The 55,682-nt window shown below is 68.8% G+C and carries 58 protein-coding genes (2 of these 58 cut by a window edge); 32 read left to right on the top strand and 26 right to left on the bottom strand.

Annotated elements, in window-relative coordinates; translation table 11 throughout:
* From ACV7NN_RS10560 to ACV7NN_RS10540, 5 genes are all read right to left on the bottom strand, one after another.
* A protein-coding gene (locus tag ACV7NN_RS10560; RefSeq protein ID WP_463349533.1) for a phosphotransferase enzyme family protein crosses the window boundary here: on the bottom strand, positions 1-781 show its 5' portion. 212 nt of this gene lie to the left of the window's left edge; 781 of the gene's 993 nt are visible here — the first part of the coding sequence; its start codon is at positions 779-781; the stop codon falls past the left edge of the window.
* A 457-nt stretch (positions 782-1,238) separates the two neighbouring features.
* Entirely contained in the window at positions 1,239-1,916 is a 678-nt protein-coding gene (locus ACV7NN_RS10555) for an HAD family hydrolase (RefSeq protein ID WP_463349532.1), read from the bottom strand.
* Between the two features lie 37 nt (positions 1,917-1,953).
* Positions 1,954-2,373, bottom strand: a complete 420-nt coding sequence (locus ACV7NN_RS10550) for an SseB family protein (RefSeq protein WP_463349531.1) — start codon at positions 2,371-2,373, stop codon at positions 1,954-1,956.
* Entirely contained in the window at positions 2,373-3,068 is a 696-nt protein-coding gene (nucS, locus tag ACV7NN_RS10545) for an endonuclease NucS (RefSeq protein ID WP_463349530.1), read from the bottom strand. Before nucS ends, ACV7NN_RS10550 begins: the two co-directional genes overlap by 1 nt.
* A 173-nt stretch (positions 3,069-3,241) precedes the next feature.
* Positions 3,242-4,498, bottom strand: a complete 1,257-nt coding sequence (locus ACV7NN_RS10540) for an MFS transporter (RefSeq protein WP_463349529.1) — start codon at positions 4,496-4,498, stop codon at positions 3,242-3,244.
* Positions 4,499-4,636: 138 nt separating this feature from the next.
* Here ACV7NN_RS10540 and ACV7NN_RS10535 point away from each other — a divergent pair, with 138 nt between their 5' ends.
* Complete coding sequence (locus ACV7NN_RS10535) at positions 4,637-5,704, top strand: LacI family DNA-binding transcriptional regulator (RefSeq protein ID WP_463349528.1); 1,068 nt, start codon at positions 4,637-4,639, stop codon at positions 5,702-5,704.
* 44 nt (positions 5,705-5,748) lie between these two features.
* Positions 5,749-6,960 (top strand): amidohydrolase, encoded by a 1,212-nt coding sequence (locus ACV7NN_RS10530; protein WP_463349527.1) that lies wholly within the window; start codon positions 5,749-5,751, stop codon positions 6,958-6,960.
* 106 nt (positions 6,961-7,066) lie between these two features.
* On the opposite strand, the gene ACV7NN_RS10525 is transcribed toward ACV7NN_RS10530, so the two are convergent.
* Entirely contained in the window at positions 7,067-7,993 is a 927-nt protein-coding gene (locus tag ACV7NN_RS10525) for a Ppx/GppA phosphatase family protein (RefSeq protein WP_463349526.1), read from the bottom strand.
* Between the two features lie 163 nt (positions 7,994-8,156).
* On the opposite strand from ACV7NN_RS10525, the gene ACV7NN_RS10520 reads away from it, so the two are divergent.
* The 4 genes from ACV7NN_RS10520 (at position 8,157) to ACV7NN_RS10505 (ending at position 12,288) form a co-directional block, all read left to right on the top strand.
* Entirely contained in the window at positions 8,157-8,756 is a 600-nt protein-coding gene (locus ACV7NN_RS10520; protein WP_463349525.1) for a hypothetical protein, read from the top strand.
* Between the two features lie 329 nt (positions 8,757-9,085).
* The gene (locus ACV7NN_RS10515) at positions 9,086-10,123 is read left to right on the top strand and encodes an ABC transporter ATP-binding protein (protein ID WP_463349524.1); all 1,038 of its coding nucleotides are present in this window, start codon (positions 9,086-9,088) and stop codon (positions 10,121-10,123) included.
* Positions 10,120-11,751 (top strand): ABC transporter permease, encoded by a 1,632-nt coding sequence (locus ACV7NN_RS10510; RefSeq protein ID WP_463349523.1) that lies wholly within the window; start codon positions 10,120-10,122, stop codon positions 11,749-11,751. Before ACV7NN_RS10515 ends, ACV7NN_RS10510 begins: the two co-directional genes overlap by 4 nt.
* A gap of 42 nt (positions 11,752-11,793) precedes the next feature.
* Positions 11,794-12,288 carry a GbsR/MarR family transcriptional regulator gene (locus ACV7NN_RS10505; RefSeq protein ID WP_463349522.1) on the top strand — a complete coding sequence of 165 codons (495 nt, stop codon included), beginning with the start codon at positions 11,794-11,796 and terminating at the stop codon, positions 12,286-12,288.
* A gap of 157 nt (positions 12,289-12,445) precedes the next feature.
* On the opposite strand, the gene ACV7NN_RS10500 is transcribed toward ACV7NN_RS10505, so the two are convergent.
* Positions 12,446-13,072 carry a DUF805 domain-containing protein gene (locus ACV7NN_RS10500; RefSeq protein WP_463349521.1) on the bottom strand — a complete coding sequence of 209 codons (627 nt, stop codon included), beginning with the start codon at positions 13,070-13,072 and terminating at the stop codon, positions 12,446-12,448.
* A gap of 118 nt (positions 13,073-13,190) precedes the next feature.
* Here ACV7NN_RS10500 and ACV7NN_RS10495 point away from each other — a divergent pair, with 118 nt between their 5' ends.
* Together ACV7NN_RS10495 and ACV7NN_RS10490 are read left to right on the top strand one after the other, a co-directional pair.
* The gene (locus ACV7NN_RS10495) at positions 13,191-15,188 is read left to right on the top strand and encodes a M13 family metallopeptidase (RefSeq protein WP_463349520.1); all 1,998 of its coding nucleotides are present in this window, start codon (positions 13,191-13,193) and stop codon (positions 15,186-15,188) included.
* A gap of 66 nt (positions 15,189-15,254) precedes the next feature.
* Positions 15,255-16,163 (top strand): serine hydrolase, encoded by a 909-nt coding sequence (locus ACV7NN_RS10490; RefSeq protein ID WP_463349519.1) that lies wholly within the window; start codon positions 15,255-15,257, stop codon positions 16,161-16,163.
* Between the two features lie 165 nt (positions 16,164-16,328).
* Here ACV7NN_RS10490 and ACV7NN_RS10485 read toward each other — a convergent pair whose 3' ends face one another.
* On the bottom strand, positions 16,329-17,405 hold the full coding sequence (locus ACV7NN_RS10485) for an NAD-dependent epimerase/dehydratase family protein (RefSeq protein WP_463349518.1): 1,077 nt from the start codon (positions 17,403-17,405) through the stop codon (positions 16,329-16,331).
* A gap of 134 nt (positions 17,406-17,539) precedes the next feature.
* On the opposite strand from ACV7NN_RS10485, the gene ACV7NN_RS10480 reads away from it, so the two are divergent.
* Positions 17,540-18,925: a glycine--tRNA ligase gene (locus ACV7NN_RS10480; RefSeq protein WP_463349517.1), complete on the top strand. Its 1,386-nt coding sequence runs from the start codon at positions 17,540-17,542 to the stop codon at positions 18,923-18,925.
* A 270-nt stretch (positions 18,926-19,195) separates the two neighbouring features.
* Here the strand turns inward: ACV7NN_RS10480 and ACV7NN_RS10475 are convergent, their stop codons facing one another.
* Both ACV7NN_RS10475 and ACV7NN_RS10470 read right to left on the bottom strand, forming a co-directional pair.
* Complete coding sequence (locus ACV7NN_RS10475; protein ID WP_463349516.1) at positions 19,196-19,903, bottom strand: GNAT family N-acetyltransferase; 708 nt, start codon at positions 19,901-19,903, stop codon at positions 19,196-19,198.
* 34 nt (positions 19,904-19,937) lie between these two features.
* Positions 19,938-21,257: a glutamyl-tRNA reductase gene (locus ACV7NN_RS10470; RefSeq protein ID WP_463349515.1), complete on the bottom strand. Its 1,320-nt coding sequence runs from the start codon at positions 21,255-21,257 to the stop codon at positions 19,938-19,940.
* Between the two features lie 97 nt (positions 21,258-21,354).
* Here ACV7NN_RS10470 and hemE point away from each other — a divergent pair, with 97 nt between their 5' ends.
* From hemE to hemL, 11 genes are all read left to right on the top strand, one after another.
* Positions 21,355-22,506, top strand: coding sequence for a uroporphyrinogen decarboxylase (gene hemE / locus ACV7NN_RS10465; protein ID WP_463349514.1), 1,152 nt, complete (start codon positions 21,355-21,357; stop codon positions 22,504-22,506).
* A complete protein-coding gene (locus ACV7NN_RS10460; RefSeq protein ID WP_463349513.1) occupies positions 22,496-24,058 on the top strand; it encodes a protoporphyrinogen/coproporphyrinogen oxidase in 1,563 nt (520 codons plus the stop codon). The genes hemE and ACV7NN_RS10460 overlap by 11 nt, the downstream gene beginning before the upstream one ends.
* A gap of 15 nt (positions 24,059-24,073) precedes the next feature.
* Positions 24,074-24,571 carry a YtxH domain-containing protein gene (locus ACV7NN_RS10455; protein WP_463349512.1) on the top strand — a complete coding sequence of 166 codons (498 nt, stop codon included), beginning with the start codon at positions 24,074-24,076 and terminating at the stop codon, positions 24,569-24,571.
* Between the two features lie 30 nt (positions 24,572-24,601).
* A complete protein-coding gene (locus tag ACV7NN_RS10450; protein ID WP_463349511.1) occupies positions 24,602-25,015 on the top strand; it encodes a phage holin family protein in 414 nt (137 codons plus the stop codon).
* Positions 25,005-25,244, top strand: a complete 240-nt coding sequence (locus tag ACV7NN_RS10445; protein WP_463349510.1) for a DUF3618 domain-containing protein — start codon at positions 25,005-25,007, stop codon at positions 25,242-25,244. The genes ACV7NN_RS10450 and ACV7NN_RS10445 overlap by 11 nt, the downstream gene beginning before the upstream one ends.
* 57 nt (positions 25,245-25,301) lie before the next feature.
* Positions 25,302-26,024 (top strand): hydrogen peroxide-dependent heme synthase, encoded by a 723-nt coding sequence (hemQ, locus tag ACV7NN_RS10440; protein ID WP_463349509.1) that lies wholly within the window; start codon positions 25,302-25,304, stop codon positions 26,022-26,024.
* A complete protein-coding gene (locus tag ACV7NN_RS10435; RefSeq protein WP_463349508.1) occupies positions 26,021-27,196 on the top strand; it encodes a ferrochelatase in 1,176 nt (391 codons plus the stop codon). Before hemQ ends, ACV7NN_RS10435 begins: the two co-directional genes overlap by 4 nt.
* Entirely contained in the window at positions 27,193-28,167 is a 975-nt protein-coding gene (hemC, locus tag ACV7NN_RS10430) for a hydroxymethylbilane synthase (protein ID WP_463349507.1), read from the top strand. The genes ACV7NN_RS10435 and hemC overlap by 4 nt, the downstream gene beginning before the upstream one ends.
* Positions 28,164-28,967, top strand: a complete 804-nt coding sequence (locus ACV7NN_RS10425) for a uroporphyrinogen-III synthase (RefSeq protein WP_463349506.1) — start codon at positions 28,164-28,166, stop codon at positions 28,965-28,967. The genes hemC and ACV7NN_RS10425 overlap by 4 nt, the downstream gene beginning before the upstream one ends.
* Before the next feature lie 131 nt (positions 28,968-29,098).
* Positions 29,099-30,025, top strand: a complete 927-nt coding sequence (gene hemB / locus ACV7NN_RS10420) for a porphobilinogen synthase (RefSeq protein WP_463351276.1) — start codon at positions 29,099-29,101, stop codon at positions 30,023-30,025.
* Entirely contained in the window at positions 30,013-31,428 is a 1,416-nt protein-coding gene (hemL, locus tag ACV7NN_RS10415) for a glutamate-1-semialdehyde 2,1-aminomutase (RefSeq protein ID WP_463349505.1), read from the top strand. The genes hemB and hemL overlap by 13 nt, the downstream gene beginning before the upstream one ends.
* A gap of 9 nt (positions 31,429-31,437) precedes the next feature.
* Here hemL and ACV7NN_RS10410 read toward each other — a convergent pair whose 3' ends face one another.
* From ACV7NN_RS10410 to ACV7NN_RS10390, 5 genes are all read right to left on the bottom strand, one after another.
* Positions 31,438-32,109: a hypothetical protein gene (locus tag ACV7NN_RS10410; protein WP_463349504.1), complete on the bottom strand. Its 672-nt coding sequence runs from the start codon at positions 32,107-32,109 to the stop codon at positions 31,438-31,440.
* 50 nt (positions 32,110-32,159) lie between these two features.
* The gene (locus ACV7NN_RS10405; protein WP_463349503.1) at positions 32,160-32,396 is read right to left on the bottom strand and encodes a hypothetical protein; all 237 of its coding nucleotides are present in this window, start codon (positions 32,394-32,396) and stop codon (positions 32,160-32,162) included.
* Between the two features lie 110 nt (positions 32,397-32,506).
* A complete protein-coding gene (locus ACV7NN_RS10400; RefSeq protein WP_463349502.1) occupies positions 32,507-33,787 on the bottom strand; it encodes a sugar ABC transporter permease in 1,281 nt (426 codons plus the stop codon).
* A complete protein-coding gene (locus ACV7NN_RS10395; RefSeq protein ID WP_463349501.1) occupies positions 33,784-34,536 on the bottom strand; it encodes an ATP-binding cassette domain-containing protein in 753 nt (250 codons plus the stop codon). Before ACV7NN_RS10395 ends, ACV7NN_RS10400 begins: the two co-directional genes overlap by 4 nt.
* Positions 34,537-34,701: 165 nt before the next feature.
* Positions 34,702-35,784, bottom strand: a complete 1,083-nt coding sequence (locus tag ACV7NN_RS10390) for a sugar ABC transporter substrate-binding protein (protein WP_463349500.1) — start codon at positions 35,782-35,784, stop codon at positions 34,702-34,704.
* 172 nt (positions 35,785-35,956) lie between these two features.
* Here ACV7NN_RS10390 and ACV7NN_RS10385 point away from each other — a divergent pair, with 172 nt between their 5' ends.
* A complete protein-coding gene (locus tag ACV7NN_RS10385) occupies positions 35,957-36,346 on the top strand; it encodes a hypothetical protein (protein ID WP_463349499.1) in 390 nt (129 codons plus the stop codon).
* Positions 36,347-36,413: 67 nt separating this feature from the next.
* Here ACV7NN_RS10385 and ACV7NN_RS10380 read toward each other — a convergent pair whose 3' ends face one another.
* On the bottom strand, positions 36,414-36,794 hold the full coding sequence (locus ACV7NN_RS10380) for a DUF1304 domain-containing protein (protein ID WP_463349498.1): 381 nt from the start codon (positions 36,792-36,794) through the stop codon (positions 36,414-36,416).
* Between the two features lie 49 nt (positions 36,795-36,843).
* On the opposite strand from ACV7NN_RS10380, the gene ACV7NN_RS10375 reads away from it, so the two are divergent.
* Complete coding sequence (locus tag ACV7NN_RS10375; RefSeq protein ID WP_463349497.1) at positions 36,844-38,064, top strand: FAD-dependent oxidoreductase; 1,221 nt, start codon at positions 36,844-36,846, stop codon at positions 38,062-38,064.
* 146 nt (positions 38,065-38,210) lie between these two features.
* Here ACV7NN_RS10375 and ACV7NN_RS10370 read toward each other — a convergent pair whose 3' ends face one another.
* Genes ACV7NN_RS10370 through ACV7NN_RS10355 form a run of 4 tightly spaced genes read right to left on the bottom strand, consistent with a single transcriptional unit; the run spans position 38,211 to position 41,161 of the window.
* On the bottom strand, positions 38,211-38,591 hold the full coding sequence (locus ACV7NN_RS10370; RefSeq protein ID WP_463349496.1) for a DUF1304 domain-containing protein: 381 nt from the start codon (positions 38,589-38,591) through the stop codon (positions 38,211-38,213).
* Between the two features lie 29 nt (positions 38,592-38,620).
* Positions 38,621-39,460, bottom strand: a complete 840-nt coding sequence (locus ACV7NN_RS10365; RefSeq protein ID WP_463349495.1) for an ABC transporter permease — start codon at positions 39,458-39,460, stop codon at positions 38,621-38,623.
* Positions 39,457-40,356 (bottom strand): ABC transporter ATP-binding protein, encoded by a 900-nt coding sequence (locus ACV7NN_RS10360; RefSeq protein ID WP_463349494.1) that lies wholly within the window; start codon positions 40,354-40,356, stop codon positions 39,457-39,459. The genes ACV7NN_RS10365 and ACV7NN_RS10360 overlap by 4 nt, the downstream gene beginning before the upstream one ends.
* A gap of 31 nt (positions 40,357-40,387) precedes the next feature.
* On the bottom strand, positions 40,388-41,161 hold the full coding sequence (locus ACV7NN_RS10355) for an isocitrate lyase/PEP mutase family protein (protein WP_463349493.1): 774 nt from the start codon (positions 41,159-41,161) through the stop codon (positions 40,388-40,390).
* Between the two features lie 34 nt (positions 41,162-41,195).
* Between ACV7NN_RS10355 and ACV7NN_RS10350 the strand changes: the two genes are divergently transcribed.
* Complete coding sequence (locus ACV7NN_RS10350) at positions 41,196-42,581, top strand: LssY C-terminal domain-containing protein (RefSeq protein WP_463349492.1); 1,386 nt, start codon at positions 41,196-41,198, stop codon at positions 42,579-42,581.
* On the opposite strand, the gene ACV7NN_RS10345 is transcribed toward ACV7NN_RS10350, so the two are convergent.
* Complete coding sequence (locus ACV7NN_RS10345) at positions 42,547-44,127, bottom strand: Na+/H+ antiporter (RefSeq protein WP_463349491.1); 1,581 nt, start codon at positions 44,125-44,127, stop codon at positions 42,547-42,549. The two genes, ACV7NN_RS10350 and ACV7NN_RS10345, sit on opposite strands and share 35 nt — an antisense overlap.
* 112 nt (positions 44,128-44,239) lie before the next feature.
* Entirely contained in the window at positions 44,240-45,124 is an 885-nt protein-coding gene (gene trhO, locus ACV7NN_RS10340; protein WP_463349490.1) for an oxygen-dependent tRNA uridine(34) hydroxylase TrhO, read from the bottom strand.
* Between the two features lie 186 nt (positions 45,125-45,310).
* On the opposite strand from trhO, the gene ACV7NN_RS10335 reads away from it, so the two are divergent.
* A complete protein-coding gene (locus ACV7NN_RS10335) occupies positions 45,311-46,072 on the top strand; it encodes a polyprenol monophosphomannose synthase (RefSeq protein ID WP_463349489.1) in 762 nt (253 codons plus the stop codon).
* Positions 46,073-46,249: 177 nt separating this feature from the next.
* Entirely contained in the window at positions 46,250-46,783 is a 534-nt protein-coding gene (locus ACV7NN_RS10330; protein ID WP_463349488.1) for a YbhB/YbcL family Raf kinase inhibitor-like protein, read from the top strand.
* Positions 46,784-46,880: 97 nt separating this feature from the next.
* Here the strand turns inward: ACV7NN_RS10330 and ACV7NN_RS10325 are convergent, their stop codons facing one another.
* Entirely contained in the window at positions 46,881-47,519 is a 639-nt protein-coding gene (locus ACV7NN_RS10325; protein WP_463349487.1) for a LysE family translocator, read from the bottom strand.
* Positions 47,520-47,566: 47 nt separating this feature from the next.
* Between ACV7NN_RS10325 and ACV7NN_RS10320 the strand changes: the two genes are divergently transcribed.
* From ACV7NN_RS10320 to ACV7NN_RS10310, 3 genes are all read left to right on the top strand, one after another.
* Positions 47,567-48,274 carry a flavodoxin family protein gene (locus tag ACV7NN_RS10320; RefSeq protein WP_463349486.1) on the top strand — a complete coding sequence of 236 codons (708 nt, stop codon included), beginning with the start codon at positions 47,567-47,569 and terminating at the stop codon, positions 48,272-48,274.
* A 1-nt stretch (position 48,275) separates the two neighbouring features.
* A complete protein-coding gene (locus ACV7NN_RS10315) occupies positions 48,276-48,995 on the top strand; it encodes an HpcH/HpaI aldolase family protein (protein WP_463349485.1) in 720 nt (239 codons plus the stop codon).
* 61 nt (positions 48,996-49,056) lie between these two features.
* The gene (locus ACV7NN_RS10310; protein WP_463349484.1) at positions 49,057-50,181 is read left to right on the top strand and encodes a bifunctional 2-methylcitrate synthase/citrate synthase; all 1,125 of its coding nucleotides are present in this window, start codon (positions 49,057-49,059) and stop codon (positions 50,179-50,181) included.
* Positions 50,182-50,305: 124 nt separating this feature from the next.
* Here ACV7NN_RS10310 and ACV7NN_RS10305 read toward each other — a convergent pair whose 3' ends face one another.
* Together ACV7NN_RS10305 and ACV7NN_RS10300 are read right to left on the bottom strand one after the other, a co-directional pair.
* Positions 50,306-51,487 (bottom strand): MalY/PatB family protein, encoded by a 1,182-nt coding sequence (locus ACV7NN_RS10305; RefSeq protein WP_463349483.1) that lies wholly within the window; start codon positions 51,485-51,487, stop codon positions 50,306-50,308.
* The gene (locus ACV7NN_RS10300) at positions 51,484-52,269 is read right to left on the bottom strand and encodes a helix-turn-helix transcriptional regulator (RefSeq protein WP_463349482.1); all 786 of its coding nucleotides are present in this window, start codon (positions 52,267-52,269) and stop codon (positions 51,484-51,486) included. Before ACV7NN_RS10300 ends, ACV7NN_RS10305 begins: the two co-directional genes overlap by 4 nt.
* A 233-nt stretch (positions 52,270-52,502) precedes the next feature.
* Between ACV7NN_RS10300 and ACV7NN_RS10295 the strand changes: the two genes are divergently transcribed.
* The 4 genes from ACV7NN_RS10295 to ACV7NN_RS10280 all read left to right on the top strand — a co-directional run bounded on the left by ACV7NN_RS10295 (position 52,503) and on the right by ACV7NN_RS10280 (position 55,560).
* Positions 52,503-53,984 (top strand): APC family permease, encoded by a 1,482-nt coding sequence (locus tag ACV7NN_RS10295; protein ID WP_463349481.1) that lies wholly within the window; start codon positions 52,503-52,505, stop codon positions 53,982-53,984.
* A gap of 12 nt (positions 53,985-53,996) precedes the next feature.
* Entirely contained in the window at positions 53,997-54,365 is a 369-nt protein-coding gene (locus ACV7NN_RS10290; protein WP_463349480.1) for a carboxymuconolactone decarboxylase family protein, read from the top strand.
* A gap of 78 nt (positions 54,366-54,443) precedes the next feature.
* Positions 54,444-54,863: a RidA family protein gene (locus ACV7NN_RS10285; RefSeq protein ID WP_463349479.1), complete on the top strand. Its 420-nt coding sequence runs from the start codon at positions 54,444-54,446 to the stop codon at positions 54,861-54,863.
* 145 nt (positions 54,864-55,008) lie between these two features.
* Positions 55,009-55,560: an acyl-CoA thioesterase gene (locus tag ACV7NN_RS10280; RefSeq protein ID WP_463349478.1), complete on the top strand. Its 552-nt coding sequence runs from the start codon at positions 55,009-55,011 to the stop codon at positions 55,558-55,560.
* A 13-nt stretch (positions 55,561-55,573) separates the two neighbouring features.
* Here the strand turns inward: ACV7NN_RS10280 and ACV7NN_RS10275 are convergent, their stop codons facing one another.
* Positions 55,574-55,682, bottom strand: partial view of an FAD-binding oxidoreductase gene (locus tag ACV7NN_RS10275; RefSeq protein WP_463349477.1) — the end only. It continues 1,268 nt past the right edge of the window; 109 of the gene's 1,377 nt are visible here — the last part of the coding sequence; the start codon falls outside the window, past its right edge; the stop codon is at positions 55,574-55,576.

Here is a 55,682-nt window from a genome sequence, read left to right as displayed (position 1 = left end):
AGGCGAGAAGGTCGATGCGGCGCAGGTCCTTGCCGCCCTCGACCCACAGGAGGAATGCGAGCGACCAGAGTCGCGGACCGCGACCAGCGCCGGTCCAGTCGACCACCACCATCCTCGGTGCGCCTGTCCCGGACGCGGCTGTCGCGACGACATTGGCGAGAACGAAATCCGGATGCGTGAACGCCTGTGGGAGTCCCTCCCCGTCGTCGGCCCGCTCGAGCTCGTCGAGCAGTACGGTGACGGATGCGCGATCAGCGTGTGATGACGACGCCAGAGCATCGCGGACCCAGTTCCGGGCGGCGTCGAGCTCGGCGGATGGCGCGCCGTCCGCCGCGTGATGCCAGGCTCCGCCGGCCCGGGCGGGCGCATTCGCGTCGAGGGGGAGGGCGTGCAGCGTGCCCAGCATGCTGCCCAGTTCCCGGAGGCCGCCTGCCTCGCGGACGGTCGTTCGGCGCAGTTCGCGGGGGACCGGATGCACGAACTCGGTCACGAGCACGGCCGAGGCGCCGAGCATCGAGACGGGTTGGTCGGCGGCTTCCCGCTCCGCCGGAAAGTCGTGGGTCGCCAGCCAGCCTAGGGTCGCCGCGTCGGCCCGGACCACGTCGGCAGGCCGGTCCGGCGGAAATACTCGGGCGACCCACGCGGGTCCGTCGCCGCGCTCGATGCGCAGCACCCCGGAGTCGAGGTGCTGGATGTCCGCAACGTCGATGCCGTAGTGGGACGAGAGGTGCGCGCCGAGCGGGCCGGTGTCGATGTCAGCCGCGGAGATGGTTCCGAACACGTGCTGAGAGTACCTCAGCGCGCCGGGGATGGTTCGCGGCGGCTGGCGCCCGTGTTGTGTCCCGCCGCACGTGTTGTGTCCCGCCGCACGTGTTGTGTTCCGGCGCACGTGCTGTGTCCCCCGCACATGTTGTGTTCCGGCGCACATGTTGGAACGTGTGCGATCGGACGTAACGTGTGCGGCGAGAACTTCCCCGGGCTCAGCGAGGCGTATGGGCGCTGGCTGATCCGGCAGAGTCGCCGCCGCCGCACGTGTTTGGTCCGAGCGCACTAGTTCTAACAAGTGCGCCGAGACGGAACACGTGCGGCGGGACGGAACGCGTGCGCCGGGACGGAACGTGTGCGGCGGGACGGAACGTGTGCGCCTGGACGGAACGTGTGCGCCGAGACGAAACACGTGCGGCGAGACGAAACTAGTGCGCCGAGACGTAACGAGCGCACCGGCGCAGAACCCGCGATCAGCCGAGCAGCAGCGCGCTCAGCTGGTCCGCCGAGTGCACGACGGCGATCGCGCCGGCGGCCTCGGCGGGCGAGCCGTAACCCCACTCGACGAGGATCGTCGGCAGGCCGTGCTCGCTGGCGCCTTCGACGTCGTGCGAGCGGTCGCCCACCATGACGGTCTGCGAAAGGTCGACGCCCTGCTCGGTGAGGCGGCGGAGCGCCTCGGCCACGACATCCCCCTTCGCGCTGCGCGACTCGTCCTCTGACGCGCCGCAGATCACGTCGAAGAATTCGGCGAGCCCGAAGTGGTCGAGGATGCGGCGGGCCTGCAGCTCAGGCTTGCTGGTGGCGACGGCGAGCGGGATGCCCGCATCCTTCAGGCGCTTCAGCACGCCCCGGACGCCGGGGAAGACGGCCGAGTCGAAGGCGCCGTCGGCGTGGTAGCTGGTGCGGTAGATCGCGAGGGCCTCGCGGGCCTCGGGCTCGGTCATGTGTGCGAAGTCGCGGAACGAGTCGAGCAGCGGAGGGCCGACGTATTCGACGAGTTCGGCGGGAGACGGGATGGGCAGTCCGAGCGCCTCGAGGGTTGCAGCGATCGACTTGGTGATGCCGGGCGCGGAGTCTGTGATGGTGCCGTCGAGGTCGAACAGGACACAGGTCCAGGTTCGCGTGACGGTCAGGGTCGGGTTTGTCATAACCGTCCAATAGTAGGTTCGGATATTCGGGGTTTGCTCAACGTCCGCTGAGAGCGGATTCGATGTGCGAGCGCGCGACCACCATCGTATTCGTGCCCGGATTGAACTGGACAGCAACGAAATCCGCAGTTTCGATGAGCGCGAGCGCCTCCCGCGAAGGGACGATGATCGCCTGCACCTGCGTGCCTTTCTTCGCGGTCGCCCCGACGGCGTCGCGCAGCGCCTTCATCGAGGTGAAGAGGGGAAGCACCGGCTCGCCCGTGGTGGATGCGATGGTGCGGACGTGCGTCCCGGACGCCTCCGTCGACCCGGTGACGTCTACGACCAGCCCGCCCGCGAGTGCAGCCTCGAGCAGCGCGTCCAGCGCTTCGAGGGTCGGCTCCGCGTTGATCGCATCCAGCGCCTTGCGCACCGCGACGTTCTCGTAGCTCTGCGGGAAGCGGCCCCCGGCTTTCATCAGAACAGCCTGCTCTCGCTGTCGTCGAGGCCGCGCATCGCGTCGTAGTCGAGCACCAGGCAGCGGATGCCGCGGTCCTCGGCGAGGGTGCGCGCCTGCGGCTTGATCTCCTGTGCGGCGAACACGCCGGTCACGGGTGCGAGGTGCGGGTCGCGGTTCATCAGTTCGAGGTAGCGCGTGAGCTGTTCGACGCCGTCGATGTCGCCGCGGCGTTTGAGCTCGACGGCGACGGCGGCTCCGTTCGCATCCCTGGCCAGGATGTCGACGGGGCCGATGGCCGTCATGTATTCGCGGCGCACGAGGGTGTGCCCGTCGCCGAGGAGGTCGATCTGCTCGGCGAGAAGTTTCTGCAGGTGGGCTTCGACGCCGTCCTTCTGGAGACCGGGGTCGATCCCGAGCTCATGGGCGGAGTCGTGCAGCACCTCGTGGATCGAGACGACCAGCATGTCGGCCGTCTTCGCCTGGCTGACACGCCACACCTCGGTGACACCCGCTTCGGCCTGGAGGACGTCGGGCTCGATGACGGTGAGCGTGCAGGGCGGGCTCATCCAGTTCAGCGGCTTGTACGATCCTCCGTCGGAGTGCACGAGCAGGCTCCCGTCGGACTTGAGCATGAGGAGCCGGGTCGCGAGCGGAAGGTGCGCGCTCAAGCGCCCGGCGTAGTCGACGGAGCACTGGGCAATGACAAGACGCACCCATAGAGGTTAACGCACGCCGCCGACGCGTGCCCGCCGCTCAGGCCGCCATTCGCCGGGCTCAGCGCCTCGGCGCGTGTGTCCGTGCGCGAGCATTCGCAGGGCAACCGCGACACCGCCGTCGTGCCGCGCCGCCGCAGTCGCCGGCGTGTGCGAGCCCCGCGCGCGCCCGCTTACGCGTCGGCCGGCACCCGAGGAGCGCGCGCCCGCGACGCCTCGCGCACCGCGGGCGCCGCCAGCGCGGATGCGACCATGAGCACGAGCACCACGAACAACGCGTTCAGGATGCCGAACGCCTGGCCCAGGAACCCGATCAGCGGAGGCCCGACGAGGAATGCGCAATACCCGATCATCGCGACGGCGCTCACGCGCGCGGCCGGCTTGTCGGTCCCGTCGGCCGCCGCGGACATCCCGAGCGGGAAGCCGAGGGACACACCGAAGCCCCACAGGACCGTGCCGACCACGACCATCCAGAGCGGGCCGCCGAGGATGAACAGCAGCAGGCCGACCACGCCGAGCCCGGCGGTGATGCGGATGGAGTTGGTACGTCCGACCCGGTCGACGAGCGGGCCGCCGAGGACCCTGCCGATCGTCATGGCTGCGACGAAGACGCCGAAGACGAGTGCGCCGGTCGCGTTGGACTGGTGGTGCCCGTCGACCACCCCGAGGGCCAGCCAGTCGTTGGCGGAGCCTTCCGCGAAGGCCATGCCGAGCATTACCACGCCGATCAGGATGAGGCGCCAGTCGGCCCAGACCGACAGGTTCTCCCGCAGGCGCGCCCCCCACGGCTGCTTCTCGGGCTCGCCTTCCTCGGGGTCGCCGAGTTCGACTTCGCTGGGGATGAACCGCACAGCCAGCACGGCGGTCCCCACGACGAGCACGGCGATCACCATCAGGTGCCACGACACGTCGATGTGCAGGGCGGCGGCAGCGGCGCCGAGACCCGCGCCCACGACCGTGCCGAGGCTGAAGCACGCGTGCATGAGCGGCATGAGCGTCTTGCCGATCTCGCGTTCGACGGCCGCACCTTCGACGTTCATCATCACGTCGACCATCCCGTTGCCGAAGCCCAGCAGGGCGAGGCCGAACCCGACGAGCGGGACGAAGTGGAGGAACGACACCCCGCTGCCGATGAGCACCATGCCCGCCGCCACGATGACCAGGGAGATGACCATGCCCCGGTGAGGGCCGACTTTCGCGAGCAGGGGTGCGGATGCGACGAGTCCGAGGATGGCGCCGATGGACATGCCGAGGATCAGCAGCCCGACCTGGGCCGTGTCCAGCCCGAGCCCGTCGCGGACGCCGGGGATGCGAGCCACCCAGGTCGCAAGGCTGAGCCCGCTCAGGATGAAGATGACGAACACCGCGTTGCGCCATGCCGAGAGTTCGCGTCGGCTGCGCGTTGTGGGGGATGGCGTCGTCTGCGACATGATGTTCCTGATGTTCCTGATGGTTCGAATGCGGTCGGATGTCGCGGTGGTGGCATCCTCGAATCGATTCGATCGAATCGATTCGACTAAGCTATCGGAGAAAGCGTCCGACTTCAACCGGCGTGGAAGGACAGATCTGTGAGCGACGAGCCGAAAACACCCGGCGGCACACGTCCCACCCTGGCCGCAGTGGCGCAGCTCGCCGGTGTCTCCAACTCGACCGCATCCCTTGCGTTCAGCGGAACAGGACCGGTCTCCGACGCGACCCGCGAACGCGTCCTGGCCGCCGCCCGCGAGCTCAGCTACGCCGGTCCGGACCCGCGCGCGCGCTCGCTGCGCCGCGGCCGCTCCGGGATCGTCGGCGTCGTCATCGAAGAGCGCGTCCGCGACGCCTTCCGCGACCCGATCAAGATCGCCCTCCTCGATGGCATCTCGCAGGAGCTCGCTGCGATCGACGCCGGGCTGCTCATCCTGACCGACACGGGGGAGGCCGCCGGGCGCATCCAGGATGCGTCGATGGATGCCGTGGTGCTGATCGGATGCAGCCCCCGCCTCGACGAGTCGGTCGCAGCTCTCCGGCAGCGCGGCATCCCCCTCGTCGCCATCGAGGGCGACCCGTCCGGCGGCGTGCTGACCATCGGTCAGGACAACCGCGAGGCGACCCGTCTCGCCGCCCAGCACCTGTGGGATCTCGGACACCGTGACGTCGCGCTGGTGACGCTCCCGCTGGACCGGGACCGCATCCGCGGAGACTTGACCCCGGACCGCGAGGCCCTCGGCAGCTCGAACACGACCATGGAACGTCTCGCCGGCGCCCGCGACGTCTTTCCCGATGCGCCCGCATTCACTGCCCGCGGCAGCTTCGTCGAAGAGGGGACTCTCGCCGCGCACGCCCTTCTCGCCGACCCGGAGCACCGGCCGACCGCGATCCTCGCGCAGAGCGACCTGCTCGCCGCCGGGGTGATCCGCGCCGCCGAAGAGCTGGGCATCGCTGTGCCCGCCGAGCTCAGCGTCGTCGGATTCGACGGGGTGCGCGTGGACGGACTGTGGCCGTACGACCTGACGACGCTGGTGCAACCCGCCGTCGAGAAGGGGCGTGCAGCAGGGGCCGCCATCGTCGAGATGCTCGACGGCGAGACCCCTGTTCCCGTCAGCTTCACGAGCGAGTTCCACACCGGGAACACGACGGCGGCACCCGCGCGCTGACGGTCGCGGTCCGGCATCCGTCTGCGGTCACATAGTGTGAAACCATGACCGCCCTCGAAGAGCTGTACTACGACCTCCACGCCCACCCCGAGCTCTCGTTCGCGGAGCACCGGACCGCCGGCATCGTCGCCGAGCGACTGACCGCTCTCGGACTCGACGTCACACCAGGTATCGGCGGCACTGGCGTCGTCGGCGTTCTGTCCAACGGCGACGGCCCGACCGTGCTTCTGCGTGCCGACATGGACGGCCTGCCCGTCGCTGAGGAGACCGGCCTTTCGTACGCGAGCACGCAGACCGTGATCGACGAGTACGGCCACGAGGTCGGGCTGATGCACGCGTGCGGTCACGACATCCACATCACCTGCCTGATCGGCGCGGTCGAGCGCCTGCTCGAGACGCGCGCCGAATGGAGCGGCACGGTCGTCGCGCTGTTCCAGCCCGCCGAGGAGCACGGCGGCGGCGCCCAGGTGATGGTCGACGACGGCCTCTACGAGAAGGTCCCGAAGCCGGATGTGGTGCTCGGCCAGCACGTCGCCCCCTACCCGGCCGGCATCGTCGGCGCGCACTCCGGGCCGGCCATGGCGGCCGTCGACGCCCTCGACGTCACCATGTTCGGACGCGGCGGGCACGGCTCCCGCCCGGAGACCACCATCGACCCGGTCCTGATGGCGGCAGCGACCGTCGTGCGATTGCAGGGTGTCGTCGCACGCGAGGTCGCCGCGTTCGACCCGGCCGTCGTCACCGTCGGATTCCTCAACGCGGGCACCAAGAGCAACATCATCCCGTCGGAGGCGGCCATCGGGATCAGCATCCGCAGCTTCGACGAGACCGTGCGTGAGCGCGTCGTCGGCGCGGTCGAGCGGATCGTCCACGCCGAGGCGCAGGCGTCGGGAGCGACGCGCGCGCCCGAGTTCGCCGTGACCGAGCGCTACCCCGTCACGGTCAACGATCCGGATGCGACGGAGCGCACCAACAACGCGTTCCGTGCCGCCTTCGGCGACGACCGCGTATTCGACCCGGGTCTCATCGCGGGCAGCGAAGACGTCGGGAACCTCGCGACGGCCGCCGGTGCGCCGCTCGTCTACTGGTTCCTGGGAGGCGCGGACCCCGAGGTGTATGCGGCGGCGGATGCGGCCGGCACGCTCGACACGGACATCCCGTCGAACCACTCGCCGTTCTTCGCGCCGCTGCCGCAGCCGACGATCGACGCCGGCGTGCAGGCGCTCGTCGTCGCCGCGCGGGAGTGGCTCGGCTGAGCCGCGCCACGCCCGGCTCCGTCCCGGCGCGATTGGTCGCCAAGAAATCGGGCCATCGCACGATTGCTCGCCAAAAGTTTGGCGACGAACTCGACTGAATCGGCTGCTACGCCAGGTGGTCGAGATACCGCAGGATGAGTCCTTCGCGCAGCGCCCACGGCGACACTTCGAGTTCGTCGACGCGAAACGCGCGCATCGCCTCGCGGAGCACGATGGCCCCCGCGACGATCTGGAACGTGCGATCGGCGGTGATACCGGGCAGCGCAGTGCGGGCTTCGGCCGGGATCTGCGCCAGGCGCGGAACCCAGTCGCGCAGCTCACTCCGCTTGAGGAGGCTCCGCTCCGTTCCGCCGGGCCCCGGTGCGACCGTGCCGGCGAGCCGGGCGAGCGAGCGGATGGTCTTGGAGGTGCCGACCACGTGCTCGTCACCCGGGCGCCCCGCGAACGCGCCCACCGCATCCGCCAGCACGGACCGCGCATGCGTGCGGAGCGCCTCGACCTGCGCTTCCAGCGGAGGGTCGTCGTGGAGGAACCCGATCGTGCTGCGGCCCGCCCCGAGCGGCACGGACACCGCCGTGTCCGGGATCTCGTCCACCCCAGACGCGATCTCGAGCGAGCCGCCACCGATGTCGAGCAGGAGGATCCTGCCCGCCGACCAGCCGGACCAGCGCCGGACCGCGAGGAACGTGATCCGCGCCTCGTCCGCGCCCGAGAGCACCTGCAGTTCGACACCGGTGCGGTCGGCGATCAGGGCGAGCACCTCCGGGCCGTTCGTCGCCTCCCGGATGGCCGACGTCGCGAACGGCAGGAGTTCGTCGATCCCTTCCTCGGCGGCCGACGTCACCGCGGCCCCGATCGCGTCGAGGATCGCAGTGACGCCCTCGTCGCTGATCGCGCCGTCCGCCGTGATGTAGCGCATGAGTCGCAGCACGGACTTGTGCGCGGCGGCCGGGATAGGGCGGGCGCCGGGATGGGCATCCACCACCAGGAGATGCACCGTGTTCGAGCCCACGTCCAGCACCCCGAGTCGCATGTCCCGACACTACCGCGCCGCACTCACGCCTGACGGCCGCTGTCAAGGCCTTGTCCGGACTCCCTGTTCGGCGTACGTTTCGCCGCATGACTCACAGTCTGAGAACCCAGATCGAAGTCCTGTCCTGGCGCGAGCCGGCCGTTTCCGAAGCGGGGTGGGCCGCATGAGCGCCGCAGGCTGGACCGCCATCATCATCGCTGTCGTCGCCGTCATCGTGATCGTCCTGATCATCACGATGTCGGGGCGCAGGCGCCGGGAAGCCGACCGCGCCAAGGCGGTCGAGATGCGCCAGAAGGCCGAAGCCGAGGCGCTCGGTGCGCGCGAGCATGAAGCCAAGGCTGCGCGCGCGGCGGCGGATGCGAAACAGGCCGAGGTGGATGCCGAACGGCTGCGTCGCGAGGCTCTCGATCGCCAGAATGAGGCGCAGGAAGCGCAGACACGCGCCGCAGAGCAGGCGCGGCGGGCGGATGAGGTCGATCCCGACGTGAAGACGAAGACGGGTGCGGCCCATGCTGCAGCACCGACCGGTGCCGACCCGAACGCGACCGCTGCGCCGACGACAGCCGCACCGGCTGCGGCACCGACGACGGCCGTCCCGACCACGGCCGCGCCGAACGCCGCTCCGGTGACGGCTGTCCCTCCCGCGGCCCCGGCGGCTGCTCCTCCGGCGACCGCCGCGCCGACCGCCGCACCCGCGGAGCCCGACGCCACACGCGGAGTCGTCGGCCCGGACGGCGTGCGCCGCGAGCCCGGAGTCCGCTAGCCCGACCGTGCGGGGCGGGGGCTGTACCGCCCCGCACGTGCCTGCGCCACATCCCCGCACGTGCCTGCGCCACATCCCCGCACGTGCCTGCGCCACATCCCGTGACGCCCGCTCGCCCAACCACGCCCGCCATCCTCGCTGAGCATGATCGGTCGCCAAAAGTTCGGCGACCAATCGCCGTGGGAGGCTATCTTTTGGCGACCGATCGCGCCGCGCGGGCCGCGCACGTCGCACGCGCGAACGCGGGGCCGACAATGCCCAAAGACATGCCCGTAAAGATCCCGTTAGGAAGATTCACAAATTTGTGAAACCGGCGTACGATCATCTTCATGAACACTGTGATTGAGACCTCGGGTCTCGAGAAGCGCTTCGGTCGCGTTCGTGCCCTCGACGGGCTCGACCTGTCGGTGACAGCGGGCGAAGTGCACGGCTTCCTCGGGCCGAACGGTGCCGGGAAGTCCACCACCATCCGCGTTCTCCTCGGTCTCGCGAAAGCGAACGGCGGTTCCGCGACCGTCTTCGGCCGCGACCCCTGGAAGGATGCGGTCGACCTGCACCGGCAGATCGCCTACGTTCCCGGCGACGTCAGCATCTGGCCGAACCTGACCGGCGGCGAGGCGATCGATCTGCTCGCCCGTCTGCGTGGGGGCACCTCCGACAGGGCGGCCTACGCCCAGCGCAAAGCGCGCCTGATCGACGTCTTCCAACTCGACCCGCGCAAGAAGGGCCGCGCTTATTCGAAAGGCAACCGGCAGAAGGTGGCACTGGTGGCCGCTTTCGCGACACCGGCCGACCTCTACATCCTCGACGAGCCGACGAGCGGGCTCGATCCCCTGATGGAGGCGACATTCAACGCGGAGATCGCGCGCGTCTCCGGCGAGGGCGCGACCGTGCTGCTGTCGAGCCACATCCTGTCCGAGGTCGAGCAGTTGTGCGACCGCGTGAGCATCATCCGCGCCGGCAAGACCGTCGAGTCCGGCACTCTCGCCGAGATGCGGCACCTGACCCGCACCGAGATCTCGTTCGCGGCCGACGGCGTGACGGATGCGGATCTCGCGCGCATCCCCGAAGCCCACGAGGTGGCCACCAACAACGGCCGTGTGCGGTTCACCGCCGACAGCGACAAGCTGCCGGGCGTCCTGAACGCCCTTGCCACCCTCGACGTGAAGAGCCTGACCGTCGCACCCCCCTCGCTCGAAGAACTCTTCCTGCGCCACTACGGCGACCAGATCGCCACCGAAGACGCCATCGGCACGCCGAAGGCCGGACGAGGTGCGGATGCGCCGGCGCCGGCCGGCGACACCACCGGCACCGCAGGCACCCCGGGCACCCCGGGCACCACAGGCACGGAGGCGACGCGACGATGAACACGTTCGGTGCGCTTCTGCGCCAGCGCCTCCGCCGCGATCGCTGGCAACTCATCATCTGGGTCCTCGCGATCGGGGTCCTGGGCGCCTTCTCGGCCCAATCGCTGAGCACGACCTACGGGAGTGCCGCGGGCCGTATCGAGCTGATGCATCTCGCGATCGCCAATCCCGCGATCCTTGTCCTCCGCGGCCTCCCGCAGGGGACCAGCCTCGCCGTGGTCACCTTCTTCGAGATCTACACCTTCCTCGCACTGCTCGCCGGACTGATGAGCACGTTCCTCGCGGTGCGCCACACGCGCGCCGAGGAGGAGTCCGGCCGTGCCGAGCTCGTGGCCGCGACCGAGGCCGCTCGCATCACCCCGACCGTGGCGACCATCGTCCACGGGCTGATCGCGAACATCCTGGTCGCGCTCGCCGTAGCGCTGGGCTTCATCTCGACCGGTCTCCCGGTCGAAGGATCGTTCGTCGCCGGGGCGGCGGTGGGCGGCGCCGGCGTCGCGTTCCTCGCGATCGGGCTGTTCACCTCCCAGCTGATGTCGACCTCCCGCGGTGCGAACGGCGTCGCGGCCGCTGTGGTCGTGCTCGCCTACTTCCTGCGCGGGATCGGCGACTCGATCGGCACGGTCCGGCCTGACGGTGTGCACATGGTCAGCGGATGGCCGACCTGGCTCTCGCCGATCGGCTGGGGCGAGCAGATGGACGCCTGGGGCGGCAATGTCTGGTGGCCCCTCCTGCTCGATCTCGCCTTCGCCGCGGCCGTCATCGCGGTCGTCTTCCTCCTCCAGTCGCAGCGCGACACCGGCGCGAGCCTGGTCGCCGAGCGCTCAGGCCGGGCGGATGCGCGACCCACCCTGAACGGACCGCTCGGCCTCGCCTGGCGCCTGCAGTGGCCGACCATCCTCGGCTGGGCCGCCGGCGGAGCGGCGACCGGAGTGCTCGCCGGCGCCCTCGGAAGCGTGGTCAGCTCGTCGATCTCGAACGACCCGACGCTCTCGTCGATGCGCAAGGCACTGGCTTCCATCGGCTCCGGCGGAGGCGGGTCGCTGACACAGATCGTGATCTCCGCGATCTTCGCGATCGTCGGTGTCCTGGCGGCCGCCTGCGCCACCCAGGTCGTCGTGCGGCTGAGGCAGGAGGAGGCAGCAGGCACGGCCGAAGTGATGCTGGCGACCCCGCTGTCGCGCATCCGCTGGCTTCTCGAGTTCATGCTGGTCGGCGTGATCGCCGTCGTGGTCGTCCTCGTGGCCGCCGGTATCGCATCCGGGCTGAGCGCGGTGGCCACCGGAGAGGACTCCTCGATGGTCAACGCCTCCTTCGCCGCGGCGGCAGCCCAGCTTCCGGTATCGCTGATCTACCTGGGCGTCCTGTCGCTGGTGTTCGTCGTGCTGCCCACCTGGTCGATCGTGATAGCGTGGGCGGCCCTCGGCCTCGGTGCCTTCCTCGGCATCTTCGGCGGGTTCATCGGACTGACGGACTCGCTGCAGAAGCTGTCCCCGTTCGCGCATACCCCCGTCGTGACGGGTCCGTCGCCCGACTGGACCGGCGGGATCTGGATGATCGTGATCGCGATCGCTGCCACGGCCGTCGCCGCGCTGCTGATCAGGAGGCGCGACTTCGCGATCGCCTAGAACGGATGCTGGACCACGATGACCCGGACGGGAGACTGAACCATGGCGAAGGATGAGCGCGCGCTGCATGACGTCGTCGAGCACACGGCCGCCATCCTCACCGCGGCCGGGTTTCCCAAGATGCCCGCGCGGGTGCTCATGGCGCTGACCGTGTCCGAGACCGGTGGGCTCACTGCGCAGGAGCTGTCGGAGCAGCTGGGCGCGAGCGCGGCCGCCATCTCGGGGGCGGTGCGGTACCTGCAGACGCTGGGCATCATCCGGCGCCTCTCCCAGTCCGGCAGCCGCCGGGACCGGTACGAACTGCCGGAGAACGCCTGGTACACGGCGCTCACGACGGAGAGCCCGATCTACGGCGTGCTCGCGGCGCAGGCGGATGCGGGGGTGACGGCCATCGACGATCCGTCGTCGGTCGCCACCGACCGGCTGCAGGAGATGGCGCGGTTCTACCGCTTCCTCGAGGTGCGGATGCCGCAACTGCTCGCTGAGTGGGATGCGCTGCGCCGGTTGCCGGTCGAAGAGCCGCTGACGCAAGCCTGACCGCGCCGCCGGCCTGACCGCGTCCCGGTCGCGACGGCACCCCAGGACGCGACGGCGCCCCGGTCGCGACGGCGGGCGATGGCCTGAACGTGACAGTTCCGGCCGAGAGTGCCTCGCAGAGCGGGCACGCTCGACCGGAACGGTCATTCTCGCGCGGTCAGGCCGCGGGCGGGTACGCCGGCGGTGTGGGCGGGTAACCAGGAGGCGCGGCGGTCGGTCGCGGCCGGTCGAACCGGGCGCCCAGCACATTCGTCGGGAGCAGGAGCAGCACCAGCAGGATGATCGGGCCCACGAACGGGATCAGCGACAGGAAGAAGAACGGGCCGGCCAGGTTCGCGTCGTGCAGTCGTCGCCACGTGATAGCGAGCCACGGCACGACCGTCGCCAGCCACCACAGGCCGCCGAGGGCACCGAAGAACCAGAAGCCGGGGGTCGGATGGAACCCGCCGTTCCGATACATGGCCAAGCCCATCTGGCCGGTCGCGTTCCCGATGATGTTGATCACGGCCTCGATCACCGCCCACGCGAGCACCCACCACCACAGCTCGCTGCGGCTGGCGCGGCCGGTGAAGTCGGCGTACTTGCGCCAGAACCGCTGGAAGGCGACACCGAACGGGGCGCCGTAGTACGGAGCCCAGTCGGGGACGGGTGCACCCGGCTGCTGGTACGGCTGGCCCATCCCGGGCGGTGGCGGCGGAGGAGGCGGCGGAGCCGAGGGAGGACCGGCGGGCGGCTGGGCCGGCGGCTGGTCGGGCGGCTGGTACGGAGGCTGCTGCGAAGACATGCGATGCTCCTTGTGGATCGGTGAACGATCTGTCGAACATAGTCAAGCGCCCGAACGAGCGAAATGCCATCATTTCCGACCCCTCACGAATGTCGTCGCGACACCATAGGCTGGTCGAATGACTGACGCGGCGCCTGCATCCGGTATCAAACTCGACGAACTCGACCCGGCCATCCGCCCGCAGGACGATCTGTTCCGGCATGTCAACGGCAAGTGGCTCGCGAGCACCGAGATCCCGGCCGACAAAGCGCGCTACGGCTCGTTCCTCATCCTCCGCGAGGAGGCCGAGGCGGCCGTGCGTGAGATCATCGACGGGGCGACCGGGGCGCCGGAGGGCACCGAGGAGCGCAAGTTCGGCGACGTGTACGCGAGCTTCATGGATGAGGAGCGTGTCGAGAAACTGGGCGTCACGCCGATCGCATCGCAGCTCGCGCTCGCGAGCGACGTGAGCAGCATCCCCGACCTGCTGTCGACCATCGGCCGCCTCGAGCGCCACGGGCTCAGCGGCTTCTACCAGCTCTTCGTCGACAACGACCCCGGCAACCCGGAGCGCTATCTCGTCTTCGTGGAGCAGTCGGGCATCTCCCTGCCCGACGAGAGCTACTACCGCGAAGAGAAGTTCGCATCCGTGCGCGCGGCGTATCTCTCCCACCTGCAGCGGATGTTCGAACTCGCCGGCCTCGACGGCGCACCCGAGCGGGCCCAGCGCGTCTTCGACCTCGAGACGGCGATCGCCTCGCACCACTGGGACAATGTCGCCTCGCGCGACAGCGAGAAGACATACAACCTGTTCGCCTGGGCGGATGCCGCGGCGCTGTTCGCGGGCGGCGGGGCCGGCGCGGCCACCGCATCCGCGCCCGCCGACCTCGGCGACTGGCTCACCGCACTGGGCGCGCCCGACGACGCCCTCGCCGAGGTCGTCCTGCGCCAGCCGAGCTTCACCGGCGGTCTCGCGAGCCTGCTCACCGCCGACCGCCTCGAGAGCTGGAAGGACTGGCTGGCCTGGCAGGTCATCCACGGCGCAGCCCCGTACCTGAGCGGAGCATTCGTCGAGGAGAACTTCGACTTCTACGGCCGCACCCTCACAGGCACTCCGCAGATGCGCGACCGCTGGAAGCGCGGCGTCTCGCTCGTCGAGGGCGCGATGGGTGAGGCCGTCGGGCGCATCTACGTCGAGAAGCACTTTCCGCCGGCGGCGAAGGAGAGCATGGATGTGCTGGTCGCCAACCTGATCGAGGCGTATCGGCAGAGCATCCGCACTCTCGAGTGGATGGGCGAGGAGACCCGCGACCGCGCCCTCGAGAAGCTCGCGAAGTTCACGCCGAAGATCGGGTTCCCCGTGAAGTGGCGCGACTACTCCAGCCTGGTGATCGACCCGACCGACCTGTACGGCAACGTGCGTGCGACCAGCCTGTTCGAGTTCAACCGCGAACTCGGCAAGATCGGCAGACCCCTCGACCGCGACGAATGGTTCATGACGCCGCAGACGATCAACGCCTACTACAACCCGGGCTTCAACGAGATCGTGTTCCCGGCGGCCATCCTGCAATATCCGTTCTTCGATGCCGCGCGCGACGACGCGGCCAACTACGGTGCGATCGGTGCCGTCATCGGGCACGAGATCGGTCACGGCTTCGACGACCAGGGCTCCAAGTACGACGGCGACGGCCGCCTTACGGACTGGTGGACGAGCGCCGACCGGTCGGCGTTCGAGAAGCGCACCGCGTCGCTGATCGAGCAGTACAACCGGCTTGCCCCGGCCCAGGTCCCCGGCAACTTCGTCAACGGCGCGCTCACGATCGGCGAGAACATCGGCGACCTGGGCGGCCTCGCGATCGCCTGGAAGGCTTACCTGATCTCCCTCGACGGTCAGGAGCCGCCCGTCATCGACGGCCTCACCGGGGCCGAGCGCTTCTTCCTGTCGTGGGCACAGGCCTGGCAGGAGAAGGGCCGCGACGAAGAGGTGATCCGCCTGCTGGCGATCGACCCGCACTCGCCCAACGAGTTCCGGTGCAACCAGATCGTCAGGAACATCGGCGAGTTCTACGACACGTTCTCCGTCGCCGAAGGCGACGCCCTCTGGCTGGACCCGTCCCAGCGCGTCTCCATCTGGTGATCTAATGGAAAACTGGTGGCCCGGGGGGACCATCCAGACAAGGATTGAGAAGGAATGCCCCCCGCCGTGACGATCCCCACCCAGGATTCCGAACGCCGTAGCCGGCACAGCGCGATCAGGCGCGGTCGGCACCGCGGTGCGGAAGCGTCGCAGAGTTTCAGCCGCGGTTTCGCGGCCCTCGGCCAGTTGGCGTTGAACGGCGTGCAGGTGTCCGCGCGCGCGACCGACCTCGCAACGGGGGCGGTGCTGTTCTCCGTCGACGACCATGTCGTCATGCCGACGGCGAGCATCGGCAAAGTGCTGCTGCTCGTCGAGGTCGCGGCGCGCATCCAGAACGGTCAGCTCAGCCCGCTCGCGCTGCTCGACCGTTCCTTCGAGGATGCGGTCGGGGACTCGGGGATCTGGCAGCACCTGCAGGCGCCGTCGCTTCCGGTCGCCGACCTCGCGGCCCTCATCGGTGCGACCAGTGACAACCTGGCCACCAACGTGCTGCTGCGCCACATCGGACTCGATGCGGTGAGCGCCCGCACCGAGGCGCTCGGACTCACCCGCACCGCCCTGCTCGACCTGGTGCGCGACCACCGCGGGCCCGACGACGCACCGCAACTCTCCGTCGGCAGCGCGAACGAACTGACCTGGCTGTTCTCCGCTCTCGCGCGCGGTGAGATCGTCAACTCCGTGACCAGCCAGCGGGTCATCTCGTGGCTGTCGCTCAACGCCGACCTGTCGATGGTGGCGAGCGCGTTCGGCCTCGACCCGCTGTCGCACCGCACCGTCGAGCACCGCACGCTGCTGGTGAACAAGACGGGCACGGATGTCGGCGTGCGCAGCGAGGTCGGCGTGCTCCGCGGGCCGCGGGCCGGAATCACCTACGCGGTGTCGATGTACTTCGACGACGCGACCCTCGCATCCCGCCTCGCCGTGCTCGAAGGGATGCGCACGGTCGGCCTCGATCTGCTCGAATACGTGCACTAAGGGCGCGTCCGCCATCCCTGTTGCGCTCTCCCCTGTGCGGCTCGCCGCACGTGTTACGTCTCACCGCACGTGCTCTTCTCGTGCGCGGGCACGTAAGTAGTGCGGGGACGGATGCCGCGGCAGCCGGACCCGCGGCAGCCGAAACCCGCGGCACCCCGACCCGCGTCAGCGGCGTGCGGGCGCCCGGCTCGCGAAGTACTCGTCCTCGGCGGCGTAGTCGAACCATCCGTCGGCGCGCGACCGCGTGACCATCGTGGGGAACACATCCTGCCAGCTCTCCTCGCGCCGCTCGGCGGCCGCGACTTCGCGGGTGACCCAGTCGATGTCCTCGGCCACCGCATCCGCGTAGCTGACCGGCTGCCGGTACCCGAGTTCGACGAGGGCGGCATCCATGCTCATGACCAGCGGATGCGTGACCGACCACGGCGTGGAGCCGAGGTTCCCGACCGCCGGCCCGGGATACGTGACGATCTCGACCTCGCGGCCCATCGTCTCGAAGATGGTGTGCGCGATCTCGGCGACGGTCAGGTTGTCCCGGTCGACGGCGTTCAGCACGCGTCGCCCCGGGCGGTCGGCGCACAGGGAGATGAGCTCGGCGACGTTGACGGTCGACGACGTGCTGAACCTGTTGAGGCCGTCGTCGGAGAGCACGATCCTGCTGCGCTTGTCGAGCGCGCGCTTCACGAAATACCACTCGCGGAGGGCCGGGCTGAACGGTCCGTGGATGGCTCCGGGCCGCAGGATGGTCACGGGAAGGTCGTCGGTCTGCAGCAGCCGGCGTTCCATCGCCGCTTTCAGCGGGGAGTACGTCCGCTCGGAGTTGTCGACGATCGGGTCGGTCTCGCGGAGCGGCACAGGGAAGTCGGGGAAGTCCTCCGGCCCGGTCACGACATCCAGGTAGCCGCCGTTGGCGCCCACGTACACCGATCCGGTCGAGATGACGACGAGTGAGCCCACCTCGCCGGCCAGGTGCGCGAGCTGGTCCGCGTGGTGCTCGTCGTAGGCGACCGTGTCGACCACCAGGTCGTGGCCGCGCGCGCGTGCGAGCAGGCTGGTCGTGTCCTCACGGTCGAGCCGGATGGTCGTCACATCCAGGTCGGCGAGCGACGTGTCGCCCGCATGGTTGCCCCGATGCGCGACGAGCACCGACCATCCGTCGACGGCGAGCCTGCGTGCGGCTGCGGCACCGAGCTGGCCCGTTCCCCCGATGATCATGGCTGTGCGAGTGGTGTCCGCCTGCATGCCCCAACGGTACGCCCGTGCACCTCCGGGGGAAATCGGCGCGGGCACGGCGACACCGTAAACTGGCTGGAGCGTTCCGTCGGTTCTCGCCGCCGGACATCACGCACCATCCCTTCCGCACCATTGGAGCCACCGTGGCAGCACCCACCCGTCTCGATTCCGTCATCGCGCTCGCCCGCCACCGCGGGTTCGTCTTCCAGGCCGGAGAGATCTACGGCGGATCGCGGTCGGCCTGGGACTACGGGCCCCTCGGTGTGGAGCTCAAAGAGAACATCAAGCGCCAGTGGTGGCGCTACATGGTCCAGGGCCGCGACGACGTGGTCGGTCTCGACTCCAGCGTGATCCTGCCCAAGCAGGTGTGGGAGGCGTCAGGGCACGTCGAGGTGTTCACCGACCCGCTCGTCGAGTGCACGCACTGCCACAAGCGTTTCCGTGCCGACCACCTCATCGAGGAGTACGAGGAGAAGAAGGGCCGTGCGCCCGAGAACGGCCTCGACGACCTGCCGTGCCCGAACTGCGGCAATCGCCACACCTGGACGGAGCCGCGCGCGTTCAGCGGGCTGCTGAAGACGTTCCTCGGCCCGGTCGACGACGAGTCCGGCCTGCACTACCTGCGCCCGGAGACCGCGCAGGGCATCTTCGTCAACTTCTCGAACGTGCTCCAGGCGAGCCGGCAGAAGCCGCCGTTCGGCATCGGCCAGATCGGCAAGAGCTTCCGCAACGAGATCACGCCCGGCAACTTCATCTTCCGCACCCGCGAGTTCGAGCAGATGGAGATGGAGTTCTTCGTCGAGCCCGGCACCGACGAAGAGTGGCACCAGTACTGGATCGACCAGCGCTGGAACTGGTACGTCGGCCTCGGTATCGACCCCGAGAACCTTCGCCTGTACGAGCACCCCAAAGACAAGCTGTCCCACTACTCGAAGCGAACCGTCGACATCGAGTACCGGTTCGGCTTCACGGGCAGCGAGTTCGGTGAGCTCGAAGGTGTCGCGAACCGCACCGACTTCGACCTGTCGACGCACTCGAAGGCATCCGGCAAAGACCTCACGTTCTTCGACCAGACCAAGAACGAGCGGTGGACGCCGTACGTCATCGAGCCCGCAGCAGGCCTCACCCGGTCGCTGATGGCGTTCCTCGTCGACGCCTACCACGAAGAAGAGGTCCCCAACGCGAAGGGCGGCGTCGACAAGCGCACTGTGCTGCGACTCGACCCGCGCCTGGCGCCGGTGAAGGTGGCGATCCTGCCGCTCAGCCGCAACGAAGCGCTGTCGCCGGTCGCGCGGGAGCTCGCAGCGGACCTCCGCATGTACTGGAACGTCGACTTCGACGACGCCGGTGCCATCGGCCGCCGCTACCGCCGCCAGGACGAGATCGGCACCCCGTTCTGCGTGACCGTCGACTTCGACTCGCTCGAGGACCACGCCGTCACGGTGCGCGACCGCGACACCATGGCCCAGGACCGCATCCCCCTCGCCGAGCTGCGCGGGTACCTGGCCGAGCGCCTGCTCGGCTCCTAGATGGGGAGTCGAGTTGGCAGTAGATGTCGGTTCGGCGCGCCCGATAACCGCACCTAGTGCCAACTCGCGGATGCGCGGCCCGGGCGCGCGGGTGGGTTGGCTGGTTGGGCGTCTGGGCCGGTTCGTGTCAGGCGGGTGCGGATCGGGAGTCGAGTTGGCAGTAGATGTCGGTTCGGCGCGCCCGATAACCGCACCTAGTGCCAACTCGCGGATGCGCGGCCCGGGGGCCGATTCGTGTCAGGTGGGTGCGGATCGGGAGTCGAATGCGCGTCAGGCGGGGTGGGCCGCCGCGTATTCGGTGTCGAGCATCCCGTAGATGACGGTGTCGCCCCACTCGCCCTTGAAGATCTCGTTCTGGCGCAGGTGCGCCTCCTGCCGCATCCCGAGTCGCTCGCACAGGCGCGCGGACGCCTCGTTGCGCGGGTCGAGCTGCGCGAAGACGCGGTGGGCGCCCATCGTCCCGAAGCACACCGCGAGCACCGCATCCGCCGCCTCGGTCGCGTATCCGCGCCCGTGGACGGCCGGGTGGAAGACCCACCCGACTTCGAGCTGGGCGTGCGCCGCGCTCTTCAGGAAGATGCTCATGTCTCCGATGACGCGCCCGTGGCCGCCTGCGGGGTCCGGCAGTTCGACCGCATAGATCAGGCCGTCACCGTCTTCGGCGAGGTCGGTCATCGCGATCCGCTTCTCGAGGTGCTTGGCCGACTCCTCGTGGTCGTGCACCTCCCACATCAGGTAGCGCACCACATCCTTGCGCTTCTGGTACGCGTGCACATCGTCGAGGTCGTTCTTCGTGAGCGGACGCAGCAGCAGGCGCTCGGTGCGGATCTCGACGGCGTCGTAGGGCAGGCCGACGAGACCGTGCGCCTCCTCGGCGTTGGCGACCTCGATCGCCTCTGCGGTCTCGGCCGTGGCCTCAGCCTCGGTCTCGGTCTCGGTCTCGGTCTCGGTCTCGGTCGAGTGTGCTCCGTTGCTCACTTGTCCTCCAGGTTCCGGTCGGGAAGGGGTCCGGTCAGGATACGGCGGACTCGCCCGTGTCGGAAATCGGGGTCACATGTGCCGCCACCCCGGCTACCTCGGGCGGTTCGACGTCCAGGCCGAAGAGCGTGTTGGCTGCGTCGGTGAAGGTTTCCGCCTCACCACGCCGGGCGAGCTCGCGCGCCCGGACGGACGGCGTGTGCAGCAGCACGCCCGCCAGGTGCCGGAGCGCCGTCTCGGTCTGTTCGCTCGAGTCGCCGCGGCCGCGCGCCCGGGCGATCTCCGCATCCAGGACGTCGAAGACGTGTGCGCGGAGGGCGACGAGCGCGGGTGTGACCGCCTGTTCGGCGGCTTGTGCCGCGAACTCGGCCGCCGCGTCGCCGACGATCGCACGTGCCTCATCGGTCGCGTTGAGCTCTTCGAGCGGCGCGTGCTTGCTGATGGTCTCGAGGTCGAGCAGTTCGACTCCGTCGAGATGGGCGACCGCCGGGTCGACGTTGCGGGGGAGCCCGAGGTCGACGACGAGGCGCCGGGGGAGCGCGTCTGCGACGGCCGCCGCGGACTCCAACTCCGGCACGCCGAGGATGACGTCCGGCGCGACGCTGCAGGTGACCACGAGATCGGATGCGGCGATCGCGTCGACGAGACCGCCCGCGGGAACCGCTCCTGCCGCGTGGGCGACAGCGAACTTGTGGGCCCGCCCCGACGGCGAATAGACGTGGACGTCTGTCACGCCGCGCTCGCGGAGGGCGGCGAGGCTCGCGCCCGCGTATGCGCCCGTTCCGACGAGGAGCACCCGCGTCGCGGCCCAGTCGGTGACGCGGCTTTCGGCGAGGTCGAGGGCGAGCCGCACGATCGATCGCCCGGCGCTGGTGATACCGGTGCGGTTCTTCACGCCGCGCGACGTACGCGACGCGACCTGGAACAACCGTTCGAGTTCGCTGCTGGCGGTTCCGGATGCACGGGCCGCTTCGAGTGCCCGACGCACCTGCCCGGCGATCTCGACTTCGCCGACGACGACGGATTCGAGTCCGCTGGAGACGGAGAAGAGGTGCTCGGCGACGTCCTGGTCGTTGATGACGGCGCTGGATGCGCGGAGCTCGTCCGCATCCACACCGGACGCATCGCTGACGGCGCGGATCACCGCCTCGGCCGACGCTGCGCCTGCAGTCGGGCCGGCAGCGTCCACATCGAGGTAGGCCTCGAACCGGTTGCAGGTCGCGAGGACGACGGATCCATTGAAGAGGTCGGTGTTCTCTGCGAGTGCTGCGGTCACTGCTGCTGCATGCCGCTCCAGCCGGTCGAGGAGGTCGAATCCGGCGGTGCGGTGGCTCGAGGTGAAGCAGAGTAGCACGAGGGAAGCCTACGCTTGCGCGGCCGCTTCCTCGAATCGAGAAGCCCCCCGATGACACTCGTGCAGCATGTTCAGATTGGTTTGACAGAATCGTGGGGTGAATACGCTTGCCCCGGCCCACCCGCTCAGCTCCGGAACGACCGCTTCGTCGCGGCTGGTCGGCGCCTACCACGGGTTCCGGCAACCGGTCACTCCGGTCTGGTTCATGCGGCAGGCGGGCCGTTCGCTTCCCGAGTACCGGGACCTGCGCGTCGGCACGCGGATGCTCGACGCCTGCCTCGACCCGGAGCTCGCGAGCGAGATCACTCTGCAGCCGGTGCGCCGCCACGGCGTCGACGCCGCCATCTTCTTCAGCGACATCGTCATCCCGCTCCGGCTCGCCGGGGTCGATGTCGACATCGTCCCCGGCAAGGGTCCGGTCCTGGGCGCCCCGGTGCGTACGGCGGCGGATGTGGATGCGCTGACCGCGGTCGACCCCGCCTCCCTGGACGAGGCGGTCTTCGCGCCCATCATCGATGCGGTCCGCCGCACCACCGCCGAGCTCGCGACACTCGGAGACGGCGACACCCCCTTGATCGGTTTCGCCGGGGCTCCCTTCACCTTGGCCGCGTACCTGGTCGAGGGCGGCCCGTCGAAGGACCACATCCGTGCCCGCACGATGATGCACGCCGACCCGGAGGCCTGGGCTCGCCTGATGGCCTGGACCGCCGACGTCACCGGGGCCTTCCTGCGCACGCAGGTGCTCGCGGGCGCGAGCGCAGCCCAGCTGTTCGACTCGTGGGCGGGCGCCCTGTCGCTCGACGACTATGTGACGCATGTGGCACCCGCATCCGCCCGCGCCCTGTCGCACGTGCGCGACCTCACCTACGAGGTCCCCTCGCCCGACGCCGTCGAGGACGGCGAAGCCCTGCTCCCCGGTACCCGCAACGTGCCGATCGTCCATTTCGGGGTCGGCACCGGCGAGCTGCTCAAAGCGATGCACGAGATCGGCGCGGACGTGGTCGGGGTCGACTACCGGGTTCCGCTCGACGAGGCGAGCCGCCGACTCGGGCATGTCGTCCCGGTGCAGGGCAACGTCGACCCGGCGATGCTGGATGCGCCCTGGCCGGTTCTCGAGAAGCACGTCCGCGACGTGCTGCTGCGTGGAGCGAGCGCGCCGTCGCACGTGCTGAACCTCGGGCACGGCGTGCCGCCGGAGACGGATCCGACCGTGCTCACGCGGCTGGTGGAGTTCGTCCATGGACTCTGACGATCTCAGGCACGCGATCGAAGCAGCGGCCACGCGCGTGGTCATCGTCGGCGGAGGGGTCGCGGGGCTCGTGGTGGCGCGGGAGTGTTCGCGACCGGGCTTCGACGTGACGGTGGTGGAAGCATCCGATCGCCTCGGCGGGACGGTCGCGGCCACCGTCGTCGACGGCGTCACGGTGGATGCTGGCGCCGAGAGCTACGCGACGCGCGGAGGCCATGTGGCCGAGCTGATCGAAGAACTGGGCCTCGCCGACCGGATCGTCGAACCCAACCCGGAGGGCGCGTGGCTGCGGCTGCCGTCCGGAACGGTGCCGTTGCCCAAGGCCGGCCTGCTGGGCATCCCGAGCTCCCCGCTCGCGGCCGACGTCGTGCGCGTGATCGGCTGGTCGGGCGCCTGGCGCGCCTACCTCGACCGCCTGCGTCCGGTGCTGACCATCGGCAAGGAGCGGAGCCTCGGGGCGCTGGTGCGCAAACGGATGGGGTCCCGCGTGCTCGAGCGGCTGGTCGCCCCGGTCACCACGGGCATCTACTCCGCCGAGCCGGACGATCTCGACATCGCTGTCGTCGCCCCCGGGCTCAACGCTGCGCTGACGCGGCAGGGTTCACTGTCGGGCGCCGTCGGCGAGCTTCGTGCGAACGTCAAGCCGGGAGGCGCGGCGAACGGTCTGCGCGGCGGTATGTGGATGCTCGCCCAGGCGCTCGAGGAGGCGGTCGCCGAGCGCGGTGGCCACCTTCGCACCGGCGTGGCGGTTGCGTCGATCGAACGGTTCGTCGCTCTTTCCGCCGAGGACGCCCCGGGGGCCGTCGCCGGTCGCGCCGCCGACGCCGAGGCGACCGCAGGTTCCGCGGAGGACAGCGCACCGGCCGCAGCCTCTGTACCGCGCTGGACCGTCCGCCTCGCGGATGGCGGCGAGCTGCCCGCCGACATCGTCGTCCTCGCCGCCCCTGCCGCAGCATCCCTCGCTCTCCTCGCCGACGCGTCGGCGGAGCTCGGGGAAATCGCCGCACTGGAGTGGCCGGCCGCCTCGAGCGTCGAGCTCGTGACCCTCGTCGTCGACGAGCCGGCCCTCGACGCCGCACCCCGCGGCACCGGCGTGCTCGTCGCGGATCTTCCCGGATCGGGCGTCACCGCAAAGGCGATGACGCACTCGACTGCGAAGTGGTCGTGGCTCGCCGAAGCGACCGGAGGACGGCATGTGGTGCGCCTGTCCTATGGGAAGGCCGGGCGGCCGAGCGAGACGGCCGGACTCGGGGACGCCGACGTGAGCGCCCTTGCGCTGAGGGACGCATCCGCCCTTCTGAATATTCCGCTTGCGGAATCCGCTCTCACGGGCTTCGCCCGGACGGGGTGGACGAACGCGCTTCCCTATGCAGCGCTGGGGGAGCGGGAGCGGATCGACGCGGTCCGCGCCGCAGTCGACGCGATCGACGGCCTCGAAGTGACGGGTTCCTGGCTTGCGGGCACCGGGCTCGCATCCGTCATTCCGGATGCGAAGGAGGCGGCCCACCGGGTTCGGGGTCTACGCTGGAAAGCACTGACCGAGAATCTCTGACGAACGGGGCGTTCAATGCGGGGAAAGCTTCTCTTCGTTGCCGGTGCAGCCGTGGGCTACGTGCTCGGCGCACGCGCCGGCCGCAAACGGTACGAGCAGATCAAGGCGGCGGCTGCCAGGGTGTGGGAGACGCCCGGCATCCAGAGGCAGGTGAACGCGGCAGAAGACTATGCCGCGGAGAAGTTCAGCGAGATCCCGGGCGCGCTGTTCGAAGGCGCGAAGAAGGTCGTCACCCAGGTGGTGAGCCGCGCGCAGGCCGCCCAGAGGCCGGGCTCGGGCTACCGGCCGCCCGCGACGGCTCCGTCCACGCCTTCGCCCGCACGGCCGGCAGCGGCGACGAGCACGTCGAGCGTGACGATCGCGGCACCGGCGGACGAGGAGACGGCCACGGCGCCAACGACGGCGCCGAAGGCAGCGCCGAAAGCCTCATCCAAGGCCACCGGGTCCTCCTCGAAGCGCAAGCCGGCCGCCCGCTCATCGGAGTTCGACGAGGCCGACGACGCCGGAGCCTGAGCGCACGTTCCCCGAGGACGGTGACGAGAAATGACTGACGACGAAAACGCGAAGGAATCGCGTTCGCTGATCCAGCTGATCCGGGACCTCCCGGCGCTGCTGGTCGCACTCGCCAAGGCGGAGGTCGAGAACCTCAAACAGGAACTCGCCGCGAAAGCCAAGTATGCCGGTGTGGGCATAGGACTCTTCGCGTTCGCCGCCGGCCTCCTCTTCTTCGCATTCGCCTGCCTGGTTGCGGCCGCGATCCTCGGACTGTCGCTCGTCCTCCCGGGCTGGGCTGCCGCCCTGATCGTCTTCGGCGCGCTCGTGATCATCGCGGTCATCCTCGCCCTCATCGGCGTCCAGGTCCTCAAGCGGATGGGCGGGGCCGCCCCTGAGAAGACGATCGCGAGCGTCCAGGAGGACGTCGAAGCGATCAAGGGGATGGGCCGCTATGACAACTGACGCCGCGAGCCAGGCCGCGAAGGCCCGTGCCGAACTGAGGGCGACACTCGACGCCATCCAGGACAAACTCGACGTTCCCAAGCAGTCGAGGCTCGCCGCCGAGCGCGCCACGCGCCGCGTGGAGGAGCTGCGGACCGAGAACCCGGTCGCTTTCTTCGCTGCTGTCGTCGGTGCCGCAGCGGTCGTCGGCGGTGCCGTCTGGCTCATCATCAGGGCGATCAGGAAGTAGAGCGGGGCGTCTACCTCGCTTTTGGCGCTTACAGGATTGCGAGAGAGACTGTGAGGTATGACTGAACTGGCTGCCTCCGGGGCAGAAGAGACCACCTCTGTCGACAGCCCGAGCGGATTCACTCTGTGGGCTGTGCTCCGTCGCGACCCTGCCCGGCCCGACGATCTCGACGGCACCGATGTGCCGCGCGCCGTGCAGGAACTCGACGGCGTCATCGCCGACATCGAGCTCGAGGGCGTGGTCACGCGTGGCCTCTACGACGTGTCCGGCCTTCGCGCCGACGCCGACGTCATGATCTGGCTCCACGGCCCGGATGCGCAGGGGCTGCAGTGGGGACTCCGCCAATTGCGCCGCACCCAGCTTCTGAAGGCGCTCCTTCCGACCTGGAACGCGATGGGCGTCCACCGCGACGCCGAGTTCAACAAGGCGCACGTGCCCGGCTTCCTCCGCGGCGTCGAGCCGAAGGAATGGTTGACGGTCTATCCGTTCGTCCGCAGCTACGACTGGTACCTCCTGCCCGAGGAGGAGCGCAGCCGGATGCTCTCCGAGCACGGCCGCAAGGGAGCTGCGTTCCGCTCGGTCATCGCCAACACCGTCGCCTCGTTCGCGCTCGGCGACTACGAATGGATCCTCCCGCTCGAGTCCGACGAGCTCGTCGACCTCGTCGACCTCATGCGCGACCTGCGGCAGACGGATGCCCGCCGTCACGTGCGCGAAGAGGTGCCGTTCTTCACAGGGCGCCGGGTCACCGCTGCCGAGCTCGTGGAGGTCCTCCAGTGACCGAAGCGCTGACGCGCGTTCTCGGAGCGACGGATGCGGCGGCGGCCGGCCCGGAGCACGTCACAGAACCGGTCGCCTACGACGCGATCCTCCTCGCCGGCTTCGGCGGCCCGGAAGGCCAGGACGACGTCATCCCCTTCCTGCGCAACGTGACGCGGGGGCGCGGCATCCCCGAGGAGCGTCTCGAAGAGGTCGCCCACCATTACCGGCACTTCGGCGGGGTCAGCCCGATCAACGACCAGAACCGCGAACTGAAAGCAGCGCTGGAGGCCGAGCTCGAGTCCCGCGGCATCGACCTTCCTGTGCTGTGGGGCAACCGCAACTGGGACCCCTACCTGCGCGATGCGCTCACCGAAGCGAACGACCGCGGCTTCACGAAGCTGCTCGCGATCGCGACGAGCGCATACTCGTCGTATTCGAGCTGCCGCCAGTACCGCGAGGACTTCGCGATCGCCCTGGAGGAGACCGGACTCGACGGCACCATCCAGATCGACAAGGTGCGCCAGTTCTTCGACCACCCCGGATTCGTCACGCCGTTCGTGGACGGCCTGCGTCACGCCCTCGACGAGGTCCGCGAGCGGGTGCCGGGCATCGACCTGGCGACCGAGGCCCAACTGCTGTTCACCACCCACAGCATCCCCTCCGCCGACGCTGCGAAGTCGGGTCCGTCCGACCGTGGTTTCGGCGAAGGCGGCGCCTACGCGGCGCAGCACCTCGCGGTCGCGGAGGTCGTCGTCCACGAGGCCGGCGCCGCCGACGTTCCGTGGAGACTCGTCTACCAGTCGCGCAGCGGCCCTCCGAGCATGCCGTGGCTCGCGCCGGACATCAACGACGCGATCGACGAACTGCCGGCGGCGGGCATCCGCGCGGTCGTCATCGTTCCGATCGGCTTCGTCAGCGACCACATGGAGGTCCTCTGGGACCTCGACAACGAGGCCATGGAGACCTCCGAGCGCAACGGACTGGTCGCCGTCCGCGTCCCGACGCCGGGCACGCACCACGCCTATGTCGCGGGCCTCGTCGACCTCGTGCTCGAGCGTCGTGACGGTGTCCCTGTCGCCCAGCGTCCGGCGTTGACCCCGCTCGGCCCGTGGTACGACGTCTGCCGCCCCGGCTGCTGCGAGAACGGCCGGCTCGGCTTCAAGCCGGCCGCTGCGGGGGTCGCGCCGTGAGTGCCGCATCCGCTCCCCGCACCCTCCGCGTCGGAACGCGGGGGAGTGCCCTCGCCGTCGCCCAGACGACCGTGGTCGCGAACGCGATCGCGAAGGCGACAGGACTCGAGGTCGAGCTCGTCACGGTGACGACCCACGGCGACACGTCCCGTGAATCGCTGGCTTCGCTCGGAGGCACGGGTGTGTTCGCGAGCGCGTTGCGGGATGCGCTGCTCGCCTCGGAGTGCGACCTGATCGTCCACTCGCTGAAAGACCTGCCGACGGGAGCGCATCCGGGCCTCGTCATCGGCGCGGTGCCGCGGCGGGCGGATGCGCGAGATGCGCTGTGCGCGCGCGACGGCCTGACGCTGGAGACCCTTCCGGAGGGCGCCCGCGTCGGAACCGGGTCGCCCCGCCGCGTCGCCCAGTTGCTCGCTCGCCGACCCGACCTCCACGTGGTCGACCTGCGGGGCAACGTCGACACCCGGCTCGGGCGCGTCGCCGACGGCGACCTCGACGCGGTCGTGCTTGCGGCAGCAGGGCTCGACCGCCTCGGCCGCTCGGAGGCGATCACCGAGCACTTCTCGCTCTCGGATGCGCCCACTGCGCCGGGCCAGGGAGCTCTCGCCATCGAGGTGCGCACCGGAGACGAGCGCGGCTCCGGTGCCCTCGCCAAGGCCCTCGCCGTCGTCAACCACGTGACGACCCACGCCGCCGTGACCGCCGAGCGCGCCGTGCTCGCCGGTCTCGAAGCCGGATGCGCTGCCCCGATCGGCGCGCACGCCGAGATCGACGACGGCCTGTTCTTCCTCACGGCCACGGTCTACCGGCCCGATGGAACGGAACAGCTCACCAGCTCGCACGCGGCCACGCCAGACGGCATGAACGCGCGCGACCTCGAGGTCGCTGCCGCTGACGTCGCCCGGCGGGTCGTCGCGGAGCTTCTCGACCTCGGCGCGGCGGACCTCGCGCCCGTCGGAGGCGCGCGATGAGCGCAGCGGTCGGGTCCGCATCCGGATCCTCATCCGCATCCGCCAAGCCGCTCGCCGGCTGGCGCGTGCTCGTCCCGCGCGGTGGTCCCTGGGGTGACGCGGTCGCAGCCGACCTGCGCTCGAAGGGCGCTTCGCCCATCGTCGCCGCGATGATCAACTTCGCCCCCACCGCTGACGCACCGGCACTGGATGCAGCGCTCATGGCTCTTGCCGCCGGCGAATTCGACTGGATGACGGTCACGAGCGCGACGACCGTCGACGTGCTGAGCGCGCAGCGGGCCGTCGTTCCGGCGACCACGAAGGTCGCTGCCGTCGGCGAGACCACGGCAGCCGCGCTCACCGCCGCCGGGTACCGTGTGGACCTCGTTCCCTCGGAGGACAACTCCGCGCGCGGACTGCTCGCCGAATGGGAGGCCGCGACGCAGGGTGTGGTGCCGTTGCGCATCCTGACCCTGCGATCCGAGATCGCCAAGCCCCTCCTCACCGAGGGGCTGCGGCGCATCGGGCACGACGTGCAGTCGGTCGTCGCCTACCGGACGATCGGGGTGCCCGTGCCCGAGAACGTGGTCGCGGATGTCGCCGCGGGCGCCGTGCAGGCCATCCTCGTGACGAGCGGTTCGGTCGCGGAGCAGGTGCAACTGCAGCTGGGACCGATCCCGGAGCAGACGCTGGTCGCGGCCATCGGACCGCAGACGGCACGGGATGCGCGCGATTTCGGCCTGCGCGTCGATGTGATCGCGGACGAGCGCACCGCGGCGTCGCTGATCGCCGCCGTCGCCCGCGCCCGCGCCGCCGGCTGACGCGTTCGCGACCCCCGCAGCGAGGCTGGGAGGGCGTGGAGGATGCGGTGGCGCCGGCCGCGTAGGCTTGACCGGTGAGCGAATTCACGCATCCCGTCGTCCGTCCCCGCCGCCTCCGGCAGTCCCCGGCCATGCGCCGCCTGACCGCTGAGACGCGCATCCACCCCTCCGAGCTGATCCTGCCCGCCTTTGTGCGCGAAGGCACTCCGGAACCGCTCCCGCTGCAGTCCATGCCGGGTGTCGTCCAGCACAGTCTCGACTCCCTCCGCCGGGCCGCGACGCAGGCGGCCGAGGCCGGAGTCGGCGGCATCATGCTGTTCGGCGTGCCGGAGACGCGCGACGCGATCGGGTCCGCTGCGACCGATCCCGACGGCATCCTGAACGTCGCGACCCGTGCCGTGGTCGCCGAGGTCGGCGATGCGCTCGTCGTCCAGACCGATCTCTGCCTCGACGAGTTCACCGACCACGGGCACTGCGGCGTCCTCGATGACCGCGGCGTCGTCGATAACGACGCGACGCTCGAGCGGTACCGCGACATGGCAGTCGTGCAGGCCGAAGCAGGCTCTGTCGTGCTCGGGCTCAGCGGGATGATGGACGGACAGGTCGCGGCTGTGCGTGAAGCACTCGATGACGCGGGCCACGTCGACACGGTGATCCTGGCGTACGCCGCGAAGTACGCGTCGAGTTTCTACGGGCCGTTCCGCGAGGCCGTCGACTCCCAGCTGAAGGGCGACCGGCGCAGCTACCAGCAGGACCCGGCCAACCGGCGCGAGGGGATGCGCGAGGCGCGACTCGACCTCGAGGAGGGCGCGGACATCCTGATGGTGAAGCCCGCGATGAGCTACCTCGACGTGCTCGCCGACGTCGCGGCCTTCAGCGATGTGCCGGTGTGGGCCTACCAGGTGTCCGGCGAGTACTCGATGATCGAGGCGGCCGCCGCGAACGGCTGGATCGACCGGAGGCGCGCGATCGAGGAGTCGATCACGGGCATCCGCCGGGCCGGTGCGGATGCGGTGCTCACCTACTGGGCGACCGAGGCTGCGCGGTGGCTGCGATGAGCGCGAACGGCGCGGATGCGGCAACGGGCGGCGCAGCGGGCGGCAATCCGATCGGCGATGGCGCGATCGGCGACGGCGCGCTGGCCGACGGTGCGGCGCTCGGCGACGTCAACCTGATCGAATTCGAGCGTGCTCGCCGGGTCATCCCGGGAGGGGTGAACTCTCCGGTGCGCGCGTTCCGCTCCGTCGGGGGCACGCCGCGGTTCATGGTGTCGGCGAACGGCCCGTACATCACGGATGCGGACGGTCGCGAATATGTGGACCTCGTCGCGTCGTGGGGCCCGGCGATCCTCGGGCACGCACATCCGTCGGTCGTCAGCGCTGTGCAGGAAGCCGCCGCGCGCGGACTGTCGTTCGGCGCCTCGACGCCCGCTGAGACGGCTCTCGCCGAGGCGGTGCGGGCGCGTGTTCCGATCGTGGACAAACTGCGCCTCGTCTCGACCGGCACAGAAGCGACGATGACCGCGATCCGTCTCGCCCGCGGGTTCACCGGTCGGCCGCTGCTCATCAAGTTCGCGGGGCACTACCACGGGCACTCCGACGCGCTGCTCGCGGAGGCCGGGTCGGGGCTCGCCACGCTCGCCATGCCAGGTTCCGCGGGCGTCACCGAGGCGACGGCCGCGCAGACTCTCGTGCTCCCGTACAACGACCTGCCCGCGGTCCGGGCGGCGTTCGAGCAGCGCGGGCCCGACATCGCCGCGGTGATCACAGAAGCGGCGGCGGCCAATATGGGTGTCGTCCCACCGGACCCCGGCTTCAACGCCGCGCTCGTCGACCTCGCCCACGAGTTCGGCGCGCTCGTCATCCTCGACGAAGTGCTGACCGGATTCCGTGTCGGGCCGGCCGGCTTCTGGGGCCTCGACCGGTCGTACACGCCGGACCTCCTCACTTTCGGCAAAGTCATCGGTGGAGGGATGCCGCTTGCAGCCCTCGGCGGACGCGCCGAGATCATGGACTACCTCGCGCCCAACGGCCCGGTCTACCAGGCGGGCACGCTGTCCGGCAATCCGGTCGCGGTCGCCGCCGGTCTCGCGACTCTCGCCGCGGCCGACGAAACGGTGTATGCGCGCCTCGACGCGACGGCAGCGATCATCTCGGCCGCTGTGTCGGATGCGCTCACCGGCGCGGGCGTGGCCCATCGCGTGCAGCGGGCCGGCAACCTCTTCAGCTTCGTGTTCGGATCGTTCGAGACGGCGCCCCGCACCTACGCCGAAGTCCAGCGGCAGGACGCGTGGCGCTACCGGGCGTTCTTCCACGCGATGCTCGATGCGGGAGTCTCCCTGCCGCCGAGTGTGTTCGAGGCCTGGTTCGTGACGGCGGCACACGACGATACCGCTGTCGCGCGCATCCTCGACGCGCTGCCTGCCGCAGCTGCGGCCGCGGCGGCCGCCCGCCCTGAGTAGGCGTGGGGGCTACGGCGTCAACTCGGGCCGGGTGAGCGCGGGCGGATAGCCCTGGGCGGTGGCCCACGGGATCCAGCCTGCGGGCATCCAGCTGCCCTCGACCAGCTGCGGGTGCTCCGGGTGGCGGCTCATGGCCCACAGCACGAAGACGAGCTCCGCCCAATCGGTGACGACGCGCCAGGTCAGCGGTCCGCGTGTCGACCGCCCGTTCATCACGAGGCAGCCGAACCCGGCAAGCTGCATCATGTCGATCGACGCCCAGTCCCACGGGAAGACGCCGAACTGGTCGACGAGGTAGAAGCCCTGGTCGGTGACGACGATCTGGCCGCGCACCTGCTGGCGCCACGTGACCTGGGCGTCGGCCTCCGCCTGGGCCCGCCGCGCATTGTTGTTCGACGAGTTGACGGCGAGCGTCGTCGCAGCGAGGGCGAGGCCGAGCGTTCCGGTGCCGAACGCGTAGGCGCTCGACGTCGAATACGATCCGTCTCCCGCCGCGCGGAACTCGTCCACGGAGACGGTTCCTCCCGCGTAGGGCACCTCACCGGGCCGGAGCGGGAAGTAGGTCGGCACGCGCTCGGACGGAGCCCGGCCGTTCCTGACGTCGGTCACGATGCGGCAGGTCGTCCAGAGCGCCGTGTCGGCGGGAAGCCACGCCCGTCCGGGTTGTGAGAGCTCGTCCACGAGACTGATCGTAGGGGTTGCCGCGCTCCGGCGGGGAGAAATCTGCCCGACTACAGGTCGGGGTCGGCGGATGCGCGCTCGACCGTCTCGACGAACGTATAGGTGGCCTCGTGCGGCCAGCCATCCGCATCCACCAGGGCGTACACGTCGAATGCGAGTCGGCCGCCGCCGCCGGCCGCCCGGCGAAGGGTTCGCGGAGGAGTGTCCGAGGTGCCCCGGACTGTCACGGTCTGCGGCGCTGCGTCGCGCCGGAGCAGCCGCGCCGAGAAAGTGATGTGGCGTGCCACGCGTGTCCTTTCGTCCATCCCATTGTGGCGTGGCCGGCACCGGCCGGCACGAAGAAGCCGGGCGTACAGGACACGACCTGTACGCCCGGCTCCAGGATGCGCGGGTAGCGCTACCGTGTTATCGCTACGCCCGCCCGTCGGCGCGAGAGCGCGTCGACCGTCGCGGCGAGGATCAGCACGCCGCCGGTGACGAGGAAGTTCACGCCGCCCGGCAGGTTGAGCAGGCCGAGGCCGTTGGTGATGACGGCGATCACGAGCGCGCCGATCGCGGCGTGGATGAGGCGGCCGCGTCCACCGAAGAGGCTGACGCCACCGACGACCGCCGCTGCGACACCGCTCAGGACGATGTCGCGTCCGAAGGCCGCATCCACCGACCCGACCTTGCTCGCGCTGAACAGACCCGACACGACCGCCAGTGTCGAACAGACGACGAACGCCGCCCACTTGATACCGACGACCTTGATACCGGCACGGCGTGCGGCCTCGGCGTTTCCGCCGACCGCGTAGAGGTAGCGGCCGAAGCGGGTGCGGTCGAGGATGAACGTTCCGACCCAGAGGATCGCGAGCACGATCGGCACCACGATGGGCACACCGGACACCGCAAGGAAGCCGGTGCCACGGTTCTGGTTCAGCAGCGCGATGACGACGCCGCCGATGACGGCGATGACTGCGAGGCGGATCCAGAGCAGAGCGATCGTGCGGCTGGGCACGCCTGCCCGTGCGCGCCGGCGACGGTCGATGAACGCCTGCGAGGCCGTGATGAGGAGGATGACCACCAGCATCACCCAGCCGGCCCACGGCGGCATGTTGCTGTTCTGGATCGCCAGGACCTCGGGCTGCTGGATGCGGTAGAGGCCACCATTGCCGATGATGATCAGCTGCAGGCCCTGGAGACCCAGGAACAAGCCCAGGGTGACCACGAACGACGGGACCCCGACTTTCGCGACGAAGAACCCGATGAACATACCGATCACGACACCGGCGAGGAGCGCGACGATGAGCGCGAGGATCCAGTTCATGTTGAGGCCGCCGGGATCGGACAGGACCACGAACAGCGACATCGCGACACCGGAGGTGACACCGGCCGACAGGTCGATCTCGCCGAGCAGGATGACGAACACGAGCGCCATCGCCAGCATGACGAGGGTGGCGGCCTGGGTGAGCAGGTTCGCGAAGTTGCGCTCCGTGAGGAAGTACGGGCTCAGGGCGGCGAACAGGATGCTGAGCACGACGAACCCGGCGATCGCGGGCAGCGCTCCCATGTCACCGTTGCGCACCCGCTGGAGGTAGGCCACCGCCTGGTCGCGGACGGTGCCGTCCTGCCCGCTTCCGATCAGGTCGGGAGTGACCGTCTCGGGTGCCGGGATCTCGGATTTCTCGGTGACGCTCATGCGCTCGCTCCTGTGTAGGTCTTGCTTCCAGTGATGTAGCCGACGACATCGTCGCTGTTCGTCTGGGAGGTCTCCACCTCGGCGACCATCTGGCCGAGGTAGAGCACGTTGATGTAGTCGGCGACCTGGAAGACGTCGACGAGGTTGTGGCTGATCATGAGCACACCCACGCCACGTTCTGCCAGGCGTTTGACGAGGGCGAGGACCTGCTCGGTCTGCGCGACACCGAGGGCGGCGGTCGGCTCGTCGAGGATGACGACCTTGGCCGACTTCAGCACGGAGCGGGCGATCGCGACCGTCTGGCGCTGGCCACCGGACAGGGACGAGACCTTCTGGCGCACCGACTTCACGGTGCGGACCGACAGCGACCGGAGGGTCTCCGAGGCCTCGCGCTCCATCATGCCTTCGTCGAAGGTGCCGAGTTCGGTCTCCTCGCGCCCGAGGAACATGTTCTGCACGATGTCGAGGTTGTCGCAGAGTGCGAGGTCCTGGTAGACGACCTCGATGCCGAGCCGCGATGCCTCGCGCGGGTTGTGGAGGGCGACGACCTCGTCCTCGAATTTCACGACGCCTTCGTCGTAGGGCTGTACGCCCGCCAGACCCTTGATCAGGGTCGACTTGCCTGCACCGTTGTCACCGACCAGTGCGGTGATCTTGCCGGGGTAGACCTTGAGGGACACGCCCTTGAGGACACTCACCGGGCCAAAGCTCTTCTTGACGTCAGTCAGTTCGATGATTGGCGAATCCATTTGCGTTCCTTTGCTCGGGGCGACTGTGTCCCACTTTGCCTGCTCACGAAGAGTCTGCCACCGCTGTCGAAGGAAGAAAGCTCCGCGTCGGGTTCATTCTGAACCTGACGCGGAGCCTTCAGAGGGATCGACAGTCCGCTAGCGGGCTCTCATTTCCTCATTTGCCTATTTGACGCCGTACTTCGTGCAGGCTGCGGCGACCTCTGCGGTGCAGATGTCCGTTGCCTTCGCGTCGCCCGCGGTCACGACCTGCTCCACCTTGTCAGGCGTGATCAGGATGGGCGTGACAGCGATGAACGGCTTGCCGTACAGCTGCTGCGATGTCGGCGGCTTCTTGCCCTTCAGCAGCGAGATCGCGAGCGTGGACGCTGCGTCGGCCTCGAGCTTGAACGGCTTGTAGACCGTCGCGCTCTGCTTTCCGAGCAGCACGTTCTGCAGACCGGCGGTCGAGGCGTCCTGTCCGGAGACGGGAACCTTCAGGCCGTTCTTGTCGAGAATCGTGATGACGCCGGCAGCGTTGGTGTCGTTGGCGACCCAGACTGCGTCGACCTTGCCGCCCAGGGCCGTGAGGGCCTGTTCGAAGTTGGTCGCCGACTTCTGACCGTCCCAGACACCGGTCGGCTCTGCAGCCGGCTTGATGCCTGCGGCGCTCATGACTGCAACCGCGCCGTCGTGGAACAGCTTGGCGTTGCCGTCAGTCGGGTCGCCGCCCATGTAGACGACCTTCGCCGTCTTCGGGTCCTTGTTTGCGGTCTTGAGGCCGTCGACGATCGACTGTCCTTCGAGCGCGCCGACCTTCGTGTTGTCGAAGGAGACGTAGTAGTCGGCCAGCATCGACGGTGCCGAGGCGGTGCCGGTGGTGATCGGGCGGTCGTACGCGATGACCGGGATGCCCTGCTTCTGGGCCTTCTGGGTCACTGCGACGGCTGCGCCGTTGTAGTCGACGAGGATCATGACACCGCAGCCCTTGGTGAGCTGCTGGTCGGCGATCGTGGCGTACTTGTTCGGGTCGCCCTGGGCGTTCTGGATGTCAGCGGTGAAGCCGGCGTCGGTGAACGCCTTGTCGAGCGCGGGACGGTCGCCGTTCTCCCAGCGCGGCGACGACGCCGAGTCGGGGAGGATGACACAAGCTCGTGCCGCTGTTGTCGAGGTGGAGCCTGATCCGCTTCCGCTTCCGGTGCAACCGCTCAACAGCAGTGCTGTTGCGGCAGCGGCCACCGTGATGGGGATCCATGAAGATTTCTTCACGTCGTTCCCTTTCTTCTTCTTCTCTGAAGGAGGACACTCCTCGATGGCCACGCTCGGCTGTGAGCGATGGCTTCTAAAGTTTGGGCCAAATTGGTGACATTGGCAACATACTTGCGCGTAACGGTTCGGTAACCCTGCCGGGCACGAGTTCGCGACCGGGCAGACTAGGACCATGGCCGATTTGCATGTTCACCCAGACCGACTGGAGATCCGCCTCACCACCGCAGAGAAAGCGCTTGCATTCCGCCGGGTCGACCTGGTCATCCCGCGGGACAGCATCCGGTCGGTCGCGATCACGGACGACCCGTGGATCTGGATCCGGGGCGTGCGCGCGCCCGGCGCATCCCTTCCCCTGACGCTCGCTGCCGGCACCTGGAAGTTCCACGGCGGCAAGGACTTCCTGTTGCTCAAGGGAAAGCAGCGCGCGGCCGTCGTGCTCGACCTCGACGGTGAGGAGTATGCGCGCGTCATCGTGTCGACCCCGCACGCTGCGAAGCTGATCGAAGCGCTGCGGGTGGTCGACGACGCGAGCCGCCAGCCCGGCGGCGAACGCATCGAGTAGTCCGCACGGCGGCGGTCGCGTCGTGTGCTGTGCGTCAGGCGACGGGCATCAGGCCATGCGCCGGGCGTCAGGCCAGGATGAACGCGACCAGCCCGGCGAGCGGCAGCACGCCCTGGATGAGGGCGGCGCGCACGTAGATGCGCCCGGTCGTCAGGAGCACGACGGATGCGAGCACCATGCAGGTCGCACTGAAGAACACCAGTCCGAAGCCGACCTCGCGCAGCGTCGTCCAGTAGAGGACGAGGCCGACCGCAGCGCCGCCGGCCAGGAACAGGTTGTAGAAGCCCTGGTTGTAGGCCATCGGGCGGACCACATCCGCATCGCGCTGAGACGCGAGGCCGAACCGTCGCCACACCTTCGGCGACGACCACATCACGCTCTCCATCCCGAAGATCCAGAGGTGGACGAGCGCGGCCGCCGCGATCAGGATCGATCCGATGATGGCCATGGTGCGAGCATACGCTGGGCGGTTAGGCTTCCCCGGTGAGGTGGAGCTCGTGGAATTGATCGAGACGGACTGTGTCATCGCCGGCGGCGGCCCTGCCGGCGTGATGCTCGGACTGATCCTCGCTCGGAACGGTGTCGATGTCGTCGTGCTGGAGAAGCACGGCGACTTCTTCCGCGACTTCCGTGGAGACACGATCCACCCGTCGACGATCGGCCTGCTCGGCGAGCTGGGTCTGCGCGACGGGTTCCTCGGCCTGCCGCACAACCGCATCCGCACCCTTGACGCCGTCATCGACGGCAACCGGCTGCGGCCCATCGATTTCGGGCGCCTCCCGCCGCCGGACGACTTCCTCGTGCTTGCGCCGCAGTGGGATTTCCTCACGTTCCTCGTGGAGGAGGGCGAGCTCCACGAGCGGTTCCACCTCCGGATGAGCACGGAGGCGACCGACGTCATCGTCGAGGGTGGCGCCGTGCGCGGGGTCATCGCATCCGATGCCGAGGACGAGCTGGAGATCCGCGCCACGCTCACCGTCGCCGCCGACGGACGGGACTCGGCGGTGCGGGCCGCCGCCGGACTGCGGCCGACCGAGTTCGGTGTCCCGATCGACGTGCTCTGGTTCCGCCTGCCGAAACCGGATGAGGTCCCTCCGACGACCCTCGCCTACCTGGACGAGACCGGCATGGTGCTCACGATCGACCGCCGGGACTACTTCCAGAGCGGCATGGTCATCCGGAAGGGCGACTTCGCCCAGCTGCAGGCCGCCGGGATCGAGGCGTTCCGGGAGGCGATCGCCCACCCGGCGCCGTTCCTGCGGCCGGTGCTCGGCTCGATCACCGGCTGGGACCAGGTGAAGCTGCTGTCCGTGCAGGTCAACCGGCTGGACACCTGGCATCGGCCGGGCCTGCTGTGCATCGGCGACGCCGCCCATGCGATGTCGCCGGTGTTCGGCGTCGGCGTCAACTACGCGATCCAGGATGCGGTGGCCACGGCGAACCTGCTGACGGCGGGGCTGCGCGCCGGCGTCGTGACGGATGAGGCGCTCGCCGCGGTGCAGGCCCGGCGGCTGCCGCCGGTGAAGCGGATGCAGGGCATCCAGTTGCGCGTGCACCGCGTGGTCGCGCAGTCGGGCGGGCGCGCCATCCTGCCCGATCCGATGCCCGCGCCGCTACGCTGGCTGCTGCGGTTGGCGATGCCGACCATCCAGTGGTTCACCGCGCGGATGATCGGGCGCGGCTTCCGCCCCGAGCATCTCGACCCGTCGCTGCGCTGACCCGGCCCGCCCGCCCCACCCGCACCCGCCCGCGCGAGTGCCGAGCACAGGAAAAAGCATCCCAAATCTCACGGATGAGGTGACTTTTCCTGTGTTCGACGGGCCCGGTGGGCGGGAGTGGGAGCGGTGGGCGGCGGGCGGCGCCGTCAGGAGAGGAGCATGAGGACGAACCCGACGAGGGGGAGGACGCCCTGGATGAGCGCGGGGCGCACGTAGCCGCGGCCGGTCGTGACGAGCACGATGGCGGCGGCGACCATGCTTCCGGTGGTGAACAGGATGAGCGCGAGGCCGGCCGCGTGCATCCCGACCCCGTAGAAGATGAGTCCGAGGACCGCCCCGATCGCGAGGAACAGGTTGTAGAAGCCCTGGTTGTAGGCGAGCGGACGGGTGGTGTTCGCGGCCTCCTGGCTGGCGACGCCGAACCGTTTCCAGATCGACGGACGCGTCCAGCTGATGCTCTCCATGATGAAGATGCCGACGTGGAGAGCCGCGGCGAGGGTCACGAACACGGTCGCGAGGATGATCACGCGCTCATGCTATTGGATTCCCGTCCACCTCAGCTGATGTCGCGGCGCCAGCTCACGAAGTAGCCGGCGACCACGAAGATCGCCGCGTAGGCGGCGAGCACGAGCCCGCCCTGCCACCAGTCGAGCTGGGCGGCCGTCGTCGACGGCGAGGAGATCGTGAAGACGCTCGACCCCACGAGCGCATCGCTGGCCGCGCCGGGCAGGAACTTGCCGATGTTCGCGGTGACCTCCGAGAACGAGGTCGCCAGCCGCAGCAGCGGCTCGACGAACTGGGTGAACGCGAGCACGATGACGATAGTCGCGACCTGGTTGGGCACCAGCGTTCCGAGACCCACGCCGATGAGTGCCCACAGGGCCATGGCCAGGACCGAGCGTCCGATCTGCGCCCAGATCGCGGAGTCGCCCAGGGCCGTGTCCACACCGACGATCGACAGCACGATCGCCCCGACGCCGACCGCGGCGAGGAGTGCGACGACGCCGTACAGGGCGCCCACGACGAAGGTCGACGTGACCTTGGCACCCAGCACCTGGCCGCGCCGCGGGTTCGCGAGGAACGTCGGTGTCAGGGTCTGGTGCCGGTACTCGCCGGTCGTCGCCAGGGCGCCGAGGAGCACCGGGAACACGTAGCCGACCGAGGTCGCGAAACTGTAGACGACCGGCGCCAGGTTGTGGAAGATGGCTGCGGCAGCGCCCTCATTGCCGCCACCACCGCGGGTGATCTTGCCGGTCGAGATCAGGCCGAACAGCGCAGCGAGCCCTCCCGAGATCAATGCGATGTAGGCGAAGAGCACGAGGGCGAGCAGCCACCACATCCGCGTCGTACCGATCTTGGTGAACTCCGAGCGGACCCCGGCGAGAAATGCGCTCACAGCGAGCCTCCTTCGCCGACGAGTGAGAGGAACGATTCTTCGAGTCCCGATCGATGCCGGTGCAGTGAGCTGAGCTCGACGCCGGCGACGAAGGCGACGTGGCCGACGTGGCCGGGCTCCGCATCCACCAGCACGCCGCTTCGCAGCTCGGAGACGGTGAGTCCGGATGCGCGGAGCGCGGCGACCAGCGCGGGCCGGTCGGGCGAGTCCACAATGGTCTGCGGTCCGCCCGCGGGGTCGAGGCTCGCAAGGGTGCCGCGGTGCACGAGCTCGCCCTTGGCGATGATGACGACCTCGTCGACGCTCTGCTGCACCTCGGACAGAAGGTGCGAACTGACCAGGATGGTGCGACCCTCGTTGGCGAGTTCGCGCAGGAACGTCCTGATCCACTTGATGCCCTCGGGGTCGAGCCCGTTGATCGGCTCGTCGAGCACCAGCACCCCCGGGTCTCCCATGAGTGCGAAAGCGAGGCCGAGGCGCTGCCGCATGCCCAGCGAGTATCCGCCGACCCTCCGGTCCGCGTAGTCGGCGAGACCGACCTTGCGGAGTGCCGTCTCGACGGTCTCGTTCTCGAGCCGGGCCGCCTGCGCGTAGACGAGCAGGTGGTTCCTGGCTGTGCGGCCGGGGTGGAAGCTCGCCGCCTCCAGCGCGGCACCGACCGAGGTCAGGGGAGCAGGAAGGTGGGCGTATGGCACACCGCCGAACGTGGCGGTTCCGGACGTCGGGACGATCAGGCCGAGCAGCATCCGCAGCGTCGTCGTCTTGCCTGCGCCGTTGGGACCCAGAAAGCCGGTGACGCGGCCGGGCTCCACATCGAAACTCAGATCGTTGACGGCCACGACGGGGCCGAAGTGCTTGGACAGGCCGGAAATCTCGATCGGTACGCCGGTCGGCAACGTGAACCCCTCTCGGTTCTGGCGCGCCCGCTCAGTTCAGGATGCGGGTGCTCGCCGCCAGCGTACCGCCTGAGTACAGCGATTCCGCAGCATCCGCCAGTGCGGTGAGTGCGACGCGTTGCGACCACGGTCCGTAGGAGATGCGGGCGACGCCGAGCCGTTCGAGTTCTGCGGGCGCGACCGACCCGGGATGCCCGATCACGCTGACCTTGCGCTCGCCGATCCCTGCAACGAGTCGCGCGACCGTTTCCGCGTCGAGCCGGCCGGGGACGAAGACGCAGGTCGCGCCCTGGTCGAGGAACGCGCGGCCGCGGTCGATAGCGTCCGCGACGTTCTCGTCGAGACTGCGCTCGGTGCCGCGGAGGAACGCATCCGTCCGTGCGTTGAGGGAGAACGGCACGCCCTCGGCGTCGGCCGCGCGCACGACGGCGGCCACCGCGGCCACCGACTCGTCCATCGGCTTCAGCTGGTCTTCGAGGTTCATGCCGACGACGCCGATCCCGATCGCCCGCCGCGTCGTCTCGCCTGCATCGCCGTAGCCGGCCTCGAGGTCGGCTGTCACCGGCAGGTCCGAGTCGTCCACGACGCGACCGACCGCTTCCAGCATGAGGTCGAGCGGAATGTTCTCCCCGTCGGCGAAGCCGTACATGGCGGCGATCGAATGGCTGGCGGTCGCCAGCGCCCGCGTCTGCGGAAGCCCCGCGATCACGCGGGCCGAGGCCACATCCCACACGTTCACCAGCTGCAGCAGTGCGGGGTCTTCGTGCAGTCGGCGCAGTTCTGCGCCCTTCTCCTGGATGCTCATGGAACGAGCCTAGGGGCGGGAATACGATGAGCGCATGCCGCAGAAGACGGTGGGCAAGACGAGGACGCCGATCATGCGTTCCCGGTCGCCGCACGCCATCGCGGACACCCTCTTCTTCGTCTTCGGCGGCGTCGCGGCGGTGTGGCTCGCCATCATCGTGCTGACCGAGAGTTTCAAGTGGGGCTGGTTCCTCATCCTCTTCTTCCTCCTGTTCTGGGTCTTGCTCGCGTACCTGGTGCTGCCGCGACTGCATCGCATCCTCACCTCGATCTACGTGCCCGACTATTTCATCGGCCGCACCCGCACCAGCGACGGTCTGCTCGGCGACCCGATCAACCTCGCGCTCCTGGGCTCGGAGGCGCAGCTGGATGCGTCGATGCGGCGGGCGCGCTGGATCCGGGCCGACGACGTCACCCTCGCCAGCAGCCGGCGGATCATCGCCTCGACACTGCTGCGCCGCAGCTACGACGAGGCGCCGGTGAGCCCGCTGTTCCTGTTCGATCACCAGCAGGACCTCGCGTACCAGCAGGAGGTGGAGGGCAATCCGGCCAAGCGTCACCATGTGCGCTTCTGGCGCACCCCGGACGGCTGGTTGCTTCCCGGCGGCCGCCGGGTCGAGTGGCTGGCGGCCGGAACCTTCGACCGGGCAGTCGGATTCTCGCTCTTCACCCTGCAGATCACGCACAAGATCGACGCGGACACCGATGTCGAGCGTGATCACATCATCCGCACGCTGACGGCGGGGGATGCGCCGGTCGAGGTCGAACTGCTGCGCGAGTTCTCGTCCGGCTACCACGCGCGGAACGGCGGCGGCGACACCATCGAGACCGACGGCGACCTGCCGGTGGTCGACATGCGGGCCGTGGTTCCGGGGCCGGAATCGATCGAGGTCGCCGCGCAGGTGACGGCCGCCCAGGCTGCGCGCGAGGAGGCGCGGCCGGTGCCGACCACGCTCGGCTTCCTGCTCATGCTGTTGCGGGTCGTCGCAGGACTCGTCTACATCGGGCTGACCCTGGTCGACTTCCACGGGTTCATGAAGGCCGACGTGTTCTCGCAGACCGACTCGCTCACGCCGCAGGAGCGGTCCGCGGCGACCTGGATCGTCGCGATCTTCCTCGTAGTGGTCGGAGTGTGGCTGCTGCTCTACCTGTGGATGGCGATCCTCGTCTTCCGGGGAAGCGACCGCGCCCGCGTCATCGCGATGAGCCTGAGCAGTGTTGCGATCATCCTCTCCGCCATCGACTTCTTCAACGGCGGAGTGCAGTTCAACCTGCAGAACAACATCCTTGGGCTGCCGCTCGACATCCTCGTCGTCATTGCGCTGTCTAGTCAGCGCTCGCGGGTCTGGGCGCGCCGGCCGCGGCGGGAGGCCGCGCGGCCGCCCCTCACATCAACGGCTTCTTCGGCCCCGACGACTTGAGCGCCGACTCCTCCGCGTCGAGGAAGGCGAGCACCGAGCGCACCGCCAGTTCCTGGTACCGCCCCTCCGCGCGGGCGTCGAGCACCGCCGAACGCTCCGCTCTGATCATCGACCGCCGAAGCCGCATGTAGGCGAAAGCCGCGTCCTCGTTCTCCGACGGCGTCGGATTCTCAAGGGCGTCGGCGAGGAACACCGCGTTGATGCGCAGGCGCTCCATCACCCGTTCGTCCTCGTCACCGGTGACCTCCTGCTCGAGCTTTGCGAGACCGGCGGTCTGCGCCTCGGCGAGCAGTCGCTGCATCTCGCCGGACTCCTGCTGGAAGTCGGGCGGCGGCAGCTTCAGGCGGCGGATGATCCAGGGGAGTGCGAGGCCTTCGAGGAGGGTGCCGACGACGACGATGAAGGCGAGGAACTGCAGGAACTCCCGGTCGGGCGTGGCCTCCGGGAGAAGGAACACGGCAGCCAGAGTGACCACGCCGCGGATGCCCGCGAACGACACCGCGATGCCCGTCGCCCAGTTCCAGCCGCGCTCCCGCAATCGCTGCGGGCCATATCGGTACAGCGTGGTCGTGAGTACCATCCACACGAAGCGGGCGAGGAACAGTGCGATCAGCACCACGACGCTCGCGACGATCGTGCGTGCTGCGGTGATCCCGGAATTGAGGGCGCCGCTCGCGATGCCGGCGAGCTCGAGGCCAATGAAGAGGAACACAGCGTTCTCGAGCAGGAAGGAGATCGTGCGCCAGTTGATCGTCTCCGCGATACGCGCTTCGGCGGTCTGGATGGTCGGCGAGCGGTAGCCGAGGTAGAGGCCGGCGACGACGACCGCGAGGATGCCGGATCCATGCAGGAACTGCGCGGGAATGAAGGCGAGATACGGCGTGATCAACCCGAGCGACGTGTCCAGCACGGGCGCGCGCAACTGCTTGCGAATGGTCGCGAGCACATACCCGATGAGCAGACCGACGGCCACGCCGACCACGACGGCGAGAACGAAGTCGACCGCGATCGCAAGCGGGTTCACCACGCTCACGATGGCGGCGATGGTCGCGTTCAGGGCGACGAGAGCGGTGGCGTCGTTCAGCAGGCTCTCGCCCTCGAGCACGGTCACGAGACGTCTCGGCAGATGGAGGCGGCCGGCGATCGCGGTCACCGCGACCGTGTCCGTCGGCGCGACCACCGCCCCGAAGGCCAACGCGGCCGCGACCGTCAGGGTGGGGACGACGAGATAGGTGGCGAACCCGACGACGATGACAGTGAACACGACGAGTCCGACGGAGAGCAGCAGGATGCCGTCACGACGGGCGCGGACGTCGTTGAAGGACGTCTGTATGGATGCCGCGAACAAAAGCGGAGGCAGCAGCCCGTAGAGCACGAGCTCCGGCTGGATCTGCACCTGCGGCACACCCGGAATGAAGGAGACGACCGCGCCGACCGCGACCAGTACGACGGGAGCCGACCATCCCACCCGGCGCGAAACTCCGGTGACCGTGACCGTCACCAGCACGAACGACACGATCCAGACGATGGTTGCGACCGGATCCATGCTGCCCATGATGGCCGCAACGCGCTCCGGGCGCTATTGCTTCCGGCGTAATCGGCGCGGCATTCAGCCCAGAGCGATCAGTCGGGTCGTCGTGATCGGGGCGTCGGGGCCATCAGTGCGCCGCGCAGCGTGCAGCGCCGGAGTGCGTCTCGCACACCACGAGCTGTTCGCGACATGACAGGTCCGCGCAGTTCTGCATCCGCTTCGTCGCCGCTCCGCACACGACGCAGTGGCCGAGAACCGCGGTGTGGTCGCTGAAGTCGACAGAGCCGCGCTTGTCGAACACGTAGAGCGAGCCCTCCCAGAGGCCGTCGTCGCCGAACGTCTCGCCGTAGCGGACGACACCGCCGTCGAGCTGGTACACCTCGCCGAACCCGCGCGACTTCATCAGCCCCGACAGGACCTCGCAGCGGATGCCGCCGGTGCAATAGGTGACCACGGCCTTGTCCTTGAGGTGGTCGTACCGGCCGCTGTCGAGCTCGGCCACGAACTCGCGGGTCGTGGCGACATCCGGCACCACCGCATCCCGGAAGCGTCCGATCTCCGCTTCGAAACGGTTGCGGCCGTCGAAGAAGACGACGTCGTCCCTGGCGGCGACGAGTGCCTCGAGTTCGTGCGGCTGCAGTTTCGTTGCGCCGCCCACTACACCCTTCTCGTCGACGACCAGTTCATCCGGTGCGCCGAAGCTCACGATCTCGTCGCGCACCTTCACGACCAGCTTCGGGAAGTCGAGGCTGCGCCCCTCCCCGTCGAGCCCAGTGCCCTCGCTCCACTTGACGTCGAGGTTCTTGAACGCGGGATAGTCCTTCGTCTTCCGCAGATAGCGTTTGACCGCCGCGAGGTCGCCGCCGACGGTGCCGTTCATCCCATCCTTCGAGATCAGGATGCGGCCGTGCAGGCCGAGCGACTCGCAGAGGTCGCGCTGCCACAGCCGGATCGCGTCAGGATCGGCGAGCGGCGTGAAGACGTAGTAGAGCAGGACCTTCGGAACGGACACCGGACAATGGTAGGCGCAGACGACTGAGAAGACTCTCAGCGCCCGTTCTCACGGTGGAGGGGCAACGCACAGCCTGCCACGATGGGATGGAAGAAGTCGGCGGCCGGACTCCTGCGGTTCACAGAAATCGGGGATGCTAGAAGAATGCCATCATCGCGCCGCGGGAAACGTAAGGAGGGGGACGCCTTGAGCACGCTCGTCATCATCCCCACCTACAACGAGCGCGAGAACGTCGCCTCCATCGTCGGGCGCGTCAGAGCCTCCACCCCCGACGTCTTCGTGCTGGTCGTCGACGACTCTTCACCGGACGGGACCGGCGAGATGGCGGATGCGCTCGCCGCGGCCGACGACCACGTGCTGGTGCTGCACCGGGCGGGCAAGGAAGGCCTGGGGGCCGCGTACCGCGAAGGGATGCGCTGGGCGCTCGATGCCGGGTACGACCGCATCGTGGAGATGGATGCCGACGGCTCGCACCGCCCAGAGGAGCTGCACCGCCTGCTCGAGGCGATCGAGTCCGCGGACGTGGTGCTCGGCTCGCGCTGGGTCGCCGGTGGCGGCGTTGAGAACTGGCCGGCGAGCAGGCGATTCCTGTCGCGCGGTGGCAGCATCTATTCGCGCATCCTGCTCGGCGTTCCCGTGAAGGATGTGACCGGCGGGTACCGCGCGTTCACGGCGGCGGCGCTTGAGCGCATCCATTTCGGCGACGTGGAGAGTCAGGGATACTGCTTCCAGATCGATATGCTCCGACGGGCATACGACGACGGGCTGCGGATCGTGGAAGTTCCCATCACGTTCGTCGAGCGCGAGCACGGCGCCTCGAAGATGACGACGGGCATCGTCGTCGAGGCGATGATCCGGGTCACCGGGTGGGGGATCGCCGGCCTGCCGCGGCGCTTCCGCCGCCGGCCTGCGCCCACCGAGTCCGTCGAGGAGACCGTCGGCCTGTAGTGGTGAGCGGCGTGCGCCCGCGTTCCGCGCGAACGCCCGCGTACCGGGCGACCGCCCGGGTACACAGACAGGCGCTCGGGAACAATGCACGCGCTCGGGGACAACGCGTGCGCTCGGGGACAACGCGTGCGCTCGTGATTCTGGACGGGCGCGAGACCCCGGCGTAGCGTTGCGATCATGACCGTTGAAGACCCGTTCGCACGCTTCGGCGTGGTGCCCCTGTTCAGTCTGACCAGCGATGATGTCGCCGACGACACTCCTCTTGACCGCGCACAGTGGGGCGCCGGCGCTGGCGGTGGCGACGTGTCCCCGCAACTGTCCTGGAGCGGATTCCCGCAGGAGACGAAGAGCTTCGCCGTGACCATCCACGACCCGGATGCCCCGACCGGCTCCGGGTTCTGGCACTGGGCCGTTTACAACATCCCCGCGTCCGTCACGTCGCTGGCCGCGGGCGCAGGCGCTGTGGGCGGCGCTGCTCTCCCGCCCGGTGCGGCGATGCTGTCGAACGAGATGGGCGGCAAGAGCTTCACCGGCGCAGCGCCCCCGCCCGGGACCGGCACGCACCACTACAACATCGTCGTGCACGCCCTCGATGTCGATCACCTCGACCTCGACCCGGCGTCGACTCCCGCGGTCCTCGGGTTCAACGCGCACTTCCACTCGCTGGCGCGCGGGGTGCTCGTCCCGGTCGCGACTGCCGGCGACATCTGAGGCGCTGCTCCACGTCGTTCGCACATGTTCTGAACGAGCGCACGAGTTGCACCCTGTGCGCTCGTTCGCAAGGTGCGCGGCGGCGCGGACGCGCGGCTTAGTGCTTGTTGCCGGTGAGGGCGAGCACGCCGCCGAGGCCGATCATCATCACGCCGCCGGCGGCGCCGAGGTGTTCGACCCGGCGCGGTGAGCGGGCGAACCACGTGCGGGCCGTGCCCGCCACGAGGGCCCAGATGCTGTCGCTGAGCAGCGCCAGCACGAAGAACACCAGGCCCAGCTCGAACATCTGCAGCGGGATGAACCCCGCGCTGTAGTCGACGAACTGCGGCAGCACGGCCACGAAGAACACGAGCGTCTTCGGGTTGGTCAGCCCGACGAAGAAGCCTTCGGCCAGGATGCGGACCCGCGATTTAGGGTTCGGCGTCGCCTCGTGCGTGACTGCGGTGTGGCGGCGATGGCGGATGGCCTGGATCCCCAGGTAGACGAGGTACGCCGCGCCCGCGAACTTGATGATCGTGAACAGGATGAGCGATTGGGCGACCACGGCGCCGACGCCGACCGCGACCGCCACGATGAGGGGCAGCATCCCGAGTTCGTTTCCGAGCACGCTGAGGAGGCCGCCCAGGCGGCCCAGCGAGATCGATCGCCCGATCACGAAGAGCACACTCGGCCCGGGGATGACGATCAGCGCCAAGGATGTGAGCGCGAACGCGAGGAGCGAGGGCGCAGGAACCATCCCGTCATCGTAGACCCGGCGGCGGACTGCGGCGTACGATCCGAACTGTGACCGACTACAGCGATCTGACGGCGATCTACATCAACTGCACGCTGAAGCGCAGCCCGGAGGTGAGCAACACGCAGGGTCTCCTCGACAAGTCGATCGCGTTGATGCGCGCACAGGGTGTCGAGGTCACTGCGGTCCGCGCGATCGATCACGACCTCGCAACCGGCGTGTACCCGGACATGACCGAGCACGGCTGGGACCACGATGGCTGGCCGGAGCTGTGGCCGAAGGTCGAGGCCGCCGACATCCTGGTGCTGGGCGGTCCGATCTGGCTGGGCGACAACGCATCCGTCACCCGGCAGGTCATCGAGCGACTGTATGCCATGAGCGGCATGTTCAACGACAAGGGCCAGTACGTCTACTACGGCAAGACGGCCGGTGTCATCATCACGGGCAATGAGGACGGCGTGAAGCATTCAGCGATGAGCCTGCTCTACAGCCTCCAGCACATCGGCTATGTGGTTCCGCCGCAGGCGGATGCCGGCTGGATCGGAGAGATCGGCCCCGGTCCCAGCTACCTCGACGAAGGCTCAGGCGGTCCGGAGAACGATTTCACCAATCGCAACACCACGTTCATGACGTGGAACCTGATGCACATGGCGCGGATGCTCAAGGACGCGGGTGGATTCCCTGCGTTCGGCAACCTGCGGGCGCAGTGGGACAACGGCGAGCGTTTCGGGTTCGACGCCAACCCGGAGTACCGCTGAGATGCGGGCCGGGGTGTGGGCGACGCTCGGCGGCGTCCGGATGACCGCAGCCCTCGAAGGCCTCGGGTTCGACTGGGTGGGCATCGATGCGCAGCACGGCCATCATGACGACCGGAGTGTGCGCGACATCCTGAGCCTGCGGCGCGAGCCCAGGGCGACCATCCTCGTGCGTGTCGCCGCGAACGACGCGACCCTGATCGGCCGCGCGCTCGATGCCGGAGCCGACGGCGTGATCGTGCCGATGGTCGGCACTCCCGCCGAGGCCGCCGCCGCAGTCGCCGCCGCACACCACCCTCCGCGGGGCATCCGGAGCTGGGGTCCGCTCGCCGGCTACGAGATCGATCCGTCCCGCCCGCCGCTGTGTGCGGTCATGGTCGAGACAGCGGATGCGCTCGAACAAGTGAACGAGATCGCCGCGACCCCGGGCGTGGACATGATCTTCGTCGGCCCCTTCGATCTCAGCCTCGCGCTCGGCCTGGAGGTCAGCGAGCTGATCGCGGACATGTCGGACGCGTCGCCGCTCCAGCGGATCGTCGCCGCCTGCCGGGATGGGGGGATCATCCCTGGCGCGTACGCCGGTGCCCCGGAGCGCGCCGTGCACCTGCGCGAGCACGGATTCGACTGGGTGGCGGTCGACACCGACACCGGGCTGCTCGCACTCGGCGCGGCCAGTGCAATGGCGGCCTCGGCCGCACCGCTGCCGCCGGGTCGCACGCGATAGGTTTTCGTTGTACATCTTCGACATCAAGCGCTGACCGCAGCGTTCGGGCAAGGAGCAGATCATGGCCGATCCAGAGATCCACAAAGGTCTCGCCGGCGTCGTCGTCGACACGACCACCATCTCGAGCGTCAACCCGGAGACGAACTCTCTTCTCTATCGCGGGTACCCCGTGCAGGAACTGGCGGCCCGTTGTTCGTACGAGGAGGTGGCGTACCTGCTCCTGCACGGCGACCTTCCCACGTCGGACCAGCTCGTCGCCTTCGAAGCGCTCGAGCGCTCGTTGCGGCCCCTGGATGCGCGAACGAGGCGCGTCATCGACGACCTGCCGCTCACCGCGCATCCGATGGATGCGGTCCGCACCGCCGTCAGCCAGCTCGGCGCGTTCGACGCCACGCTCCTGCAGCCGGGCGGCATCCTGAACCCCGAGCTCAACGACAGCCGTGCCGTGTACCTGCTCGCGCAGCTGCCGGCGATCGTCGCCTACGAGCAGCGCCGCCGCCGCGGTCTCGACCTGATCGAGGCGAGGGACGACCTCGACTATTCGGAGAACTTCCTCTACATGACGTTCGGCGAGGTTCCGGATGCTGTGGTCGTCGACGCGTTCCGCGTCTCACTGGTGCTGTACGCCGAGCACTCGTTCAACGCATCCACCTTCACCGCTCGGGTGATCGCCTCGACGCTCAGCGACATGTACTCGGCGGTGACCGGGGCGATCGGCGCGCTGAAGGGCCCCCTGCACGGCGGCGCGAACGAGGCCGTGATGCACACCTTCGACGAGATCGGTACGGCGGACCGGGCCGCGGCCTGGCTCGACGAGTCCCTGGCGGCCAAGCGCAAGATCATGGGCTTCGGCCACCGCGTGTACAAGCACGGAGATTCGCGTGTGCCGACCATGAAGGCGGCGCTCGACACCCTGGTCGAGCACTACGGCCGGCAGGAGCTGCTCGACCTGTACGCGGCGCTCGAGTCGGCGATGGATGAGCGCAAGGGAATCAAGCCGAACCTCGACTACCCGTCGGGGCCGGCCTACAACCTGATGGGGTTCGACACGGAGTCGTTCACGCCACTGTTCGCCGCCGCCCGCATCGCCGGCTGGACCGCCCACATCATGGAGCAGTACGCGGCGAACTCGCTGATCCGGCCCCTCTCGCAGTACACCGGGTCGGCCGAGCGCCACCTCGGGTAGCCGCGCGGCGGGCGCGCGGCGCCCCTCGGAAGCGCGAGAGTGCCCGTTCCGGTCGAGCGCGGCTGATGCGCCGCGCACTCTCGACCGGAACGGGCACTCTCGGTGCCGCTGTCGGGAACGACAGCTAAGCGGCCTCGGCGCGGTCCCGGAGCGCGGCGGCCATCTGCAGCACGGCCTGCTCGATGATCGGCCGTGTCGTCGCGAAGACGAACCGCATGAAGCCGGCGCCCGGCCCACCGCAATCGATGCCGTCGGTCATGGCCACTCCGGCCTTCTCGCGGAAGAACTCGGCCGGGTGCTCGCCGAGCCCGAGCGCACGCGCGTCGAGCCAGGCGATGTAGGTGCCCTCCGGCGGCGTGTACGCAATGCCAGGGATGTGCTCACGGAGCAGGTCTGCGAGGTACAACCGGTTGCCTTCGAGGTAATCCGCCACGGCGGACTGCCATTCGCGGCCATCGTTGTAGGCCGCGGTGTTGGCGATGACACCGAAGTTGCTGGCGCCGTGAGTTCCCCAGTGCCCGATCTCCTCATCCCAGACGAATGCGTCCGCAGCGTTGCTGATGATGAATTGTGCGCATTTGAGGCCGGGGAGGTTCCACGCCTTCGAGGCCGAGGTCGCCGTCACAGTGTGTGCGGCCGTGGCTTCCGAGATGGACGCATACGGCACGTGCCGGTGTCCCTCGTACACGAGCGGTGCGTGGATCTCGTCGGAGAAGACGCGTCCTCCGTTTCGTTCGACGACCTCGCTGATCGCACGGAGTTCCTCGACGGTGAAGACGCGGCCGACCGGGTTGTAGGGGTTGCAGAGGATGAGGAGGTTCCCGCCCTCGTCGTAGGCGCGCTGCAGCGCCTCCAGATCGATCGTGTACCGCCCGTCGGTCACGTTCATCGGGATCTCGATGATCTCGCGGTCGCTCATCCCGGGGACCGTGAAGAACGGCATGTAGGCGGGCGTCGGCAGGATGACCGGCGCGCCGGGCGTGGAGTAGTGCTCGATCGCCAGCTCCAGTCCTTTGAGCACGTCGGGGATGGGGTGGATGCGCTCGGCAGGAACCTCCCATCCGTAGCGGTCGCGATGCCACGCCGCCGTCGCCGCCGACATCTCATCGGAGACGTCGGGCGGCAGGTAGCCGAACAGCCCACGATCGATCGTCTTGTGCAGGGCATCCGTCACCGCCGGTGCGGTGCCGAAGTCCATCTCGGCGACGAACGCCCCGATCGCATCCGGGAAGTAGCTCCACTTGACACCCCCGATCTCACGCAGCGCTGCGATGTCGATGGCGGTGAAATCGAGGGTGGATGTCATGAGGTCTCCTGTTCGCTCGTGATGTCTTCGCCGTCCTCGGCGATCTCGTTGAGGTAGTTGTAGATGGTGAAACGGGTGACGTTCAGGGTGGCCGCGATCATGTCCACGGCGTCGCGCAGCATGAACATCCCGCGCGATTTGAGGTCGCGGACGACTTCCACCTTGTGGCGCTTCTGCATGAGCTCGACGGGAACGCCGACGGATGCGACCGCCCGGTGGATGAGGTGGGCGGCGAGTTCGTCGACGTCGCGCGCGAACACCTCCTGGCTTTCGGGCTCCTCCTTACCGACACTCGTGACGGGCCGGGCGCCGGCGAGGGCCGGGGCTGCGTCCTCGGAGGTCGCGCCGAGCATCAGGTCGACGACCGATTTCACCGCGACCCACGCCGACAGGTCCGTGTTGATACAGAATGCCGCGACCGGTGTCCCGGCGACGTCGCGGATGATCATCGTCGACGACCGGAAGGTTCGCCCGTCGGGCATCCGCGACTCGTAGCCGACCATGTTGTCCTCGGAGATCTCGGAGACCTTCTTGAGGAGCAGATCGGTCGCGGGGTCGCCGACGCGGCGGCCCGTCACGTCGCCGTAGATGGCCACGATCGAGTTGGGAAGCAGGCTGAGATCGTGCAGGACGACCTCGCTCGACGCGGGAAGGGATCGGCCGATCGGCTCGACCAGGTTGGTGAATACCGCGATCAGTCGTTCGCCGTCGATGCTCGGGCGGGGCGCCTGGACTTCAAGCAGATGTTGAGCCCGACTGTCGGGCTTTTCCGCTTCAGCCACGTCTTACCTCCAGGGGTTGTGATTCTCGGTGGAGCAATGCACTCCTGATTCTCTGCAGTTCAGACGGCCGTGTCAACGACTTGTTAAATATTCAAACAAATCATTGACGCGGCTTCAACAATTTGTCTAATGTACACACAACGTTGAAGTCGACGCCGCATCCCCATCGCGGATGCATGCTCCTCCCACATCGCGAGGGCGCCACGAAGACGTGACGTCACGAAAGGATCATGATGGCAACGCAAACCCGTTCCGTGGACATCTCGAGGCATCAGGACAACCTGAAGAAGACCATCACCACGCCGCAGGCACTGGGTATCTCCTTCCACCAGATCGTCGGCGGCGGCGTCGTGTCGCTCACGGGCATCGCGATCGCGATCACCGGCGGAGGCGTCGCCTGGGCGTACGCGCTTGCAGCCGTCGCCATCCTGATCGTGTCGGTGCCGATGGCATCGCTCGGGGCTGCGATGCCGGTCGTCGGCGGCAACTACACCTATGCGACCAAGCTCATCCATCCGCTGGTCGGGTTCATGAACCTGTGGTTCTTCATCCTGGCGATCGCCTCGCTCAGTCTTTACGGGCTGTCTGCCGGCATCTACCTCAACAGCCTGAACTCGTGGTTCAACCCCACTGTCGTCGCGGTGTCGCTGATCACCATCTTCGCCGTCGCGAACGTCATGGGATCGGCCTTCTCCGCACGCATCGGGATCATCATCGCGATCGTGATGCTCGTCGCTTTCGGAACGTTCATCGTCATGGGCCTGGCCAACGTCGACTGGGCGAACTACCCGGCCGCCATGCCGAACGGGCTGCCCAAGCTCCTGCAGGCGGCGGCGCTCCTCACCTTCGCGACGGGCGGTGCCACGGTCGTGGCCGAACTCGGCTCCGAGATGAAGACCCCGGGCCGCACGATCCCGGTCTCCGTCGTGGGCGGGACCATCTTCGCCGCGATCCTCTACGTGCTCATCGCGCTCCCCGCCGCCGGCGTGCTCCCGCTCGACCAGGTCGCCGGCCAGCCGCTCTCCGTGGTCGCCAAGACGTTCATGCCCAGCCCGGTCTGGTACTTCTTCGTTCTCGGTGGCGCCGTGCTCGCCGTCATCGGCACGATGAATGCGCAGCTCCTCTGGGGCTCGAAGAGCATCCTCGCCGCCGTGGACGATGGCTGGCTGCCCCGAGCGATCGGATCCGTCAACAAGCGCTTCGGCACGCCGCACTGGCTCCTCCTGATCCTGTACATCGTCGGCGTGGTCCCCGCGCTCGCCAACATCGACGTGAGCGTCATCGCCAGCGGTGCATCGTTCGTCGGCCAGCTCATCTTCATCGTCTACCTGGTCGCGGCACTGCGGCTGCGCTACGTGCGCCCCGACCTGCACGAGACCTCACCGTTCAAGCTCGGCTTCAAGACCCAGTGGACGCTGACGGTGCTCGGCATCGGCGTGCTGCTCTACCAGTGCTACCTCCTCCAGCAGAACCTCACACCGGCCGTCTGGATCGCGATCGCCGTCTGGGTCGTCGTCGGCATCGTGGTCTGCATCCTCCGCTACCCGATCGTCAAGCGGATCCAGGCCGCCCGTGCAGAGCACGAGCTCGCGACGACGCGGGCCGAGACGACGCCGTCCGTCGACGATGAACTGCTCGGCATGGATCCTGTCACCATCCCCAAGGAGGCTCCCAGTCAGGTGCTGGGAACCCACGAGTCCACCACCAACAACTAAGGAGATACGCACATGGCACAGTCGTCGACCGACCTCGAGCACTACCACGACCCGAGGGACAAACGCTTCGCCAAGTCGCTCCGCGACGGAGCACCGGATGCGTTCAGCACCTTCCTCGCGTTCGACGAGGCAGCGCTCCGCAGCGAGGACAAGGTCATCCCGCGCAAGTACACGGAGCTGATGGCGCTCGCCGTCGCGCTGACGACGCAGTGCGCCTACTGCATCGACGGGCACACCACCGCCGCTCACGCACAGGGGGCGACCGAGGCGGAGGTGGCCGAGACGGTGTTCATCGCGACCGCGCTCCGAGCCGGAGGGGGGATGGCCCACGGCCTGATGGCGATGAAGATGTACCAGCGGGCCGCCGAGGCGTCCGCCTAACGAGGGCGGGGCGGGACCGCCTGTCGGACCCGCCCCGCCACATCCGTCGAGCCACCAGACCGTGAGGATTCAGAGACTATGACCGTCGTACCGACCCGATCCGCAGCCTTTCTCCCATCCCGGATGGCGGGAGACCTCCTCTACATCTCCGGGCAACTTCCGACCGTCGACGGCCGGGTCATCGCCACGGGTCTGGTCGGCGAGGACGTCACGACGGACGATGCTCGTGCGGCCGCCGCAGCAGCGGCCCGCAACTGCCTCACGGTGATCGAGGATGCGGTCGGCTCGCTCGACCGCGTGAGCCACATCGTCAAGGTCAGCGGCTACGTCGCCTCGGCCGCTACATTCTGGGAGCAGGCGGTCGTGATCGACGCCGCCTCGGACGTATTCGTCGAGGTGCTCGGTGAGCGCGGCGAACACGCTCGCCTGGCGGTCGGGGTCGCGAGGCTCCCGCGAGACGCATCGGTCGAGGTCGAGGCGATCATCGCGTTGCGCTGAGCCCGCGGTGCGAGCTCGTGGCGCGAGCCCGGGGTGCGAGCCCCGGCAGCGGTGCTGACAATCCGGGCACGCCCTTCCGGTCCTCCGGTTGGATGGTCTCCACAGCGAATGCGGGCATCCGTTGGCCGATGGGTAGCATGACGGCGTGCACATGATCTTCCGGACGATGCTCCACGCCATCATCTCCCGCTTCGGCCCGCGCCTCGGCCACTACGACGTGGCCTACACGGCGTTCCGGGTGATGCCGACGGACCTGGACATCCTCAACCACATGAACAACGGCGTGTACCTGTCGATCGCGGATGTCGGCCGGTTCGACCTGTTCACGCGCAACGGGGTGTGGGCGATCTTCAAGAAGAAGGACTGGTACCCGGTGGTGGCGTCGGAGACGATCTCGTTCCGCAAGTCGCTGCAGCCGTGGCAGCGGTTCGTCGTCGAGTCGCGACTGCTCGGACTGGACGACAAGGCCGCGTACATGGAGCAGCGTTTCACCGTCGGGGGCGAGATCTACACGCAGGCGTTCATCCGGGCGCGGTTCCTACGGAAGAGCGGTGGCGTCGTCCCGATCGACGAGCTCCTCGCGGCCGTCGGTCCGGTGCCGGAAGGCTCGAGCGTTCCGCAGTGGCTGGTCGAGTGGGGTGCGGATGCTGCACTTCCGTCGACGCGCGCCGCGGCCCCCAGCGTGTGGAGCGACTGACCGGGCGCCGCTGCTACTCGACCGCGGGCCCGAACGCGAAGACGCCGCTCGGGTCGTACTTCGTGCGGGCGGCGGCAAGGCGGTCGAACACGGCAGGCGGCCACGTCGTCGTGAACTCAGCA

This window comes from Leifsonia sp. Ger2509 (assembly GCF_055231915.1).
Note: the sequence above shows the minus strand (reverse complement) of the source record. Positions and strands in the feature narration are given on the sequence as shown.

What these genes read in the sequence shown, in the direction of transcription:
- ACV7NN_RS10505 (WP_463349522.1), top strand. Translation starts at nt 11,794, where the DNA reads ATGGCGAAGGATGAGCGCGCGCTGCATGACGTCGTCGAGCACACGGCC.
- ACV7NN_RS10445 (WP_463349510.1), top strand. Translation starts at nt 25,005, where the DNA reads ATGACAACTGACGCCGCGAGCCAGGCCGCGAAGGCCCGTGCCGAACTG.
- ACV7NN_RS10485 (WP_463349518.1), bottom strand. Translation starts at nt 17,405, where the DNA reads ATGCAGGCGGACACCACTCGCACAGCCATGATCATCGGGGGAACGGGC.
- ACV7NN_RS10400 (WP_463349502.1), bottom strand. Translation starts at nt 33,787, where the DNA reads ATGAGCGTCACCGAGAAATCCGAGATCCCGGCACCCGAGACGGTCACT.
- ACV7NN_RS10350 (WP_463349492.1), top strand. Translation starts at nt 41,196, where the DNA reads ATGCCGCAGAAGACGGTGGGCAAGACGAGGACGCCGATCATGCGTTCC.
- ACV7NN_RS10515 (WP_463349524.1), top strand. Translation starts at nt 9,086, where the DNA reads ATGAACACTGTGATTGAGACCTCGGGTCTCGAGAAGCGCTTCGGTCGC.
- hemQ (WP_463349509.1), top strand. Translation starts at nt 25,302, where the DNA reads ATGACTGAACTGGCTGCCTCCGGGGCAGAAGAGACCACCTCTGTCGAC.
- ACV7NN_RS10460 (WP_463349513.1), top strand. Translation starts at nt 22,496, where the DNA reads ATGGACTCTGACGATCTCAGGCACGCGATCGAAGCAGCGGCCACGCGC.
- ACV7NN_RS10315 (WP_463349485.1), top strand. Translation starts at nt 48,276, where the DNA reads ATGCGGGCCGGGGTGTGGGCGACGCTCGGCGGCGTCCGGATGACCGCA.
- ACV7NN_RS10380 (WP_463349498.1), bottom strand. Translation starts at nt 36,794, where the DNA reads ATGGCCATCATCGGATCGATCCTGATCGCGGCGGCCGCGCTCGTCCAC.
- ACV7NN_RS10330 (WP_463349488.1), top strand. Translation starts at nt 46,250, where the DNA reads ATGACCGTTGAAGACCCGTTCGCACGCTTCGGCGTGGTGCCCCTGTTC.
- ACV7NN_RS10550 (WP_463349531.1), bottom strand. Translation starts at nt 2,373, where the DNA reads ATGAAAGCCGGGGGCCGCTTCCCGCAGAGCTACGAGAACGTCGCGGTG.
- ACV7NN_RS10510 (WP_463349523.1), top strand. Translation starts at nt 10,120, where the DNA reads ATGAACACGTTCGGTGCGCTTCTGCGCCAGCGCCTCCGCCGCGATCGC.
- ACV7NN_RS10455 (WP_463349512.1), top strand. Translation starts at nt 24,074, where the DNA reads ATGCGGGGAAAGCTTCTCTTCGTTGCCGGTGCAGCCGTGGGCTACGTG.
- ACV7NN_RS10520 (WP_463349525.1), top strand. Translation starts at nt 8,157, where the DNA reads ATGAGCGCCGCAGGCTGGACCGCCATCATCATCGCTGTCGTCGCCGTC.
- hemB (WP_463351276.1), top strand. Translation starts at nt 29,099, where the DNA reads ATGCGCCGCCTGACCGCTGAGACGCGCATCCACCCCTCCGAGCTGATC.
- ACV7NN_RS10540 (WP_463349529.1), bottom strand. Translation starts at nt 4,498, where the DNA reads ATGTCGCAGACGACGCCATCCCCCACAACGCGCAGCCGACGCGAACTC.
- ACV7NN_RS10285 (WP_463349479.1), top strand. Translation starts at nt 54,444, where the DNA reads ATGACCGTCGTACCGACCCGATCCGCAGCCTTTCTCCCATCCCGGATG.
- ACV7NN_RS10555 (WP_463349532.1), bottom strand. Translation starts at nt 1,916, where the DNA reads ATGACAAACCCGACCCTGACCGTCACGCGAACCTGGACCTGTGTCCTG.
- ACV7NN_RS10495 (WP_463349520.1), top strand. Translation starts at nt 13,191, where the DNA reads ATGACTGACGCGGCGCCTGCATCCGGTATCAAACTCGACGAACTCGAC.
- ACV7NN_RS10355 (WP_463349493.1), bottom strand. Translation starts at nt 41,161, where the DNA reads ATGAGCATCCAGGAGAAGGGCGCAGAACTGCGCCGACTGCACGAAGAC.
- ACV7NN_RS10305 (WP_463349483.1), bottom strand. Translation starts at nt 51,487, where the DNA reads ATGACATCCACCCTCGATTTCACCGCCATCGACATCGCAGCGCTGCGT.
- ACV7NN_RS10450 (WP_463349511.1), top strand. Translation starts at nt 24,602, where the DNA reads ATGACTGACGACGAAAACGCGAAGGAATCGCGTTCGCTGATCCAGCTG.
- ACV7NN_RS10310 (WP_463349484.1), top strand. Translation starts at nt 49,057, where the DNA reads ATGGCCGATCCAGAGATCCACAAAGGTCTCGCCGGCGTCGTCGTCGAC.
- ACV7NN_RS10325 (WP_463349487.1), bottom strand. Translation starts at nt 47,519, where the DNA reads ATGGTTCCTGCGCCCTCGCTCCTCGCGTTCGCGCTCACATCCTTGGCG.
- ACV7NN_RS10395 (WP_463349501.1), bottom strand. Translation starts at nt 34,536, where the DNA reads ATGGATTCGCCAATCATCGAACTGACTGACGTCAAGAAGAGCTTTGGC.
- ACV7NN_RS10295 (WP_463349481.1), top strand. Translation starts at nt 52,503, where the DNA reads ATGGCAACGCAAACCCGTTCCGTGGACATCTCGAGGCATCAGGACAAC.
- ACV7NN_RS10385 (WP_463349499.1), top strand. Translation starts at nt 35,957, where the DNA reads ATGGCCGATTTGCATGTTCACCCAGACCGACTGGAGATCCGCCTCACC.
- ACV7NN_RS10500 (WP_463349521.1), bottom strand. Translation starts at nt 13,072, where the DNA reads ATGTCTTCGCAGCAGCCTCCGTACCAGCCGCCCGACCAGCCGCCGGCC.
- ACV7NN_RS10525 (WP_463349526.1), bottom strand. Translation starts at nt 7,993, where the DNA reads ATGCGACTCGGGGTGCTGGACGTGGGCTCGAACACGGTGCATCTCCTG.
- ACV7NN_RS10425 (WP_463349506.1), top strand. Translation starts at nt 28,164, where the DNA reads ATGAGCGCAGCGGTCGGGTCCGCATCCGGATCCTCATCCGCATCCGCC.
- ACV7NN_RS10345 (WP_463349491.1), bottom strand. Translation starts at nt 44,127, where the DNA reads ATGGATCCGGTCGCAACCATCGTCTGGATCGTGTCGTTCGTGCTGGTG.
- ACV7NN_RS10530 (WP_463349527.1), top strand. Translation starts at nt 5,749, where the DNA reads ATGACCGCCCTCGAAGAGCTGTACTACGACCTCCACGCCCACCCCGAG.
- ACV7NN_RS10290 (WP_463349480.1), top strand. Translation starts at nt 53,997, where the DNA reads ATGGCACAGTCGTCGACCGACCTCGAGCACTACCACGACCCGAGGGAC.